49 protein-coding genes and 1 pseudogene (1 of these 50 running past the window's edge) are annotated in these 57,671 nt (G+C 64.5%); 16 read left to right on the top strand and 34 right to left on the bottom strand.

Annotation, left to right across the window (positions count from 1 at the left end; genetic code table 11):
• Positions 1–368, bottom strand: partial view of a hypothetical protein gene (locus DBO33_RS41710; protein WP_159080814.1) — the 5' portion only. Its footprint begins 220 nt before the window's first position; only the first 368 of its 588 coding nucleotides appear in the window; its start codon is at positions 366–368; its stop codon lies off the left edge, out of view.
• Positions 369–734: 366 nt separating this feature from the next.
• On the opposite strand from DBO33_RS41710, the gene DBO33_RS43395 reads away from it, so the two are divergent.
• A complete protein-coding gene (locus DBO33_RS43395; protein WP_159080813.1) occupies positions 735–1,403 on the top strand; it encodes a hypothetical protein in 669 nt (222 codons plus the stop codon).
• On the opposite strand, the gene DBO33_RS41700 is transcribed toward DBO33_RS43395, so the two are convergent.
• From DBO33_RS41700 to DBO33_RS41670, 7 genes are all read right to left on the bottom strand, one after another.
• The gene (locus tag DBO33_RS41700; protein ID WP_107661170.1) at positions 1,392–3,410 is read right to left on the bottom strand and encodes a hypothetical protein; all 2,019 of its coding nucleotides are present in this window, start codon (positions 3,408–3,410) and stop codon (positions 1,392–1,394) included. The two genes, DBO33_RS43395 and DBO33_RS41700, sit on opposite strands and share 12 nt — an antisense overlap.
• 7 nt (positions 3,411–3,417) lie before the next feature.
• Positions 3,418–3,966, bottom strand: a complete 549-nt coding sequence (locus DBO33_RS41695; RefSeq protein WP_107661169.1) for a hypothetical protein — start codon at positions 3,964–3,966, stop codon at positions 3,418–3,420.
• A gap of 188 nt (positions 3,967–4,154) precedes the next feature.
• Positions 4,155–4,778, bottom strand: a complete 624-nt coding sequence (locus DBO33_RS41690; RefSeq protein ID WP_107661168.1) for a hypothetical protein — start codon at positions 4,776–4,778, stop codon at positions 4,155–4,157.
• A 74-nt stretch (positions 4,779–4,852) separates the two neighbouring features.
• Complete coding sequence (locus DBO33_RS41685; protein ID WP_107661167.1) at positions 4,853–5,230, bottom strand: hypothetical protein; 378 nt, start codon at positions 5,228–5,230, stop codon at positions 4,853–4,855.
• Between the two features lie 208 nt (positions 5,231–5,438).
• The gene (locus DBO33_RS41680; RefSeq protein WP_107661166.1) at positions 5,439–5,825 is read right to left on the bottom strand and encodes a hypothetical protein; all 387 of its coding nucleotides are present in this window, start codon (positions 5,823–5,825) and stop codon (positions 5,439–5,441) included.
• Positions 5,822–6,292: a hypothetical protein gene (locus tag DBO33_RS41675; protein WP_159080812.1), complete on the bottom strand. Its 471-nt coding sequence runs from the start codon at positions 6,290–6,292 to the stop codon at positions 5,822–5,824. Before DBO33_RS41675 ends, DBO33_RS41680 begins: the two co-directional genes overlap by 4 nt.
• 164 nt (positions 6,293–6,456) lie before the next feature.
• Positions 6,457–6,858 (bottom strand): hypothetical protein, encoded by a 402-nt coding sequence (locus DBO33_RS41670; protein ID WP_159080811.1) that lies wholly within the window; start codon positions 6,856–6,858, stop codon positions 6,457–6,459.
• Between the two features lie 546 nt (positions 6,859–7,404).
• Between DBO33_RS41670 and DBO33_RS41665 the strand changes: the two genes are divergently transcribed.
• Together DBO33_RS41665 and dnaB are read left to right on the top strand one after the other, a co-directional pair.
• Positions 7,405–8,064 carry a hypothetical protein gene (locus DBO33_RS41665; RefSeq protein WP_107661163.1) on the top strand — a complete coding sequence of 220 codons (660 nt, stop codon included), beginning with the start codon at positions 7,405–7,407 and terminating at the stop codon, positions 8,062–8,064.
• Between the two features lie 104 nt (positions 8,065–8,168).
• Positions 8,169–10,073: a replicative DNA helicase gene (gene dnaB / locus DBO33_RS41660; protein WP_107661162.1), complete on the top strand. Its 1,905-nt coding sequence runs from the start codon at positions 8,169–8,171 to the stop codon at positions 10,071–10,073.
• A 166-nt stretch (positions 10,074–10,239) separates the two neighbouring features.
• On the opposite strand, the gene DBO33_RS41655 is transcribed toward dnaB, so the two are convergent.
• Positions 10,240–11,190, bottom strand: a complete 951-nt coding sequence (locus DBO33_RS41655) for a hypothetical protein (protein ID WP_234391485.1) — start codon at positions 11,188–11,190, stop codon at positions 10,240–10,242.
• 562 nt (positions 11,191–11,752) lie between these two features.
• A complete protein-coding gene (locus DBO33_RS41650) occupies positions 11,753–12,991 on the bottom strand; it encodes a hypothetical protein (RefSeq protein WP_159080810.1) in 1,239 nt (412 codons plus the stop codon).
• A gap of 848 nt (positions 12,992–13,839) precedes the next feature.
• On the opposite strand from DBO33_RS41650, the gene DBO33_RS41645 reads away from it, so the two are divergent.
• Complete coding sequence (locus DBO33_RS41645; RefSeq protein ID WP_107661159.1) at positions 13,840–14,019, top strand: hypothetical protein; 180 nt, start codon at positions 13,840–13,842, stop codon at positions 14,017–14,019.
• A gap of 3 nt (positions 14,020–14,022) precedes the next feature.
• A complete protein-coding gene (locus DBO33_RS41640) occupies positions 14,023–14,820 on the top strand; it encodes a Fic/DOC family protein (protein ID WP_107661158.1) in 798 nt (265 codons plus the stop codon).
• 10 nt (positions 14,821–14,830) lie between these two features.
• Here the strand turns inward: DBO33_RS41640 and DBO33_RS41635 are convergent, their stop codons facing one another.
• From DBO33_RS41635 to DBO33_RS41615, 5 genes are all read right to left on the bottom strand, one after another.
• Positions 14,831–16,087, bottom strand: coding sequence for a hypothetical protein (locus DBO33_RS41635; protein ID WP_159080809.1), 1,257 nt, complete (start codon positions 16,085–16,087; stop codon positions 14,831–14,833).
• 643 nt (positions 16,088–16,730) lie between these two features.
• Positions 16,731–17,114 carry a hypothetical protein gene (locus tag DBO33_RS41630; RefSeq protein WP_107661156.1) on the bottom strand — a complete coding sequence of 128 codons (384 nt, stop codon included), beginning with the start codon at positions 17,112–17,114 and terminating at the stop codon, positions 16,731–16,733.
• Positions 17,111–18,229, bottom strand: coding sequence for a hypothetical protein (locus DBO33_RS41625; protein WP_107661155.1), 1,119 nt, complete (start codon positions 18,227–18,229; stop codon positions 17,111–17,113). The genes DBO33_RS41630 and DBO33_RS41625 overlap by 4 nt, the downstream gene beginning before the upstream one ends.
• A 65-nt stretch (positions 18,230–18,294) precedes the next feature.
• Positions 18,295–18,696, bottom strand: coding sequence for a hypothetical protein (locus tag DBO33_RS41620; protein WP_107661154.1), 402 nt, complete (start codon positions 18,694–18,696; stop codon positions 18,295–18,297).
• A gap of 356 nt (positions 18,697–19,052) precedes the next feature.
• The gene (locus DBO33_RS41615) at positions 19,053–19,901 is read right to left on the bottom strand and encodes a PIN domain-containing protein (RefSeq protein WP_107661153.1); all 849 of its coding nucleotides are present in this window, start codon (positions 19,899–19,901) and stop codon (positions 19,053–19,055) included.
• 438 nt (positions 19,902–20,339) lie between these two features.
• Between DBO33_RS41615 and DBO33_RS41610 the strand changes: the two genes are divergently transcribed.
• Positions 20,340–21,284 (top strand): 3'-5' exonuclease family protein, encoded by a 945-nt coding sequence (locus tag DBO33_RS41610; protein WP_159080808.1) that lies wholly within the window; start codon positions 20,340–20,342, stop codon positions 21,282–21,284.
• 387 nt (positions 21,285–21,671) lie between these two features.
• On the opposite strand, the gene DBO33_RS41605 is transcribed toward DBO33_RS41610, so the two are convergent.
• The 3 genes from DBO33_RS41605 to DBO33_RS41595 form a co-directional block, all read right to left on the bottom strand.
• On the bottom strand, positions 21,672–22,601 hold the full coding sequence (locus tag DBO33_RS41605) for a hypothetical protein (RefSeq protein WP_107661151.1): 930 nt from the start codon (positions 22,599–22,601) through the stop codon (positions 21,672–21,674).
• A 351-nt stretch (positions 22,602–22,952) separates the two neighbouring features.
• The gene (locus DBO33_RS41600; RefSeq protein WP_107661150.1) at positions 22,953–24,350 is read right to left on the bottom strand and encodes a DUF4192 family protein; all 1,398 of its coding nucleotides are present in this window, start codon (positions 24,348–24,350) and stop codon (positions 22,953–22,955) included.
• 88 nt (positions 24,351–24,438) lie between these two features.
• A complete protein-coding gene (locus DBO33_RS41595) occupies positions 24,439–26,628 on the bottom strand; it encodes a hypothetical protein (protein ID WP_159080807.1) in 2,190 nt (729 codons plus the stop codon).
• Positions 26,629–26,829: 201 nt separating this feature from the next.
• Here DBO33_RS41595 and DBO33_RS41590 point away from each other — a divergent pair, with 201 nt between their 5' ends.
• Positions 26,830–27,069 (top strand): antitoxin VbhA family protein, encoded by a 240-nt coding sequence (locus DBO33_RS41590; RefSeq protein WP_107661148.1) that lies wholly within the window; start codon positions 26,830–26,832, stop codon positions 27,067–27,069.
• 74 nt (positions 27,070–27,143) lie between these two features.
• Positions 27,144–27,983: a Fic/DOC family protein gene (locus tag DBO33_RS41585; RefSeq protein WP_159080806.1), complete on the top strand. Its 840-nt coding sequence runs from the start codon at positions 27,144–27,146 to the stop codon at positions 27,981–27,983.
• A 7-nt stretch (positions 27,984–27,990) separates the two neighbouring features.
• Here DBO33_RS41585 and DBO33_RS41580 read toward each other — a convergent pair whose 3' ends face one another.
• The 6 genes from DBO33_RS41580 to DBO33_RS41555 all read right to left on the bottom strand — a co-directional run bounded on the left by DBO33_RS41580 (position 27,991) and on the right by DBO33_RS41555 (position 36,491).
• Entirely contained in the window at positions 27,991–29,298 is a 1,308-nt protein-coding gene (locus DBO33_RS41580) for an MFS transporter (RefSeq protein WP_159080805.1), read from the bottom strand.
• Positions 29,295–30,173, bottom strand: a complete 879-nt coding sequence (locus tag DBO33_RS41575) for an isocitrate lyase/PEP mutase family protein (protein WP_107661145.1) — start codon at positions 30,171–30,173, stop codon at positions 29,295–29,297. The genes DBO33_RS41580 and DBO33_RS41575 overlap by 4 nt, the downstream gene beginning before the upstream one ends.
• Before the next feature lie 14 nt (positions 30,174–30,187).
• Positions 30,188–33,514, bottom strand: coding sequence for a non-ribosomal peptide synthetase (locus DBO33_RS41570; protein ID WP_107661144.1), 3,327 nt, complete (start codon positions 33,512–33,514; stop codon positions 30,188–30,190).
• Complete coding sequence (locus DBO33_RS41565; protein ID WP_107661143.1) at positions 33,511–34,941, bottom strand: AMP-binding protein; 1,431 nt, start codon at positions 34,939–34,941, stop codon at positions 33,511–33,513. Before DBO33_RS41565 ends, DBO33_RS41570 begins: the two co-directional genes overlap by 4 nt.
• A 274-nt stretch (positions 34,942–35,215) precedes the next feature.
• Positions 35,216–36,007 (bottom strand): helix-turn-helix domain-containing protein, encoded by a 792-nt coding sequence (locus DBO33_RS41560; protein ID WP_159080804.1) that lies wholly within the window; start codon positions 36,005–36,007, stop codon positions 35,216–35,218.
• A gap of 265 nt (positions 36,008–36,272) precedes the next feature.
• A complete protein-coding gene (locus DBO33_RS41555) occupies positions 36,273–36,491 on the bottom strand; it encodes a hypothetical protein (RefSeq protein WP_159080803.1) in 219 nt (72 codons plus the stop codon).
• Positions 36,492–37,743: 1,252 nt separating this feature from the next.
• On the opposite strand from DBO33_RS41555, the gene DBO33_RS41550 reads away from it, so the two are divergent.
• Both DBO33_RS41550 and DBO33_RS41545 read left to right on the top strand, forming a co-directional pair.
• Complete coding sequence (locus DBO33_RS41550; protein ID WP_234391484.1) at positions 37,744–39,012, top strand: cytochrome P450; 1,269 nt, start codon at positions 37,744–37,746, stop codon at positions 39,010–39,012.
• A gap of 154 nt (positions 39,013–39,166) precedes the next feature.
• A complete protein-coding gene (locus DBO33_RS41545) occupies positions 39,167–40,933 on the top strand; it encodes an acyl-CoA dehydrogenase family protein (protein WP_107661140.1) in 1,767 nt (588 codons plus the stop codon).
• 208 nt (positions 40,934–41,141) lie between these two features.
• Here DBO33_RS41545 and DBO33_RS41540 read toward each other — a convergent pair whose 3' ends face one another.
• From DBO33_RS41540 to DBO33_RS43390, 3 genes are all read right to left on the bottom strand, one after another.
• Positions 41,142–41,963 (bottom strand): hypothetical protein, encoded by an 822-nt coding sequence (locus DBO33_RS41540; RefSeq protein ID WP_107661139.1) that lies wholly within the window; start codon positions 41,961–41,963, stop codon positions 41,142–41,144.
• Between the two features lie 433 nt (positions 41,964–42,396).
• Entirely contained in the window at positions 42,397–43,476 is a 1,080-nt protein-coding gene (locus DBO33_RS41535) for a zeta toxin family protein (RefSeq protein ID WP_234391483.1), read from the bottom strand.
• A 2-nt stretch (positions 43,477–43,478) separates the two neighbouring features.
• On the bottom strand, positions 43,479–43,709 hold the full coding sequence (locus DBO33_RS43390) for a hypothetical protein (protein WP_159080801.1): 231 nt from the start codon (positions 43,707–43,709) through the stop codon (positions 43,479–43,481).
• A 475-nt stretch (positions 43,710–44,184) separates the two neighbouring features.
• Between DBO33_RS43390 and DBO33_RS41530 the strand changes: the two genes are divergently transcribed.
• Positions 44,185–44,703, top strand: coding sequence for a hypothetical protein (locus tag DBO33_RS41530; protein ID WP_159080800.1), 519 nt, complete (start codon positions 44,185–44,187; stop codon positions 44,701–44,703).
• 40 nt (positions 44,704–44,743) lie between these two features.
• Here DBO33_RS41530 and DBO33_RS41525 read toward each other — a convergent pair whose 3' ends face one another.
• The 6 genes from DBO33_RS41525 to DBO33_RS41500 form a co-directional block, all read right to left on the bottom strand.
• Positions 44,744–45,712 carry an alpha/beta fold hydrolase gene (locus DBO33_RS41525; RefSeq protein ID WP_107661136.1) on the bottom strand — a complete coding sequence of 323 codons (969 nt, stop codon included), beginning with the start codon at positions 45,710–45,712 and terminating at the stop codon, positions 44,744–44,746.
• 77 nt (positions 45,713–45,789) lie between these two features.
• Complete coding sequence (locus tag DBO33_RS41520; protein WP_107661135.1) at positions 45,790–46,725, bottom strand: AraC family transcriptional regulator; 936 nt, start codon at positions 46,723–46,725, stop codon at positions 45,790–45,792.
• A 134-nt stretch (positions 46,726–46,859) separates the two neighbouring features.
• Positions 46,860–48,086, bottom strand: coding sequence for a cytochrome P450 family protein (locus DBO33_RS41515; RefSeq protein WP_107661134.1), 1,227 nt, complete (start codon positions 48,084–48,086; stop codon positions 46,860–46,862).
• 18 nt (positions 48,087–48,104) lie between these two features.
• Positions 48,105–49,238, bottom strand: coding sequence for a cytochrome P450 (locus DBO33_RS41510; RefSeq protein ID WP_325050816.1), 1,134 nt, complete (start codon positions 49,236–49,238; stop codon positions 48,105–48,107).
• Positions 49,239–49,676: 438 nt separating this feature from the next.
• On the bottom strand, positions 49,677–50,474 hold the full coding sequence (locus tag DBO33_RS41505) for a replication protein RepA (RefSeq protein WP_159080799.1): 798 nt from the start codon (positions 50,472–50,474) through the stop codon (positions 49,677–49,679).
• 966 nt (positions 50,475–51,440) lie between these two features.
• On the bottom strand, positions 51,441–52,298 hold the full coding sequence (locus DBO33_RS41500; protein WP_107661131.1) for a hypothetical protein: 858 nt from the start codon (positions 52,296–52,298) through the stop codon (positions 51,441–51,443).
• Between the two features lie 756 nt (positions 52,299–53,054).
• Between DBO33_RS41500 and DBO33_RS41495 the strand changes: the two genes are divergently transcribed.
• The 3 genes from DBO33_RS41495 to DBO33_RS41485 all read left to right on the top strand — a co-directional run bounded on the left by DBO33_RS41495 (position 53,055) and on the right by DBO33_RS41485 (position 53,983).
• On the top strand, positions 53,055–53,306 hold the full coding sequence (locus DBO33_RS41495; protein ID WP_107661130.1) for a hypothetical protein: 252 nt from the start codon (positions 53,055–53,057) through the stop codon (positions 53,304–53,306).
• Complete coding sequence (locus tag DBO33_RS41490) at positions 53,293–53,598, top strand: hypothetical protein (protein WP_107661129.1); 306 nt, start codon at positions 53,293–53,295, stop codon at positions 53,596–53,598. Before DBO33_RS41495 ends, DBO33_RS41490 begins: the two co-directional genes overlap by 14 nt.
• Positions 53,599–53,674: 76 nt before the next feature.
• A complete protein-coding gene (locus DBO33_RS41485) occupies positions 53,675–53,983 on the top strand; it encodes a PadR family transcriptional regulator (RefSeq protein WP_159080798.1) in 309 nt (102 codons plus the stop codon).
• 406 nt (positions 53,984–54,389) lie between these two features.
• Here DBO33_RS41485 and DBO33_RS41480 read toward each other — a convergent pair whose 3' ends face one another.
• The gene (locus DBO33_RS41480; protein ID WP_159080797.1) at positions 54,390–55,322 is read right to left on the bottom strand and encodes a hypothetical protein; all 933 of its coding nucleotides are present in this window, start codon (positions 55,320–55,322) and stop codon (positions 54,390–54,392) included.
• 700 nt (positions 55,323–56,022) lie between these two features.
• Between DBO33_RS41480 and DBO33_RS41475 the strand changes: the two genes are divergently transcribed.
• The gene (locus tag DBO33_RS41475) at positions 56,023–56,700 is read left to right on the top strand and encodes an HAD family hydrolase (RefSeq protein WP_107661126.1); all 678 of its coding nucleotides are present in this window, start codon (positions 56,023–56,025) and stop codon (positions 56,698–56,700) included.
• Between the two features lie 89 nt (positions 56,701–56,789).
• Positions 56,790–57,671 (top strand): annotated as a pseudogene (locus DBO33_RS41470) (hypothetical protein); the annotation flags it as partial.

Here is a 57,671-nt window from a genome sequence, read left to right as displayed (position 1 = left end):
GCGCCCAGCTTCTCGGTCAACCGATCGCGGCGTTCGGGGGAAAGCAACGCCCGCAGTGGCGGGGAAACGCTCACGCACGACACGGCATCCAACGCCGAATACCAATTGCGTCGGGAGTACGGCAGCGGATTCCGCAACGCCTTCACCTCGGCGTCGATCAGGTCCAGCGAAGCCGAATCCAGTGCGGCGGCGGTTGTTTCGATGTCCTGCACGGCGGCGGCCGCCCACTGGGCGTAGCGGGCAATCGGCTCGGTGATGTGATCGCTGGTGGACATCAACACCGAATGCAGTCGATCCAATGCTGCGTCGACCGCATGCCACTGGGGCCACATCGGGTTCGATGTCGTCGATGTCGTCTCGATGGGCATGTAGTTCTCCTGTTTTGTTCTGGGCATTGACTTGTCGTGGGTCGAAGCGTTGGGGCTGGGTCTGGACTGGTGTTCGGCGCCAGGGGTCAGCGATGGAGCACGGTGAGTTTCGTGTCGAGGCGGATACCCGATCCTGAGAGACTAGAATTCCATAATGCTAGCGTGCGTCGGCCGGAAGAGCTACAGGCTCGTCTATCCCGATGGCCTCACCGCGCGGCCACCCGCCTCAACCGACATCTGCGAGCCCAGTCGGGGTGTCGGTCTGTCTCCACAGGACCGGCGCAGAACTTCTCGACACCGTCGCTGCCCTGAGCTGTCCGCGCCGCATTACGCTGATCGGCACGACCAACAGATGGGGGAATTACAGTGGCCGGCAGCCCGCGCCGCGACGGCAACACCGGCCGGGGTGAGCGGCCCACCGGCGTTGTGACGGGCACGCACACGGCAACTGTCGCAGCGGTGGCACCCGAGATCGAGAGCGCTCGTCGACGCGTGGAGCACGCGTTTACGATTTTGGGTCCGATACTGAATCCGCCCCCGCCGCGCTGGTGGCGCCGCTCCGCGACGAGTCAGGCAACGGTTGTACGACTGCACCAGGCATTTCGGGAGGCGATGGATTCCACCGACGACCTCATGCGGCTGGGCCTTCACGCCGGGATGGCGTTACGGGCAGCGACAGCGGCGGCCAACGCCCTTGCTGCCAGTGTTGGCCGGCCTCAGATCGCTGACGTGGTGGTGACAACGTTGTCGTTGACCGAGCACTATCAGCGCCGCCCGGCTTCACCTGGCGCGGGGTTGAAAGCGGGCGAGCTGCGCTCGCTGCTGTTGCGGATCGCGCAGCTGGGTAAGTGGCTCAAGGCCGCTTCGGCGGACCTCGCCTACCGGTCGCAAGTGCCCGAAGATCTGCGCCGAGGGCTGGTCCGTGCCTCCGAACTCGCTGGGGGGTTCTCCGCGGTTTACGAAGACCTGGCCGAGGGGCTCGCCTCGACAGAACACCCGTCGCGTGCAGAGGGCTCTGGAAACTCAGGGAGCTAGATCCGGGGACGCTGGCGTGAGTTCGATGGCTGGCGTGACTTCGATGCTTGTATCCCTGTGGGCCATCTCGGCGGAGGCACCAGCTCGGCCCAAAGTCGCCGCGGTCAAACCGGCGACCAAGGCCGGTTCTCTGTGGTTGCTGCGATCGGCGGTAGGTGAAGTAGCGAGCTCGCGCGCCATCTGCCACACGGCAAGGACCGAGGGGTTGAGGCCGAGGTCGCTGGCGTAGGCGAGAGGAAGCATTTCCCCTGCGGCACTTGCCGCTATCGCGATCTCGAGACCTGTTCGCTCATGTTCGGCGAACTGATTGTCGTGACCCAGGGTGAACACCGCAGACTCGGCGAGGGAGCGGAACGTGCGATTGAACTCGGCGGGTTCAAGATAGTCGTGGGCGCGGTGCAGGACGGCGAGGGTGTCGACTGCGGCGATCACGGCGTGCCGAGACAGCAACGGGTAGGTGTGATCCTGTGCGAAGGGCCGGTATGGCGCCAGGCCCGGCGCGAGGCGGCGGAACTGCTCATCGAGACGCTGAGTGGTCTGGTCGCCACGGTCCACGTAACGCTGGAACAGCGTGCTGCGAATTGCGATCTCGGCAGGGGGCGTGCCGTCACCCAATGTCAGTTCTTTTCGCATGCCCAACATGGCCACGGACGCTTCGATCTGTGCTGTTTCCGTGGGGGTGAACAGGTCGGTGCGCGCTGTGCGCAGCACAATTCGTGCCAGGTGGTCGAATTCGGGTCCGTTGGGGGTGAAGAACGCCTTGCGCGCCATCCGGGTCAGATACCCTCCGAGCTGCCCGCGCGATCGCAGCGGACTGACCGCGTCGACGTCTCCGGGGTAGCGCCCATGGCTCATCAGGCTGTCGAACAGGCTACGTTGCAAGACCGCGCTGTCAGCCAGCCGGCGGTTGCGGGTCACGCGCCAATCCTCGAATTCGATGGGGTCACCGACTATGTCGGCAACCTCACCGGGATGCAGTCCAGGCCATTCCTGTTGGTAGAGCACGGCCAGCATCCGTTCGCCGTGGGCAACGGTGATCGCGCTGAGAAAGCGGTCATGTTGACGCATCGTCGCGGCGATGCTGCCGACCAGGTCAACGAACCGAACATCCCAATAACGTTGCGCCGCTGACAGCGCTCCATCAGCCTCCGCGGGAGCGATTACACGCAGGTGTTCAACCAAATCGATCAACGCGACGTCGAACTCGTCGCGGCTCTTCAGCGGGGGCCGGTGGTAGTCAGGGACTTTCGACAACCACGGCATATCGGGGAAGCGCTCTGGTCCGCCGGTCGCGGTCACCCAGTCGCTGCTGCGATAGTCGAGAGTGTGGCGCCGCCAGTGCGTAAACAGGTCCGGATCGGTGTCGTTGACCGAGATCCGCTCCCACAAAAACCGGGACTCCCCACCGTCGAGCATCATCGTGATGGCCACCCGGATTCGCTGGGCAGCTTCGTCGTGCAACACGACCTGCGGGTTGTCGAGGTTGGCCAGGATCTGGCGGCCCAGCGCGAGGATGGAGGGTTCTTCGGCGAGCTCGGCTTCAGGGGACGCGTGACGAAAACCCGTTACCTGGTCCGATAATTCGTAGACCGCGTCGATCAGGTCCATCGCGCTGTCGAAGGCGTAGTCGGATCCTGCAAGGGGTGGCCGCACGGACTGGCTGCGCAGCCAGTCAGCAGGGTCGAGGGCGGAGTCAGTGACGACCGTCCACGGATCGGTCGCGGTCGCTCCATGGCGCAGCACCTGCAGCACAGCCTTCGCTCGCCGGATCTGCCCGAGATCATCCAGGACCGCTCCGGCGGTGAGTACATCGTCGAGACGGGCGATCTGCTCACCCACCTCGAACCAGAACCGGCGTCGACGTTCGCGATCAAACGGATCGGGGGAAGCGAGAAGTTTCGCGTGCAGCGTGAGCAGCTCCGATCGGAATTGCTCGCGGGTGAGCTCAGGCTCAGCGGCTTCGAGCTCGACGTCGCCGAACCTGGAACCTTTGACGGGGTCGGTCATTGTCAGCTCACAATCCTTCGCAGCTGTCAGTTACTGGTACTGCTTCATCGACGTCAGGCCCACTGTCTCGCTGCGGCAGTGGTGGCGGCGAGGCGGCCGATGAACGAGCTCCGCTGGTGGAGCTGTGCCCGCGCGCGGCTGCGGCGAGCTGTCGGGACAAGCCGTCGGGCAACGTCGTGGACGCTGCGGGCCTGTCGACCTGGTCGCCTACTGCGGTGAGGTCTTTTCCGGACGGGACACTGTCGAGGAATCGTCTCAGTTCGGCGCGTGTGGTCTCGTTTATGTGGGCCCGAGTTAGGTCTCCCAGGCGCTGTGGGTCGAGCACGTCGTTGGGCTCCTCGGCGGTGACGAGCACATCAGCAGAGCGCAGCGCCTGCGCGTTAGCGAGCCGAGAGACCTCGCTCCACAGGTCAGGCAGCTTGCCACTGTCGGAACCGCTGAGGCTCTGGGTGATCTGCTCGATCACCCGTGCGGTGTTCGCGGCGAACTCCCGATGCAGCCGCTCATCGAGGCCCGGATGGTCAGCCGGGGGATCGGCAGAAGATTGTTCGACCACTGTGTCCTCCGTCGGTGCGTGGCTTCCACCAACACGAGCGTGGCAGCGGAAGCGGTTGACACCGATCGTCGCGGTCGACTACTCGAATCCAGCACCGAACACCCACCGGCAGTGTGCTGGTCGCCGCACGCGCTATGGCCTCAGCACCCACCGAACCGTCCCCGCACACTTCTCCTACCCCGTGCCGATCAGCGCGACGCCAGCACCGCTGTCGTCGAGGCGGGAAGCCGGAAATACGAATTGCCCAGCCGTGCCCGCTCCTCGGCTGGAACCATCAGCTCGGCGTACTCCTCGAGCACCAGCTGTCCGCGCAGCACCGACAAGTCCAGATCCCATGAGAAGGCATCCAGCGCGGCGCACCGCGCATCCGCACGTGCCAAGTCAGCGTGGGCTTGCTCGGCGGTCCAGCCGTTGAGGGTGCACAGCCGTCGCACGACCTCGTGCTCGCGCCGCTGCACGCGCGCATAGCCGGCGTGTTGAACCTCATGGCATCCTGTGCACAGCGCGACCAACCGCGCCAAGCGCTGCACCGGTCGCCCCTCGCGGAACTCGAACTCCCATTTCTCGTGGCAGGCGGGACGCCGCGCTCTGCCGCTCGACCTCGACTCCGCTCCGCAGATCTCGCACCGATCACCGGCGGCCGCGCAGACCGGAATTCTCAGCGCGTCCCCCACCGCCGCAGAGACCACGGCCCGCAAATTGGAACCGTGCGTGCTCGGCGGCAGTTGGTCGGCGCGGATGCCTATCCCGTCCGGCGCGGTCGAACCCGCAAGCGTGTCGACAGCCACCGCGCGTTGAGGGGCAAAGTCCATACGGCACAACTTAATTGACGGTACCGACATTCGGACGATGTCGGTTGCTGTGAACGTTCCTGCTGTGCTGCGGGTCAGTGCAGCACCTTCATCGTGGCATCGAACTGATCAGAGTCCGCAGATCGCCTGTGGCGGGTGACATCCTTGCCGCTTGCCAGTGCATAGTCGACGTAGTCACGGGTGGGTTGGTCGTAGACGCAGTGCTCGTCGGTAACGACAAGGACCCGGTCAGCGAGATCGATGAGATGTCGTTGTAGTCGATCGATTCGGTCGGTGAGCGGTCCCAGGTGGACGCCGACTATCGACGCGATCGGCGGAAGCACCTGGTGCCCGCTGCTCGCGAGTTCAGCGGCGACCCGCAGAATCTGCGGATAACAGCGCACCGGGCCGATCAGTGCGGTGGCTTCCAAGGAGCTTGCCTGGTCGTGGCTGGCGCGGTCGATGGTGGTCATGGGCAGCTCCCTTCTATGGAGCGGAATCCTGATTGTTCAGGACGCGGTTGGTGATCGCGAATCCGGCATTCGACGAAGTCCAACGACGTCGGAAGCACTGGGTGAAATCGTGGTGATGAATGCGCCACATCACCAGGGCTCGAGAAGCGGCTCCCGATCTCTGGGGTCGGCACGGTCGCGCGCGATCTGCCCGCCAAGATGGAAGGGCTCATCCCTCGCGCCCCTCTGGGTTGGTATCCGGTCGAGTCCTCCTGACGGGAGGAGCTGGGCACGGTGGCGAACTCGAGGCTGGCTGATCGGCGGGGCTGTCGTCGAGGGTGGCCAACGGGGTGATCAGCGCGTGGATGAGTTCGCGTAGCTCCGGTGCCAGCGCCGGGTCGTCGACGCACTGGCGAAGAGATTGGACCAGTTCGGTCATGGCGATGCCGCACTCGCTGGCTGCCTTGAGGCGCTGTTTGGGACTTCGGGCGTTGGACGACAGTGCGCGGTCGAAGAGCCCGCTGTCGCGGGATAGGCGGCTGACCGCGGTGCGCAACTCTCGGGGCGTGTGATCGCAGGAGGCCACCTCGGACTCCTGCGCGATCGCGGTGCTCATGTCGACCGCTCGCCGGCCGCCGTATCAGCTGCATCGGCTGGCAAGGCGTCGAGCTGATGGAATCCCCAGTCCCGCAGGGTTTTCGGGTCCTTCTTGCAGCGCTGGGACACGAACCGAAAGGCTTGGCTGGGGGCGTACCCGAGGCCGTCGCGAGCGAATCCGTACTCCTCGAATGCGACGGCTCGGCTGATTGCGTTGTCCCGCGTCTGATAGCGGCCCCTGATCGCTTCGGGGTCGACACCGTCGATGGTGTAAGGCTCACCGCCCGGGTCGCTCAGGTGCAGCCTCCAACGCCACCCTCGCTCGTAGGGCGTCACCGTTGCGGCGACGGTGGTTCCGGGAGGAAGTACCCCATGCGGGGTGGGAACGGCCTGCCGGAGTGTCACCTGTTTGGTCGGCAGAGTCCGTGTGGGCGTGACCGGCGCTGAACCGGCGAGCGGGGTGTGTGCAGCGTATGCGGTAGTCATGGGAGATCTCTCGTCGTGTGGATGAGCGGAACGGCCAGCCTGTCCTTCGGTGTGGGCGCTGAATCGCGGGGGTGACTTCAGGAGATAGCAGGCCGACGCGGAGCATGGGCGCCCGATCGACACCGGCGGTGTGGATCGCGGCGGAGCTTCCGATGCTCCTCGTGCTATGGGAGGGGCCAGTGGACGGTGAGCCATTCGCTGCGATCCGCGGAATCGGGTGCTCCGATGCGGGCGACGCCTCGTGCGCGGATGGTCATGGCGATGAGAGGCCCCAAGTCGACAATGCGGTTCGCGCGAGTCATCGGATCGCGGTATGAGGTGGTATTGCCGAAGCGGTTCTTCGCGTCGGTGGCCTCGATTGCGTAGTCGCGATAGTCGCCGGACGGCTGGACCATGAGGTTGCCTGATTCGTCCCAGACCCGCAGGCACACTTGTGATCCGGTCGCCCCCGTGCAGCGCTTCGGCCCACGCTGGGCCTCGACCGGCTCAGCGCAAGCGGGCCCGGCCAGCGCGAGCGCGAGTGAAGCGGCCGCAGAGACGACAGCGGTGAGTCTGATGGGCATCATGGCTCCCTCTCCTCTTGTCGTGCTGAAAGGTGTTGGAGTGGTTCGTGTTTGGTCTTGTCAGTGAGTGGTGATGGTGTAAATGGCCGCCTTCACCAGCGCGGATACGTGCGCGAGGACGGCGATGAGAACGAGCCCGAAAACGAGCACGGGTCCTCCTGTGTGGGATTTGGATCGTGTGCGCGGCAGCCTCGTGCGCGAATGCGCGTAGATCGTCGGATAGATGGGTGCCTGCGATCGGCTGAGCGCATGTCTGCCCGGCCTTGTGTGAGCCGGCTGCGGTGTGACCAGGGCGAGGGCGGTCGGATGGAGGGGCGCCGGTGCCCTTGGGCGGGCCACGTTGCCCGCCGCTCCCCGCTGCGCCGTTGCAGCGGTGACCAGGTGGTGCTTGGAGGGGATGGGAAGTAGGCCAACCCGTCACCCTCGCCCCGGAACACTTGAATGCTAGCATTCAAGAATGTCAGAATCTATGGTGAACCGTGTTCCCCCGACGCGGGCGGGCACCCCGGCTCGGGCAAGCGACGGCGTCCTTGCAGGAGGTATCCGGTGATGCGGCTGTCGACAGGACTGTCCTGCCGATGCACGGCAGGGGAACTGGTTCAGCAGCCCGCAGACGACACCCGCGACGCCTGCGTGCTGGTGTGTGAGTTCGACTGTGGAGAGCGGATTCCGTTGACAGGCGACGACTTTCACGAGTTCACCGCCGTCGCGGCGCATCTCAATACCGGTGTCGTCGTGGACTGTTCAGTGGAATTGGATGCCGAACTGACCAACGGTCAGTACTGCGCGCTGGCAGCTCGTCTGGCGCTGAGCCCGCAGTGGTTCACCAGCACCGGCCGCCCCGCAGTTCTAACGATGCGGCCCACCAGCTGCCGAAGTTTCGCCGGACTGATCCGGGCAATCGCGTTCCTGCGTGAGCAGGGCCTCGCGTACGTGGTCAACACGAAGGCTCGGCATCGACCGCCCCACACGTTCACTACGGGCCTACCAGCTTCACATCCCTCCTCGGTGCCCGAAGCGGTCACCCAATTCGATGACGTCATCGCAGCGCTGCGCGAATCCATCACCGCCGACCGCCGCGCAACGACCACCGTGGACACGGAGCTGGTGGCCCCCAGGCCGGAGTCGGACAGCGAGTGTGGATCGAGCCCGACGCGGCCCCAGCGCGTCGATAGCGTCGGCGGCGGGCCGGAGCAACGGGAGGAGTAACGCCCGTGACCAACACCGAGACGCGCGAACGGAACCTGCCGCACCAGCGACAACGGCGACCGCACCCCGTCGTGCGTTCCAACTGCGAAAGCCGGAGCTAGTTGATGACCGCCGTAATCCCGCCTACGACAACGCGCCGAGGGCGCAGTGACCGCACGGAATCGGTCCCGGATGCCGAATTTGGCTACGACGGAGCGGAATTCGTGCGTCAGCCACCCCACAACGTGGAAGCCGAACGAGCGGTGCTCGGCGCGTTGCTCATGAGCAAGGACGCGGTCGCCGACGTCGTCGAGATCCTTCCGCCCAACCAGTTCTACCGCCCAGCCCACGAGGCGATCTACGCCGCGGTCTGTGACCTTTACGCACAGGGGGAACCAGCCGATCCAATCACCGTCGCCGACGCGCTCGACCGCGCCGGGGAGCTCAAACGTGTCGGTGGCCCGGCATACCTGCTCACGCTGACCGAGACGGTCACGACAGCGGCCAACGCCACCTACTACGCCGAGATAGTCGCAGACAAGGCGGCGCTGCGACGACTGGCCGAAGCATGCACCCGCGGCGTGCAGATGGCCTACACCGGCGCCGACGGGTGCGACGCCGCTGAGATCGTCGACCGCGCACAATCCGAAGTCAACAAGGTGACCTCCAAGCGCAACAGCCAAGACGCCGTCTCGATCGAGGACCTGCTGCAGCCAACGATGGACGAGCTCGACGCGATCGCGAAGCGTGGCGGCATCTCGATGGGAGTGCCAACGGGCTTCACTGACCTCGACAAGCACATCCAGGGCCTGCACCCCGGCCAGCTGGTCATCGTTGCCGCTCGGCCCGGTGTGGGAAAAGCCCTGGCGCTGGACACAGTCCTGCCGACTCCAGGTGGAGGGCAGACCACGATGGCCGAAGTATGCGAGGGCGATCTGCTTCTCGATGCGCACGGTGAACCTACGCGAGTAGTCCGAACGACCGAAGTCATGCACGACAGGCTTTGCTACGAAGTGGAATTCGACGAGAAACTGCCTGACGGCAGCCCGGTCGTGATCGTCGCAGACGCCCAGCACCAGTGGCATACCATCTATGCCCCGTACAGCCACAGCCCCGGCGCACCCGGCGTTCGTACCACGAAGGCCATCGCCGCCACACTGCATCAACTCGACGTCGCCCATGCCCCCGCGCACAAGGTGGTCGATCAGCTGTCGTCGCGACGCGGGAAACCCGCGCGCCGGATCGTGGCCGTCCGCCGCGTGCCCAGCGTGGCAGTGCGCTGTGTAGAGGTATCCGGGCGTGACCACCTGTACCTGGCGGGACCGACCGGGATCCCCACGCACAACTCGACATTGGGTTCGGACTTCCTGCGCAGCGCGTCGATCAAACACGGCCAGGCGGGGGTGCTGTTCTCGCTGGAGATGAGCAAGACCGAGATCGTCATGAAGATGCTCTCGGCCGAAACCGGGATCAAGCTCGACACAATGCGCAATGGCGAGATGACCCAGGAACAATGGGGAGACCTCGCTGCACGCATGGAGGAGATTAGGCAAGCACCGCTGTTCATCGACGACTCGTCGGACATGACGATGATGGAGATCCGTGCCAAGGCCAGACGACTCCGACAGCGCCATGACCTCAAGCTGATCGTGGTCGACTACCTGCAGTTGCTGACTTCCGGCAAGCGAGTGGAATCACGCCAGGTTGAGGTGGCAGAGTTCTCCCGCAACTTCAAGCTGATGGCCAAGGAACTTGAAGTGCCTGTCGTGGCGCTCAGTCAGCTCAACCGCGGGCCCGAACAACGCTCGGACAGACGGCCGATGATGTCTGACCTGCGCGAAAGCGGAGCGCTCGAACAAGATGCGGACCTGATCATGCTCCTGGACCGCCCAGCAGCCATCGCTCCCGACCACCCACGCGCGGGGGAGATCGACGTTCACATCCCGAAATTTCGGCAAGGAAGACCCGGCGTCGTGACCTTGGCTGACCAGCTCCATTTGGGGCGCTTCTACGACCTGTATCGCGGCTGACCCGACGACGACGAGACGACGACGCGTAGGGTCTCAGCTCCTGAGCTGAGGCAGCTGATTCGCACTCGCGGCCACCGAGCACCCTGGATCCGCGATACGGACGAAATCAGCTGACGCACAGCCGGTCCGGGTTGCCGAAGCCAGTCCGAAACCGGGACCGGCCCACTTAGAAGGGGGTGGACGGCGCCATATACGTGAGGTTGGCGTCGTAGAGTTGCTTCAGCCGGAGAGCCAGCGTCCAGTCCTCTGGTAAGCAGTGATCTGCTATGAACAGGTCCCATACGCGACTCACGGCGATGTTGCCTGGTCGGCCATAAATCTTGTCGACGGCCGAGAACACAGCCGAGATGCGGTAGCGGGTAGAGGTGGGATCTGTGCTGGTCAAGGCATCGGCTAGATATTCGTGATACGCGTCTTCAAGGCCGGGGCCGACCCAGGGCGGCGGGAGCCGAAGAAACAGGAACCCGCTCTGCCCTTCGGGAATTTGCCCTGAGGCCGTCTTGACCGTCTTCGACACGGTCCTTGCATTGAACGGGGTCGAATCCTCCTTGGTTTTGACTTCAACGGCTTTCGGTGGGACGGTGATCCAGAAGCTCAGATCAAAATCGCGGCCGGCCGCCAGCGATGCGTCGCGGCGTTCGACATTCAGCGGATAATTCATCAGATAGAGAGCCACGTCGAGTTCGAAGGCGACACCGGACAGGTAGTCCTTCTTTACGGCGTCGTGGACCAGCCCGAACCAGTCGGCGAACTGAAGTTGATGGACCCGGCGCGCGAGCTCCTGCTTGCGATAGTTTGTCAGCTCGTCGAGATATTCATTCTGGCCCTCCGGATAGAAGAATCCTTGAGCATGTCGGTGAAGGTTCGTTGCCTCGTACATGCGCTCGAACCAGACGTCCCCGAAGTGCGCCCGCATGATTGAATCCGCGACCGCCTTGTTCGCAAGCCGCTTGATCCTCTCGGGTGGAAGTTCCGGCAGCTCATCCTGGAGGTCTCCGTGAATCTCGCCGACTCGATGTTCGATCAGCAGCTGGTAGTCGTACCACAGCACCTGGCGTGGTTGGTCAGCGCGCTCACCGGAGAGCCCCTCTACGAACGACTTGAATGTCGGGATCAAATGACCGATCAACCTCATTCGGATCGCGAAGCCGCAGGAGCTGCGGCCTCTGCCGGTTTGGCGGGGAACTACGGGGCGCACGACTGGAGAGCGAGCGAAGCGTCAAATGTCGGTTTGCGCTGGTATCCCTGCGGGAGCAGGGATACCAGGGGGCGGGGAGAGCAGTTCGCAGCGCAGTAACACAGGGAGGGTATCGCAGTGGTGGGCGATCCAGGAGCAGTCACGGGCACGATCAGGTTGCGCCAAGCGCGATTTGGGTCAGGCACCACCGGTGCCCGCCTGGGCGGACCAACGGGGACTGCAATCCCCCTGAAAGCAGTGCCGACACTGCCAGGGTCGGTCGCAAGGACGCCGGCGAACGGCACCAGCGAGCGAGGCGCCGGAAGAACCCCGACCGGCCATAATCTGTCTGCCTCATGCTTGTTGGTTTAAAGCGGCCACATCCGTACTGCGAGTGCAGGCAAAATGCCGCGACCCGCGCGTCCGGCCGGTCCGCGATCCGTGGTGGCAGTCGATCCCGCCAACATCCGCATCTCACCGCATCGCGAGCTGCCGGTTTGATTCACTCCGGGTGTGACACGCCGGGGTAGAGCATCTCGCTCGGCCCCACTATCGGTTGGTTCGGATACAGGCCGACTTGGACAGTCACGCTGGTGATTTCAACATCGGCACCCACTCCGCTGCCCAGGTCGAACTGGAACGACACGAGGCTGTTGCCCGTACCTATACGTCGGACCTGTTCGTCGACAGCTTCATTCCCGCTGTAGGCGATGAACTCCACGTAGGCGTTTCCGGTGTCGGTGGGCGTACGCCAGTTGAATTCGGCGATCTGCCCGGTGACATCTACCGCCTGTTCTTCAGGGTGAGTCCATGACCGCCACACCAGCTGCCCGGTAACGCTCGCTTCGGACGCCGAGTCGGTCACTTTCGTATGAAACGGAATTGGTGCTGGGGCAACGCGTGGGAGATCCGCGGGCTCGGGGGGCGCGGCATCGGGCTCGGTGGATCTCTCGTCGTCACCGTCGCCGGTGTCATCGGGTCCTGGTCCGGTCGGGCTTGGTTCCGGGTGCTCGGCATCCGGCGTTCTCTTGTGTCCGAAGACCTTGAGCCCGATCGCGCTGACGATCGCCAGCAGCGCTGTCAATCCGGCGAGCACCGCAGGTACGGAATCGAGGAACGAGGCTCCGGACTTCACCTGTTCGGCCACGAATTGCCTAGTGGACGGCGCGACCTCGATCGGGATGTACAGCGGTTCACTCTCGTCGACGACGTTCTCGGTGTCCTTGTCGTGAACGATGACCACTAGCGCTACCCGATACGAGCCCGCGACGTTCGTCCGCAACTCCCATGACCAGCTCGCACTTCCGTCGTCGGAGAACGGCTTGACCAGCGATCCTAATTCGCGGATCGAAAGTTCTTGCCGTGAGGTAAGTTTCACCTCCATCAAGCTGCCGACCGGCACACTGCTGAGTCGCATCGGCTGCTTCGACTTCGACGAGGCGAGCTCACACGAGTCGCGACCTACCTTGGCGGTGAATTCGAAAGGCTTGTCCAGGCCAGCGATTCCGCGCGGCGAAGCAATCGACAAGCAGCCCCGCCCTCCTGGCGGTGATCCAATCGGTGGTTCTGGGGGCGTGCGTAGACCTCGGTATATGAGAACCAGCGCGCACAATTCGATCGCTGACACAATCATGAGTGCCCAGAACTTTGGCCCCAAGTACCAGGGCCTGACTCTAGACGCGTGAACGTTGCCTTCGGCAGAGCGGGACGACCTCGTACCCGCAGGTTTCGGGACCTCCACGCGCACAGGCTATAGCAACGTCGCCGCCGGGTGCCCCGTTGCGGCAATGACCGTCGAGCGATCGACCCCTTTCTCGGTGGTCCCGTTTTGCACAGAACATCGAGAGGGGTGGCGGCCACGCGCCCTCAGAAATAGCTCTACGGCTCCGCCGGCCATCTGTGACGGTGGTTCGGTCTGGGTAGAAGCTGGCGGGAGGTGTGAACCCTCTATGCGCCGATGGGTGGGCGCGGCACACGAGCACGCCCATACCTGCAGAGCTGCGTCATGTTCTCGAGCGGACATCGCTTCTCACTGCGGCGTGGCGACCTCGGATGTCGCGCCATCGCCGCCGGATCGGCGTCGCCTAGGGCGTCACCGACTTCGATTATTGCCGTGCCCAGGAAAGACGAGATCGGTTGTGGCGCAGCCATTGATCCGCCATCGGCACCGTGACAGGGCGCCCACGTCTTCCTTGAAGCGGGCTGAAGGGTCAGCCTCAGCCCGCTCGGCAGGGAATCCCGGCATACGTCGAGACCATCCGACAGTAGATCATCGGGTGTTGTGAAGGCAGGCCGTCACACAGGAAGCGGCAAGCCGAGCAGGGTGCTTTGTACTCGACCTTCCGGATAAGGATCGGCGGCGAACAGCGCAGAGGCCCAGAAGATTGCGGGCAAATCCAATGCGCTTTCGCACCGCCGGTGTGAGTCGAAACGTCACGAACCTGTTTGTGGCACAGAGTATGTCGCGATCGGGGCACCGAGTCCGGAACAGCGGTGCCTGATCGCTCGTTCGATCTTCGGCATCGAGAATGCGCCACCACACCGGGTATCGCCGCGGGGACAGCCCGCAAACTGAGAGAGGGTGACTGGATGAACAACGATATCTGGGACAAACCAGAACTGGCTGGAGTGTTCGACGGCGTCGAACCGCACGCGGAGTCAGCCGTACGTCGCGTCGTCGCGTCGTGGCAGCTCGAAGGCTGGGAACCCGACCGCGGCGAAATCGAGGACTTGATCGCGCGCACCCGACCATCCGAGGGCAGGACATAGCTCGTGCCCGACGACGATGGCCTCTGGGTGGATCCCTATTTCCTGCCCGACACGCCACAGGTCCTGGCCAACCGATTCGGCGTGCGCAACGCGGACGAGCTGCTGGACCTGGAATACCAAGCCACAGCGCTGCGAGCAATCGAGATCGAGACCGGAGCCGTGCAGTTGCCCGAGACCGGCGACGCGTATGAATGGAAGGCCATCCACCGGCACCTGTTCCAGGATGTCTACGAGTGGGCTGGCGAGTTCCGAACAGTGTGGATAGGCGCCGAGGGTGACTGGTTCATCGACCCACCTGACCTCGAGTCCTACATAGCGGCGGTCACCGATTCGATCCGCGGCGCCGGCTGGGCGGAGATGAATCGACGGGAGTTCGTACAGAACGCCGCCTCGACCTACCAGCAGTTGAACTGGGGGCACCCATTCCGCGAGGGCAATGGTCGTAGCCTGCGCATTTTTCTCGATCGACTATCGAGTGGCGCCCAGTTCGTTTTGGACTACGGCCGTGTCAGTCCCGGCCTATGGAACAGCGCGTCCGCCGCATCACACCCACCCGGCTACGACGGGCCGTTCGATGTGACGCCGCTGATCCCCGTCTTCGCCGACATCACCGTCGAGCGCGTCGAACCGAGCACCACAATCGACATCGAGGGATTGGCCCCGGGTTTGACCGCAGCCGCCGCATCCATACTGCGACCGCCCACATTGAATTACAGCCCCACACCAGAGGAGCCAGAGCAGCTCGACTCGGCGGAACATGAACTCGGCCAGCCGAACCCCGGTAACGACGTTGTTCCCTGAAAATTACGGTTCACACGCTCACTTCCACACCCGCTTGGGCTGTTGGGCCCGCCGGGATAGCCATTGGCGGTTCCGCAGCCACCTCGATCGACTCTGTCGAGATGTGCCCGGCACATGCCGCGGTGAGATCAGTGCCAGGTATCGACCGCAGGCTGGCAGCGCCCGACCTGGAATCAACAGTTCTCACTCGCCCTTTCTGTAGTGCCAGATGCGCCAAATCGCCGATGAAGTCGCTGACGACCTCATCGAATAGCGCCTGGTCCCAGACGTTCACCGGAACGAGTGCTTGCCGGGTCTGCGTAGCGAAGGCCTCCAACCCAGCTTCGGCTGCCGAGACAAGGGACGTGGCAGGAGCTATGCCATGGCCAGCTGGGTGTGTGTTCGATTCGGGGGCCTGCGTCAGCGGGAAATGCTGTGGCTGGGCCCACGGCTCGACTGCGACGGCGTCCTCCTCAGGCAGCAGTTCGCCGGCCTCTTGGCGTTCGTCCAACTCGATCGCTAGTTCTTCTCGGAAATGGAGCGCGCCGCGGGTGACCAGCGCGGCCATATCCGAGCCCTGGTCGGCGGCCAGCGCGGCGATCCCGCGGGCAAAGTCGCCGGTAACCTGCATGAACACTGCCGTGTTGTGCAGATCTGGTGGGGAGTAGCCGACCCGGGAAGCGAATTCCTCGAGCGCAACACATGCCCAGTCCGCGCGAGTGAGGTTCATTTCTGCTTCGCTGCTGTCCTCATACGCGCGTCCGGCGGATATGCCTGCCTCGCGCCGGTCGGCGCTCATACCGGGATCTGGGTTCGAGGCAGCCGCAGCTCGGTCGATCAGCAGACCGACAGTGTCGGGCAGAGCCGGAAATGTCTTGGTGTCCAGGTCGATCGGCGTCGCGAGGACTATCGGCCCACGCCACCGCGGAAAGTCGTTGTCGAACTCGTAGGGTCGCCGATGCGCGCGCAGAATTGGGTGAAGTAGCACGTTGGCGGGCAGATCGATCGAGTCGAGACCGACGCACCACAGTTGGTGAGGTCCAGTAGTGGAGCGCGAGAGCAAGCCCAGTCGCAGCTGTTCTTCGGTGACTTCGCGGCCGAGAGCGTCGGCAATAACACGCGCGGCAAGGTCGAGCACGCGTTCGCCGGGCTCGCGCTTGCCGAAGGTCGCGGTGCGGTCAGGGTGCAAGATGACGAAATCAGCATCGTACTCAGGCATTCCGTGCTCGTCTCTCGATCGTTTCAGGGATCGGTCAAAGCTCGAAACTAGCGCTGCGATGAGCTGCACCGGACGGCCACGCACCCCAGCGGGGGGCACACCAACTGGGGGCGGGGCGCTGGCTGCCACGAAGGCGACACCGACAACGATCTCTGCGGCAGGCAAGGTCGGTGCGGGGCGCGCTGATGGCCGTTCATGGCCGCATGGCGTCCTGGGCTGATGGACAGCGTGGACAGGGTGTCTAACGATGTGTCCAACTGCGGCACCGTTGGACACATCGAGTGAGGCCGTTCACAACCCTCCACCGCAATGAGCGGGGGACTCCGTTGCCAGGGTGTCCAGTTGGACAGTTGGACGCTCGGAACCATCGAGAATGACGTCTACAGTCGTTGCCAGGCAACACAGTCGATCTCCTTTCAGACACGCAATGGCATGCAGTCGAGACCAGGGAGAACATCGGTGGATATGGGTCTGATTGGCGTCGGACCTCCACCACAGAGTCGCCTCGTAAGAGGACGACCCTCGAGGGCCTCGTGTCGTTCACGAGCTGAACGACACGAGGCCCTCGGCACTGCGACAGCGTGGCACCGCCCGCAGCCGCCGCATTGCGTGTGTGGCTGGCGTAGAGGCCGCCTCCGCAGCGGCGTAGTCGTTGCTGGCAGACGATTGCGCTCTGTGCGGCAACGATGTCGGCTCAGCACCATTGACCGGATCAGCTAGGTCGCGGGCAGTTTGGCCGCCCGCCGTTTGCACCGGACACGGCGGTGTCTAGGTACCACCGCTGGTAGTCGTCGTAGATCTTGTATCGGGAGCGGTGAGTCGTGCGCCGACCACACGGTGGCACGGTGGCGAGCCGCGTGGGGTCCAGGTGCGCGGCGGCGACAACACTGGAAAGGCGTTGTCGGGCTTCGCTGTTGGCGTGTTCGGCGGTGCGGAATCCGTCGGCTTCGGTGAGGGGGTGTTCGGTGCTGTCGCTGATGGCGCGGTAGCTGATGGTGAATCCGTGCCCGCCGACATTTCGGAGCAGGCTCAGGCGATAGGTCAGGCTCAGCTGGTAGGTGGCGTACCCGCTGATTCCGCGAAAGGTGTGCCTCACCGGTTGTGCTCCCCAGGTCTCGGGGATCGCGGGCGCGTCCGATCATGGCGGCGCGCACTGGGGCGGCTTGGTCGTGGCTGCCTGCGTCGTCGATGCTTCGGCGCGGTGGTGCCAGCCTGGTCGAGGAGTCCGAGATTATCGACGGGAGCAGGCTGATGGCTGCGGTACCAGCTCAGGAACGCCTCGCCGTGCGGGTGAGCGAGGGTGACCGACAGGGCGAAGTCGTCTCCGAGCAAGACAGTGATCCCGGCGGGCAGCTGTGCGGTGAGCTCATCGGCGGCGAGCCAAGTCGTCACCAATGTCAGGAGCGCTCCTGCTGCGCTGGCCGTGGCGGTCAGGGTGAGAATCACCGTCAGGTGGTCGTTGTCGATGGTGATGGCGACCTCAGCTCCTGGCAGACGGCCGCGTAGGTGCTGCGAGAGTTCAGCGAAGTCGGGGGTGGTCGTGCTGAACGCGTCCACGCTGGCTTGAGCGGCGGCGACACGGTCGCGGTAGTCGGCGACGAGTTCGCGTGCCCGGGCACGCAATACCGGGTCGCCGATCGCGGCGAACCGGCGGATCGTGACCTCTTGTTGTTCAGCGGATTGCTGACCGCGCGGGTGGAAGACGAAGTGGCGCTCGCCGCCGTCCGCATCGAGCAGCGTCAGGCTGTAGACGTTCATCACGGCCTTGATGCGAATGCTCCATCCCCGCGGAAGACGGTGATCCCGCTTGCCAGGCACCGCCGTCGGGGTGAAGGCGGCGACGATTGAGGTGTCGCCGAGGTCGAATCGCCGTCGTAGCTCGGCTATCGCGGTGGTCAGGAGATTGTCCAGGGTGCGCGGGTGAAAGCGTTGCGCGGCCCGGCGCTCGAGCAGGATCGGGTGCCGGAAGTAGACCATGCGACGGGTCGCCGGGGTAAGAGTGCGGGGCTTGATCCCAGCGCTGTAGCCGTCGCCGAGCAGGTAGCTGGAGTACAGCTCGATCTGCTCCTGCTGGCCGTCCCGGGCGAGGCCGCCGACATTCCAGATGGCGCTGATGTATCGCGAGTCTTCTTCGTAGCGTTGGATGGTCGGCGCGCAGTGCGGGGCGACGGCGGCTGTGGTGGTGGTGGCGTCGATGGTGGTAGGCGTCATGTCGCCCGCGACAGTGGTGGGGTCTGTTGCTGGGTCGATTGTGGTAGCGCAGGTGGCACTCGTGGTCATCGTGCGGTGCCGTCTTCGGTGAGCAGCTGGTTGGCGTAGGCGATTTCGAGCAGCAGCGATTCTATGATCATGTGCTCGGGGCGATCGACGTGCCCGCATGGATTGGTCCAAACCTGTACGGGGCCATCCCAGAACAGGTCCCCCCGTGGTGTGTGGCAACCAGGGTGCTGGCATTCCTGCTGAATCAGCACGGTGGCGACCGCACGAGGTTGGCGAAACAACCCCGCCCACCAGGGTTCTGCGCGGCGATCACGGACGGTGACTTCGCGAAAGGCCGTCCGTGCTTCCGGCGGAGGCCATGACTTTCCGGTGGCCTCGAAAATCTCGCGTGCCTCGACCAGCGGCAGTACCAGGATTTGAGGGTCGCGCAAGACAGCGTCACGGTTGTCGATGGGCATAGAAGATCCTTGTCTGTGTTGAGGATGCTCGCAGAAGGGCAGAGCGGCCTTCGACGAGGGCGGGAGCGGGAGCGGGGACGGGTCGGACAGCGGCCGTGGGTCGTCGAGTGAGGGGAGACAGTCGAAGAGGCGAATAGCGCTGCGTAAGAAGACGTTCCGCGTGCCTGTTCGCCCTGCACGCTCAGCCTAGCAGAAATCTCGGAATCAATCCCATAAACAAAACGTGATGTGAGGCGCTGCGGTAATCTTCGGATCTCCGCGTGGGGGAATATGTAATCGCGATCACCGACCGAGGCGCGGCCGGCATGACCAGGTCGGTCTCTCGGCGCCGCTCAGGCGATCGTGAACAAGATCCGTTATTGGACAGCAGCACCGGCGTCGTGGACCGTCTCCGCGACAGCGGCGGGGAGAGGTGCAGACAAGCCGCGCGTGCACGGACTGACGTCCGCGCGAACCTGATGTCCTACAAGAGCTTCGGTGAGCCCATCGACGGCCACAGGGTCCGTCATCGTAAGCCGGTCGCGAGTTTCCCGGACCGCGCGAAAGTCGCTTTCATCGAGACGGGTTACCCAAAAGGTGCCCAGCTCGCTGCGCAACTTCGGCCCCGGCGTCTCGGCCCACCATTGGAACCCCTCGATCAAGGCCCTTCGGCTGCGCTGCACGGACTCGATGGCCGGCTCGAGGTCGCGGTCGTGGCTGGCAACGAGGATCAGGTCAACCCTCGGGTCGTAGCTGGCTTCGGTCACAGCCAGCGCACACAGCACGTCGATACCCTTTTCGCGGGCACCGATCACCTGAGGCTGTGCCTCGGTTCCTACGCGTTTTGTGGATCGGTCACGGAGCAGGGTGTATCGGAGTTCTCGGCACTGGACCTCCACCCGCGGATCGTCACGCATCCACGCCTGCTGCTCGGCGAGACCACATCGAAAGCCGCGCTCATCGAATTCCTCGCTGGGCAACCCACGGAACACCTTTACCTGCTCTAAGCGAGCCAACGGGAAACCGGCGCTCCGTTGGCGTTCATTGCGACGATCGATGAGCCTTTGCGCGAACAGAATCGGTCGAATACGTGTCTCGCTACGCGAGAGCCCCAAGCGATCCGAGCGACTGAAGCGACTGAATACGTCGTATGCGGTCATGTGCACGTTTTGGTAGTCGATGACAACCGTGGTGCGTAGCGCACGAGGTCGTGGAACGGCTGCCATGGTATGTCCTTCCTCGTGCGCCGCTGCCGATAGTGCGACGGCGTTTCTTGCACGCTATGACCGCGTCGATGCCGCCGGGGTGGGCTCTCGCACAGTTGGTAGGTCACCAATGGTCGCCATGCCGCGGCCACACGATCGAGGTCTGGGAATGCGCCCTCGTCCAGCCCGATCCGCAGGCCGACCGTGGTCCGCAACACTCATGCCCGCCACAGCCTGGTCAGGAAACCAGCGACGGTTGGTGCTATCGAAGTCGTTCATCGCCTCTGCCTTTCAGGTATCGAAACAGTGCACGGCTTCAGCGACCCGGACTGGCGCGGCGTGATCCGGACTGGCAGTGAGACATCGATGCCACCGCGCGCCGGCAATGCGTTCTCCTGTTCAGTGACAACAAGATCGCACGACACTGCAACAGGGCCCAGCCGCAGAAAGTCAGTGGGTGTGAAGACGATCGGATTGGTGAGCGCCACTATGTATTTCGGCACCGAGCCTGTGGGTCGTGACCTGTGGATGCAGCGGCCGATCGCTGGTTTCGACCTGGAGACGACCGGGGTGCGGGTCGGCTCGGATCGAATGGTCTCGGCGTGCGTGGCCCGCGGCGGTACTGGCGACCTCATCCGGGAGTGGCTTGCGAATCCCGGCATTCCGATCCCGGCCGAAGCGTCATCGATACACGGAATTACCGATGAGATCGCAGCGTCTGGCCGGCCGCTGAAGGAGGTGGCCGCAGAGGTGGCTGACGAGTTGTACCAGTGCTGGGCCCAGGGCTATACAGTAGCGGTGTTCAACGGCCGCTTCGACTTTGGGATTCTCGCCTCGGCCCTTCCCGGGTTCGAGGTACGTGGTCCAGTCATTGACGGCTTCGCCGTCGAGCGCCGCATAGGCCGCGGTATCCGGAATCGGGAAACCCAGACCAAGCTCGAAGTCGGCAACATTGCAGGAAGGAAGGGGCTGGTGGTCCTCGGCGGTGGGGGCAAACGGTCGCTGTCCTTGATGAGCACTTGTCAAAGGTACGGAGTGGACCACCCCAACCCTCACCAAGCGGCCGGTGATGCTGTCGCCACTATCGGAGTGGTCCAGGCTCAAGCGCGGCGGTGGCCGTGGCTTGCGGCCATGACGACCACGGAACTGGTGCAGGCACAACAGCACTGGCATCACAGCCGGGCACGGCGGCGCAGAACTGCTGATGACGCTGGTGGGGACTGGCTGATTCCGTCGGCCGCGCGAACCCTCGATCTCGAAGGTCTCGGGGCTGCCGCTGCTGCCACACCCGCTCCGCGGCAAACGCAGTCGTCTGTGACCGTCGCCGAGCCGCCAGCCGAGACGGCTGCGGGAGCAGATGCCGCGAGGCAGCCAGAGCCCGATCCAGCGCCAGTCACCGTGTAGGCCCCTGCCCCTGACTACACCATCAGGCTCATGGCTTGGTCGCGGAATCCACACTCGCCCAGCTCAATCCGACTGTCACGCATCTCGGATCTGCGGCTATCCTCATCTCGTACGCCCCGGGTCCGCCTCTGCTCAGCACGCCGCCCGGGGCACGGCCATTTTCGAGGACGTCCGCCCGCGCGAATCGTGGCGTGCAGCGTTACGCGATTCACGCAACGCGCGCTCACCCGCCGATGCTGTCTCCAGCATCGGCACGATAGGGCATACGACAGCGTCCGAACCTCACGTGCTGTGTAGAGATCGACAGGCCGACGAACTGATACATCCATCGCTCCCAGCGGCCCCGACCGCCTACCACTGTGGGACAGAGGCGATCTGGCGTTGTGGTTAAAGTCCTGCGCCGGTATCGACAGTTGGCGCAGTAGCAATGGTCTCACCGACTGCGACTTCGGAGTCGGCAGCGTCGGTCGGCATTGTGGGTCCGGGGTGTGGAACGACCGCGGTGAGCGCCTCGAGGGTGTCCTGGGGGGTCGCGGCTGCCGGGGCACCGATCGATACAACCTCGTGCGGCGGATTGAAAACGGCAGGGTGGAGGCGTTGGGCCGCCCAGCTGGGTAGCCGGGTGGTGTCGCTGGTGAGGTACTCGATCTCGCCGCTGCGCGCTTCGTGGCACGAGATCATCGTGTACCCGCTGGTGCGCACTTCATCGACGATTTCGGCGGCCAACCGGTCGCGTCCACCTTCGCGTCGTTGCAGCCGATCGGGTTTGTGGTGCTCATCGAGCCAGCGTGCGATCACGTCAGCGTCAGGGGTATCGATGACGGTGATGTAGTTGGCACGAGCCAGTGCCGGGTCGAACGATGTTATGAGGTGTGCGGCGGCGGCAGGGGTGTGGGGAAGGGCGCCAAGGGTTTCGGCGTCGGCCATGACCTTTTCGCTGGCGCAGCCGAGACGGAAGGCGTGCCGACGTTCGCCGCTGCTGGGTCGGTCTCCGACTAGTACCCAGGGGGATAGGCGTTCTACGCCGATATGGACAGCGATCCAGCCCTCTGGGGTGCGACGGACCTCGCCGCCGGCGAATCCGCGCCCTGGCCGGGCGGGGATCGCCACGAGACCGGTCGGCGCCGTCGCGGGCGGGACTTCGAGGTCAGCACTGCCAATCGACAGGGCGGTGGCGGCGGCAGTGCCAGGAATGGTGGCCGTGAGAACGGCAGGATCCATGAACCAGTCCACCGCGGTCCCGTGCCATCGACCAGGTCCCGCTGGGATGGTGCCGATGAACTGCCAGCGGCGGTTGTAATCGTCGCTGACCCGCACCGCGGTCCAGCCTTCCGGGGTTCGGCGAACTTCCCCGGTGATGCTGCTGCGCGCGGGGCCTAAGCCTGTGATGCGTTCGCAGGCAGGGCATTTGAGTGTTTCGGTGGCGTTCAGATCAGTCTGAGTCTTGAGGGCTCGTCCTCCGGCGCCGGAGGAGGGATGGGATACCACTGTGACGTAACGGTCTGTGACCTCACGGACTCGATGGCGGGCTCCCCATCCCGTCGCTATCCAATCGCCGGGCTGCACGTTGTCCCATGAGGTTGGTGCGCTGGTGGGATCGTGATCAGGGCTGGTCATCCTCGGATTCCGTTCTGGTGCGGTGCCTGCTGCTGCGCCGAATTCGTTGGGTTACGGCGTTGTCGCCACGTCGGCGGCTTCGTTGACCGTCGCCGCCGGTGCGGGATCGGACGGTAGGGAGGTGATCGACTCGGTCCGGTGCATGCTGGCGGCGCAGGGTTGGCATGTCGCTGCGGCGCTGATGGCGTCGAGGTCCATCGGTTCGTCAGTTCGTTGTCCGGCGAGCTCAGCGTTGGCGAGCGCACGCCACACGAGTTTCTGCGGGTCAGTCGTGTGTGTCAGTGCGTTGAGTACCTCGCGGGGGACATGATCGACGCTCGTCTTCGCGGACTCGAATTGGTAGCTGATCCATATCCGTGACTGCTGGCTGTTGAAGTCGCGCTCGCGCCGATACCGGACCAAGCAGGCACTGACCTCACCGCCGGGGTCTCGAACCGCCACGTATTGCCTGTGCTGCGGCTGGACGCCCTCGATGGGGACCGCGCGCCGACGTAGAACGATGCGGTGCCCGGCGTCGAGGCTATTGGCGAGATAGCCGGAGGCGAATGAGTGCATATTGGTGCCCGCGGGTACCGCCACGCCGAGCTCGCAGCCGAGCTGAGCGGCTGTCTGTCGGCCGTACCGGATAAAGTCGGCGACAATCGCACTGCGTTCTCGCCGGGGGCTGGCCAGCAGCATCGAGGCCAGCTCGTGGTCGGCGTTCGCGATGGCCACGCGAAATGCTTGCTCGGCGTGGCCGTGGTGTCCTGCCTCGGAGGCGTAGAGCCCGATGTAGAACAACGCCTGCGCGCGAGCCTCACCGGTAAGCACCGGCGCGGTCCGATGCCAGAACTCAGCGGTTGACAGCTCGTCGGCATTTGCCTCCAGCGCGACGCGAATCTGGTTGTCTTTCAACGCACTACACAACTCTGCGGCGTCTTGGTGATAGGAGTAGTAGCGGGCGTGATTCGCGGCGGCGATCTGGATGAACATCTTGTTCACGAACTCGCGGGCCGGGCCCTGCGGGTCAGCCCCAGCCGCGGCACGCATGCGTTGTTCGTCGAAGGCTCGCGCGGCACTTGACTGGCGCCAGTCGATTTCGAGTTGACGATGCCAGTCCATGGGGAATGTGCTGGTGTAGGCACCCTCGGGAGCGCGAGCGCGGGCACGAACGAGTGCGTTCAAATCGCAAGCGGGACCGGAATAGGGAGGTTGAGAGGGAAATTCGTAGAGCAGCGTGATGAGCGCGGGATCGGTGGCCATGTGCTCGTTGATCGCGGCGATCACATCAGCGGCGTGGGGGGAGGCTTCGTAGCCGCGGCCGGTATCGATGAGTCGCCGCTCCCTGCCCGATTCGTCCGGGCAATGGGTGAGCAGGGCATAGAAGGTGCGATTGTCATAGTCATAGCCAGCTACCGCGCGCATGCCTGGGGTCGAGTCGAGCGGTCTGATGAGGATTTCGCGGGTCATGTGCAGTCCTGGTGAACATCGGTCGGGTCGGAGGCCGGGTCTGCGCAACCGCGTCGTGGGCGGACCGCACAGCTCTGGGAAGGGGTGGTCAAAGATCGGGTCCTGCGGTGGCGTCGACGGTTTCGGTTGTGGGCGGAAAGATTTCGGGCTCTGTTGTCGGATGCGCAGTGGTGGGTCCGATCGCGGGCCGGGTTCGCGCGATCGCTGCGAGGGCGGCGCTGTCGGCTGCGACGGTGTCCTCGGGATCGCCGCGGTCGTAGATGTCGTCGAGGTGGGCGGCGCAGCTGATGAGCGTGTCGACCAAGTCGGTGAGCCGGCCGTCGTTGTCGGCGGGATGGATGTGACCGGGATCGTCGCGATAGTGCAGGCCGTGAAATACCGTCCCGTCGGCGTCGGCTATGACGCACCAACTGACCTCGATGGATTGGTCCGCGGCTGTGGTGTTTTCGCCGTCGGGGGTGGTGTGGGTATCGAGGCGGATCCCGAGTGCGCCGGCGGGGTTGTCGGAGGTTTCTTGCGCGGCGAGCTGCTCGGCGAGATCGGGCAGATGAATGTGCAGCTCGTTCGGGTCGGTAGTGGTGAGGGCTAATTCGGTGGTGTGCCCGACCTCGAGGTCGCCTCCGGCGCCGTAGCGCAGGGTAAACACGATCGGCGGCCGGTCCCAGTCGTGGGGGGCGCGGGGATGGCCGGGTGCTCCGAGCAGGATGGTTTCGGCGCTGGGCGCCAGGTGCGCGGTGTCGGGGTCGCCGGTGTGCCAGGTGATGGCGTCGGTGCTGGAATCCCAGAGGGCATATGCCAGTCGATGGCTAACAACCTCCCAGGTGTCTGTATCCCAGTCCGCGCGCGTGATGTGGGCGAGTTCGACACGGAAGTCCCAGCCGGAACCGTGACGGCTGACATCTTCGCCCAGCAGTGTCTCGGCCCACTCTTTGGCCGCGTCGATCGTGGTGAAAGCTTCGGCTTCGCCGGCTTCCCGGAGGCTCGCGGGCGGGACGTAGCTGAGCATTGCCACGATCAGCTGTTCATTCGGATCGGTGGGGGTACTGAGATCGACTGCGGTTGAGGCTGTTTCGGCAATGGCTGCGGTGTCGGCGACGATCTGAGCGGTGGCGTCAGTGGTGGTGAGGAGGTCGTTACGGCGACCAACGAGCGTCGCGGCCTGCTCGTGGTGCCGGATCATGATCGGATCGGAGGCACCGGCGTAGGCGGTCAGCCCCGCGTGCAATTGCGCCATCATTTCCGGTCGCTGTTGCCAGCCCATCGTGATCTGACGCAACGCCCGCCACTGCGCGGCCCACTGCTCGCCGTGCTCGGTCAGCCACTGCTGTTCGATCTCCCAGGCGCGGCTCAGGCGTCGGGAATCCTCGCTGCGCCGATGTTCGTGATATTCCAGGTAGTCCACGCGCATGCGTGTTTCGAGCATGGACAGGCCGGCACCGGGCAGGGCGGCTGCGGGGGTGAGTGGACGGCTGGCGGTGGCGAGGATGTCGGCCACGATGTGGTCGCGGTCGCGGCCTTCGGAGGCGGCGAGTTCGTCGATGACGTGTGCGTGTACCTCGTCGACCTGGGGCCCTGGCTCGGCGAAGGCGAGGGCAACGATCTGCTCGGGAACGGTGCCAGCGCGCCAGAATGCGGTCTGACCATCACCGATGTGAGCCATGGTGGTGTGGTGCCACCCGTTTGCCGCGAGGTAGGTGGCCAGCGCGATCGGATCCTGTGCCTCCGACAGGTCGCTCGCGTCGACCGTCACGGTGGTTGAGGCGGTGGCCCGTGCTGCGCGGGAGGCGTTGCCTGGTGTGTCGAGCAGGTGCTGTTGCTCCTCGGGCGAGGCGGTGCTCCAGTTGAGGTCACCGGCAGCGAGCTGGGCATCGATGAGGGAGTCGACATGAGCCAGCGCCTCTGGGCTGATGTTGGCGGCTTGGATGTGGTCTTGCCATGCGGTGAGCAGTTCGTGCACCGCACGGGGGAGTTTCGAGGAGGGGTGTTCCAGGTTTGGGATGGTGATCAAGGTGATCGGGCCACGCCAGTCCTGATCGAGCGTGTAGGGCTCGGGGTCGAGGTGGCGCAGGATCGCTGTGGCCAGAGGGTTCGCCGGTAGCTCGGGGCGGTGCACGTTGATGACCCACAGGTTTGGTATCGGGGTGGTGAGCATGTAGTCGCGGACCTGGTCGAGCGGCAGTCTCTCGACACCCACAGCGGAGGCGAGGCGGTGCTGCACTTCGAGCAGCAGCGGCAATCGGTTCCGGTACCCGTACTCGATGCGCCCATCCGGGTGCACGACAGCATAGTCAGGCGCGCGACCGCTCATAGTGCTTGCCTCCCAGAGGATTTCGTGGCTACCCGATACGCCCGGCTGGTGGGCGTGCTGTGAGGCTATGGCCGGCGAGGGCGCGGTTGTGGGGCTGTTCACCCTGGCTGGGGGGCACACCGTGGGTGGGGGTGTTTCGAAGGGTTAGGCTCGAGTGGGGAGGAGATCTTGATGACGAGCGCACCGATGTCAACGTGGGAAAGCCAGTTCCCAGATCTGTTCGAAGCGCTGGATGCGCAGGCGCGCAAGGCGATTGTCTCGGTGCTGGTCGGCCACAGCCTCGAGGGGCTGGCCCCGGATCGCACGTTCGCCGCGAACCTCATCGACTGGCAGACCGGGCGAATCACCGAGGCGGACTACGATGCACGTGCGGAGGCATGGGCCCGGCAGCGCAGCCGTCCGGACGAGTGATCGCGATGGAAGACCTCGAGGGACCACCGGAATGGTTGGCCTATCTGTGGCCGACGGTCGAAGGCTCCGGTGGGGTGCTGCGCAACAAGTTCGGCATCCGCGATCCCGACGAGCTGCGGGAGCGGGAGTTCGCGGAAACGGCCAAACGAGCACTTGAACTGGAAACGGGCCGGCTACAGATCCCTCGCACGGGCGACGGTGCGGAATTGCGCGCCATCCACGGCCACCTCTTCGACGCGATCTATGAATGGGCGGGGCAGTACCGCACAGTGGAGTTGGACAAAGGCCCATCCGGAGCAAGGTTCGCGCCAGTCAGAGTCTTGGTCAGCCTGGTGGAATCGATCTGCGAGACCTTCCGCGACCTACCGTGGCACCGCTTCGAGCGCGGCCGGTTCGCCGTCGAAGCGGGGCGCTGCTTCACCCATCTGAACGCGGCACACCCGTTTCGTGAAGGCAACGGACGCGCGAGCAGACTGTTCTTGGCCAGCATCACCCGCGGTGCGTCGTTCGAGATCGACTACAGTGCAACCGATTCCGTCACCTGGAATCAAGCTTGCGCGCTGTCGATGACTGAAGGAAAGAGATTCGACGCCGCTCCCTTGATCGAACTGTTCCACGACCTCGCCGTTGATCGCACCGATCGTGACGGCCGGGCTACCGCTACCTCCGAGCTGGCAGCCGTGCACCCCGCTGCAGGACACCACAGCCATACCCGCACCACGGGCACCCCCACCGCCGAACCGAGATCCGGGCCCGAGCTCGCCGGCGTTATCGAGGCTGTGAATGCTGCGGCATCCGGGTACATCACGACAGGGCGCCGCGACAGTCCCCATCGTGCAGAGCCTCCCGCCTCGGGCGATTCGCTCACCGACCTCGGCCCGTCAGCAGAATCCGAAACCGGCTCCGCCCCATAACGATCGGTCACATCGGCGCTTTAGCGAGGCCGGTCGCGACACAACCTTTCGTCGCGTCGTGGCCGGATCCGCGAGGCCGCGGCGAGGGCGGCGGCCAACCGCGGGCCTCCCGCGCGGAAAGCGGCAGGGCCACCAACCAGCCGAAGCCGGTGAGTGCCGCCAGGGCGACGAGCCCGAACTGCCAGTTGGTGGCACTGATGACTGCGCCGATCCCGATTGGTGCGATGGCTCCCGAGCCGTACATCACGGAGTTGAGCAGTCCTGTCGCCGAGCCGGCATGGACGATCCCCGCGATTTCACACCCGGCGGTGATGTAGAGGCCGTAGGTGCTGGCGGCGGTAACGACCGTGATGAGACCGAGCGGATAGACAATGATCGCGGGCCCGCGCAGGAACGTGGCCAGTGCGACGAGTCCGACCACGGTGAACAGGGTCAGCGTGCGGATCGCAAGAGTGCGCGATCCCAGGTGGTCTGTCCACCTTCCCGCCGCGATGCGAGCACCGGCACCGAGCAGCTGGCACACCGTCAGGGCGATCGCGGCCTGCCGCAGGTCGACGTGGCGGACCTGGACGAGGTATTGCACGAGGTACACCACGAGAGTGGTTTGCGCGGTGACTCCGCACGCGGCAGCCGCGCACAGCCACCACAGGTGCCGATTTGCGAGCACCAGCAGGCCGCTGGTGCTCGAGGTGCGTTCGGTGCTCTTTCCCGGTAACCCGGCTGCGCCGAGTACTGCACCGGTGAGCATGCCCGCGGCGAGCACGAGCAGCGCGGTCTTGATGCCGTAGATCATCGCGAGCGGTGGCAGCGCGGCGGCGCCGGCCGCCGCGCCCAGTGTCGGGGCTGTTTGCCGAATGCCGAGGGCGAGGCCACGTTGTCCGACCGCGAACGCTCTCATCACCGCGCGCCCGGTCGCAGCGCTAACACATCCGCCGCAGCTACCGGCCACGATCAACCATCCCATCATCGGGAGGTAGCTCGGCGCGAACGCTGCGGCACTGGTTGCTGCGGCAGCGCCGGTCAGGCCGATGGCCAGGACGAGGCGTTCGCCGACACGATCGGCCACAACTCCCCAACCGAACATCGCCGCCGACGCACCCAAGGACACTGCGGTCAACACGGCCCCGGTCTGCAGCAGCGTGAGCTGCCAGTGCTGCTGCAGCAAGGGGCCAACCGAGGGCAGCCCCTGCGCGAGTGAGGTGAACGACGCCTGTGCGCCGACGCCGATGCCGAGGATGACCCATCGACTTCGACCGAGCGCTCGAGGAGCCACCGATGGCGCAGAACCGGCGGCGATGGCGGCAGTGGAGGTCACGACACTTGGGGTGTCTCGTATTTCTGTTCCCACTGCTGTAGTTCAGCCATCCCGACGCGGTCGATGAACCCGTCGAAGCTGTCCTGCCCGAGGAAATCGCGAAGGTCAGATCCCGCAAACAGATGCTTGAGTATCGCGGTGACCTGGTGAGTGGCGGCGAAGAGCGTGGCGACCGAGTACAGGACCACCTTGAATCCGAGGCGTTCGATCTCGGGCAGCGGCGGCAGACACATTCGTCCGGAATCAATCCAGTTGAACACCAGCGGAGTGCCGCGATAGCGGGCGCTGATTTCAGCCAGTTCGGTCTCGGACCGGGGGGCTTCGATCAGGATCATGTCGGCACCGGCCTCGCGGAAGGCATCCGCCCGGCGCAGGGCTTCGTCGAAACCCAGCACACTGTTGGCGTCGGTGCGGGCGATGATGACGAAGTCGTCGTTGTCGCGGGCGTCGACCGCCGCTCGCACCTTGTTCACCGCCTCCGCGCGGTCGATGACCTTCTTGCCCGCGAGGTGGCCGCATCGTTTGGGCCACACCTGGTCCTCGAGATGGATGCCCGCGACACCCGCACGTTGATACTCACGCACCGTCCGGCGCACATTGGTCGGACCTCCGTAGCCGGTGTCTGCGTCAGCGATGATGGGGGTGGCGGGAATGGCCTCGACCATCGCGGCGGCATGACGCACCATCTCATCCATGGTCATCAAGCCGACATCAGGCATCCCCAATGCGCTTGCCGCCGCGCCGAATCCGGTCGCGTAGACGGCCGGGAAACCGGCTTGGGCAACGAGGCGAGCGCTGATGCCATCGTAGGCGCCAGGTGCCTGGATCATCCCGGAGGCAGCGATGAGTTGCCGCAACCGTGCGGGTGCGTCCATTTTGATCCTTCTTTCTAGGAGACGTTGGCGGGGTTGATGATTCGCGGTGTAGCCGACTCGATGTATCGCGCGAGTTCCTCGATGGTGGGGTTGGCGAGAAGGGCCTGAACGGACAGGTGCACGCCGAGTACGGTGCGCACGGCGACCGCGGCACTGATGGCCATTAGAGAGTGCCCGCCTAGCCCGAAAAAGCTTTCCCGCGTACCGATCTCGGATTCGTCGCGTTCGAGCAGTTCAGACCAGATGCCACGAAGAGCCCGCTCCAACGCGGTGCCCGGTGCGCCGACAGGGGAGTGTTCGGACCGCGGATCCGGCAGGCGGGTTCGATCGAACTTGCCGTTCGCGGTGAGCGGCAATGCGTCCATGGCTACGACAGCATCCGGTACCGCATACGCCGGCAGCCGGGTGCGGGCGTGCCCGACCACCTCGGTGAGGTCGGAGAGGTCGGTGACGACGTAGCCGACCAGGCGTTGCGCGCGGACCGCGGCGACGGCCTGGCGGACGGCGGGGTGGGTGCGTAGCACCGCCTCGATCTCCTGCAGTTCGATGCGGTGGCCCCGGATCTTGACCTGGTCATCACCCCGGCCCAGGAACTCCAGGTGTCCGTCACGTAGGTGACGAGCGAGATCGCCGGTGCGATACATGCGCCCACCAGTGAACGGGTCGGGCACGAAGTGCTCGGCGGTGAGCGCGGGCCTTCCGAGGTAGCCGAGCGCGACGCCGTCGCCAGCGAGGTAGAGATCACCGATGGTGCCGATCGGAACCTGACGCAGCCGGTGATCGAGGATGTAGGCCGCGGTGTTGTCGACGGGTACGCCGATCGGCGGCGGGCGGTGATCGCGGCGCTGGTGTACGGTCGCGCTGGTCGACCAGATCGTGGTTTCGGTCGGGCCGTACACGTTGACGACCTGGTAGGGCACCGCATCAGGCCGACACCATTGCAAGCGGTCCCCGCCGATCAACATCGCCCGCAACGGGAGTTCGCGAGCTTCGGGCACCTCGAGCAGCGCCTCGGCCAGCCCGGTCGGGAGCCCGGCGAGGCTGATGTGCCGATCTCGCAGCCACGCGCACAGCATTCCTGCGTCACGGCGCACCTCGACAGAGGCCACGTGTAGCGCCGCACCAGCGCTGAGTGCGCCCCAGGTGTCGAGCAACGACGGATCGAAACTCGGAGCGAACACCTGCGAGAGCCGGTCACTGGCGACGACATCAAAGCGCCGCCGATACCACCCGGTGATGTTAGCCAGCGAATGATGCGACACGGCAACACCTTTCGGAGTGCCGGTGGTTCCGGAGGTGTAGATCACGTACGCGGTGTCGAGCCCGACGAGCGGCGCAGGACGAGCAATCGTCGCCTCCGGAAGGGCGTTGATGTCGATGTGCGGTCCGTGCCAGTCGGCCGGGAGCGTGGCCGTGCCGATTCCGATCGCCGCGGCGGCATTGCAGTCTGCCAGCACCATCGACAGTCGCTGCTGAGGCCAGCCCGGGTCCATCGGCACGAACGCTGCGCCGAGTCGCCACACTCCTGCCGCGGCGAGCGAAAACCACGCCGAGGGTGGGAGTACGACCGCAACCCGATCGCCGTGCCGGACCCCGGCCTGCTGCAACGCGCTGGCGAGTTGCCCGCTGATGCGATCCAGATCGCCGTAGCTGAACCAGACGCGGTCGTCAGCGACGGCGAGCTGTGCAGGCGTCGCCCGGCACCACTGTGCGACCAGATGTGGAACCAGCGGCGCCGCAGGCATACTCGGCCCCCGGCCGAGGCCGAGCAAACGCCGCCGCTCCGCCTCGCCAACAAGATCGAAATCTGCGACGGCGGTCTCCGGGGCCTGCACCACGGCGGCCAGCAGCCGTAGGTAGACGCCGAGGAGGCCGGTCGCATCCGCGTCGCTGTGCCGGCCACGGCGCCACGACACATTGATCGTGAGGGTGTCAGTGTGCCGCGTGACCTCGACGCCGAGATCGAAACGGCCGACACCGCTGTGCACTTCGAGCGCCTCGACGTCGACACCATCGAGAGCCAATGTCGGCTCACCGTCCTCGACGGTGAACTTCAGCGCCGCAAGGGATCGGCTCGCATCATCGGCGCGGCCAGAGGTATCGATCGCTGCCACCAGTTCCTCGACGGGCAGTTGGTGATGGGCAACCACGCCCAGCACGGTGTCGCGCACTCGCATCAGCTGGTCGGTGAACTTCTGGCCGGGATCGATGGCGAAGGGGACTGGCAGGGGGTTGAGGACCGGGCCCATGAGGTGTTGCTCTCCGGGCTGGGTGCGTCCGGACACCGGAACGGTGACGGTGCCCCGCTGTTGCCCCGACACGCGTGTCAGAACGCATTGCCAGACCGCGAACAAGGTCATGAACAGCGTGGCACCGTAGCGAGTGCCAAGTGCTGTCAGCTCTGCGGTCATCGCAGCCGAGACCTCGGCGCGAGCACGGCACGTCTCCCCGGCCGGCCCGGATGTTGACCCGAGGTCGATCGGCGCGATTCCGTCACCTAGGGCATCGAGCCACCAGGCGAGGTCCGCGTCGGTGTGCGCCGGGTTGGTCGTCGTGGTTGCCGCGTAGTCGAGGTAGTCAGGACGCGTGGCGCTTTCGAGATCGACGCCGTTTCGTAGGTCGCGGTAGTGGCGGCTGAGCTCCTCCAGGAGCAACACGTTGGTCTGGTGATCGGTCACGAGGTGGTGCAGGGTCAGCACCAGGATGTATCTGCCATCCAGCGTCATCAACAGGCGGACTCGATACAGCGGGCCGCGGCTCAGATCGAACGGTGCACGGATCTCCTGTCGTACCGTTGCCGCGATCTCGGAGTCCGAGATCGGTTCAGGCACAAGATGAACCGGAGTTGCGGGCTGTACGCGCTGCACGGGTTCACCGTGCTCGTCGTCGATGATTGTGCGCAGGATTCGGTGGCGTGTGAGCAACCGATCGAATGCTGCGCTGAGCAGCGCCACGTCGAGCGGACCGCTGATGCGGAAGGCGGCGCCGATGTTGTAGTCCGGCTCGTGCGGCCCGAGTTGGTGGACGAACCACAGTCGTCGTTGCGCATACGACAGGGGCGCGACATTCCCGACCAGCGTGACTGCGGCAGCCTCGCCGGCGTGAGGGGAATGCACGCGCTCGACGAGTTCGTCGACCAGCCCGGTGAAGTCCTGCTCGAAGACAGTTGATGTCGCCACGGTGACACCCCACCGGGCCTGGATGTGACCAGCGATCTGCAGAGCATGCAGCGATGTGCCGCCGAGATCGAACAGCGTGGCGGTGTCCGGGACTTCACCGCCGAAGGTCTCACCCCATATCTCGCGCAGCGCTTCAGCGATCGGTCGGACATGGTCGGTCATCGGTTGGCCTCGAACAGCTCCGCCGCGAGCCGTCGCGAAGGTTTGGCATTGGGGAGTTGCGGAAGACTTTTGACCAGCATCATGCGGCTGGGAACCTTGTAGTCGGCCAGATGGGCTCGGCAGTAGCCGATGAGGTCTTTCGTGCCCGCGGTGGCGCCCTCGCGTAGCCGTACCGCCGCGGCGACCTGTTGCCCGAGCGTGGGGTGCGGTATTCCGGTCACCAGCGCTCCGGCAACGTCGGGATGCTGTACGAGCACCGCCTCGACTTCTGGCGGTGAGACCTTGTGGCCGCCCTGATTGATGATTTCGCTGAGCCGGCCGACGATGCGAATTCGCCCGCCTTCGCCGATGGTGGCGACATCGCGGGTACGGAACCATCCGTCCTCGGTCATCGCAGCCGTCGTCGCCTCGGGGTCGCCCAAGTAGGCGCGGAACAGCGCTCGTCCGCGGACTTCCAGCTCGCCTCCGCCGAGGATGTTCTCACCTGCCAGCCGGACTGCCATACCGGTCGGCGTCCCGACCGAGCCGATGACCCGATCCCATCCCACGGGGTTGGCGGCCATCTGGTGGCTGGTCTCGGTCAGTCCAAGGCACTCAATGAGGGGAGATCCGAACACTCGTTCAGCGCGCTCGGCCAGTGCGTGTGGAAGCGAGGCGGACGCGGTCCGCACGAACCGCATGTTCTCGGCCCGGGTGCCTGCGGCCTCGAACGCTTCGGTCATCATCGCCACCTGCGGCGGCACCAACGTCATCCAGGTCGGACGCGCCTGAGCCAGCAGTTGACGCGGCCGTGCCGTCTCGCGCGGTTTCGCCAGCACGATCGTGCCGCCGGTGCGCAAGGTGGACAGCATCACCGCGAAAAGGCCGTGACCATGTGACCAGGGCAGCAGTCCTACGGTGCGATCCTCCTCGGACAGCTTGAAATGAGTCGTCACTGCCGCGATCCCCGCTTCGACATTGTCTGCGGTGAGGGCAACGGCTTTCGGGCGGCCGGTACTTCCGGAGGTGAACAGAATCAGCCGATCCTGCTCGGCGACGAGGCAGTCGCCGGGTACCGGCTGCAGCTCGGTTCTATCGATGTCGGGCGGCGCCGTGAAGGGGTCCGGCCAGGCCACCACGCCCGCTGTGGCCCAATCAGCCGAAGTGATGATCACCTTGGGCCGGACCGCGTCGCAGATGACCTTCTTCTCTCTGGGTGTGAGGAGAGGATTCATCGGCGCGGCGGTCGCACCGACCGCCCACGAGGCGTGCAGGGTAACGATGGCGGCGGGGGAGTTGGGCAGATCGGTGACCACGACATCGCCGCACCCGATACCGGCCGAACGAAAACCCTTGGCGAGCTTGTCGGTCCACGCGTCGAGTTGATCGCGGGTGAGTTTCCACGCCGAATCCGGCGACCGCAGAATCACCTTGTCGCGCACCGTCATTCCTGCCGACCTCCCACTACCTGTGTGTATGAGCGGAACGTATCAACGTGGCGCTATGCCACAGAGCCGATGGCACACAACCGGTGTGCCATCGCTAACGCGAGACATCCATGCGTCAGGAACCGGCTCGCGCATTAGTGCCGTGCCCGGACACGCCTCTTCATGCTGTGGAGTTGATTCGTAAATAGGGCTGACCGAGTGCCGAACCGGCGTCGACAAAGTGCCTAAATGCAGTGCAATGGAGCCGGGTCGGACGGCTCGCGGGTAAGTCGGATCACAGAACCTTGACTCCGACGGGTGGTGTGCTAACAAGCTCATATTCACCGGAGGGATAGTTTGGGCACCAACTGCGCATCGTGTAATGGTCCACGGTTGTCGGGTCGTCTAATCGTCTGACGTTGATTCGGTTGGTACGAAATACCGACGGAGGTGGATCGTTGTTCCACATGTAGTCGAATTCGTGCGCTTTGTCGGACGCGGCCACGATCTGGCTGTGCCGCTCTGTCATTAGCCCATGCGACAACAGTTTCAACATGTAGACGGAGTGATGAGCGACCGCATACCAATCGACAAAGGTAGCCCGTGCTCTTCCGTCGGTGAGGAGGCTCACCACCGTGTTCGCGGGCTGTGGAGAGCTCAGCGGCGCCGGAGCGAACATCGGAAAGACGTCGAGACAAGCCTTGTTAGCGTAGATAATGTCATGCTCGGGCAACTTGCGATACAGAGCAGGAAAAGGGAACTCTTCGATCACCTCAATATCTTCATCGGTGATCTTCGGAGGCCAGAGCCCGGTTTCTGCATGGAATACCCGGTCCTGGGCAAGTGACATCATCTTTCGGTAGAGCCAATCTTCGGCACCCAAGGCCTTGCAGAACTTGTCGAGGTTTTCCTTCAAGGGTCGCCGCTGGCCTTCCTCCCATTTCGAGAACGCCGACACGGAGACGTGAGCAATGCACGCAGCTTGCGCCTGCGTCAACCGTCGAGACTTTCGCAAATCCCGGATCATCGATCCGAGGGCGGCGTTCAGAGGCTCGGTCGAGGGCTCGATAATTATCCTGTTGTTCACGATTCCTCCACCCAATAAGGCCAACCACGGTGCTGGCATTCCGGCATCACGAGATCCAGCACAGAGATCAATCCCTCGTGGTCCCTGGCGGCCATAGCTTGAATCGCCCGCTCTTCCACGTCGACGACTGCGCCGGCGAGCGCGCGATCTCGGACAGCGCGCACCGCCCGGTTGGTACACCTGACGTCTTGTCGGCTCCGTCGTGCATCCCCAACAAGCCAGCGACCGGGGCGTAGGCCCCCATCGGGTGCATCGTTCTCATCGGCTACACCTCATCTCTCTGCCATCTGCCCATGGACCAGAAAAGTCGTTGGTAGGGAAGCTCTTTCAGCGCGGGTGTAACCCGATCATCGATCTCGATGCGGCTGGCGAGACCCTGCCGCCGCACGCCGTCGGCGAACGCCTCCGCCGCCGACTCCTCGGCGCGATAGTGCTGAATCGGCAGCCCCTCAATCCCGAACTCGACAGAGATGTGACGCTCCATCCTGATCACCTACGAATCTCGTCAGGTTTGGACTCGGTCCGGGTGGGATTGAGCCAGAGGTCCCCGAGCACCCATCGGGTGCCGCCACACGTGCGGTGGCTGCATGCGGGCAACGCTCGCCACAGGCCAAGCCGACGCAGTGCAGGCAAGCGCAGGTCGAGCCGCCTCGGCGCGGCCACGCCCGCCATCTCGACCGCGGCGATCAGTTCGCCGACGTCTTATGTGGCCGAGTGCATCGGCGCAAGGACGATTCATCATGGCTGGCAGACCTCCAATCGTGCTGCTGCCGTACGACAGCGCGCGCGGTAGTGACCCGGTGCCGCGATTGGGTTCGGGAGATCGCTCCCTCGTCGGCCGGATCGAACGGTCTTTCGGTTTCTCGCACACTAAGTCGCGTCGCCGCTGGCGCTCTACACGATTCTTGTCAATTCCCGGTCGATTTCTGTCAGCACGAATATCGCAACGACGGTCTACCGCCGAAGCCGCGCGGTCCGGACCCTAGAGCCCAAGCAAGCGCGGAAAGGTATAGCGGTAGGCGCGAGACGCCAGGATCGGCATCGACGTCCAGCTCAATTCGATTGCGCTGGGGCGGTTACGGGCGAACCTCAGCAAACCAGTAGCCATCTGGGTTGAGATCGATACCCTGGCGGCCACCGGCCGCCGACGAAGCGTCAGGCACGGGATCGCCCACAAGCATCGGGCCGGACCACGTTCTCGTCGAACGAACGCCTCAACGCGAGCACTCAGCCGCCCGCGCTCACCTCGCCTGGATGTCCAAACCCCGTCGCACCTGCGGCGAGTTCGCTGAGACCCAGGACTGTCCCGCGCCTCATCGAAGCACCGGTGCTCGCCGCAGGACACGCAAACCGAGTCAGATCGAGCATTCACTTGCGGTCCGCTGGACCGAGGGCTGCACTGCAGAAACGCTGCCATCGAAATATGCTGAGGATTAGTATGTTTGACGTACCGGTCTGTCCTGTCACCCCACTGACGGGCATGAGCAGGGAGTTCGACGTGACAAGGTTGCACGGGGCAGACATTTCGCCGGGACTCAGCGCTTCCCCAGCGGACCTGAGATTACTGCCGACGGCGCGCCGTCTCCTACGCTTCCCTTACGCGCAGTAGCCGGCATCGGCCACCGGGCCAATGTCCAACTCAACTCTCTCCCTTCTGCTTTGCCTGTCGAGTGCTGTCGCCGTGAAGGCGAGGTACTTCATCAACCTTGGCTTCTTGCCTCGAGGAGGAACCCTCTGTGACGTTCCCTCAGGACACACAACCCCGCCCCAGCGCCAACAGGTCCTTGGGCGACACCCAGGACTCCCGCGTCAAGCTCTACAGCGCGGAATTCGCCGCTGATCCGCACGCCGCATATCGCGAGATGCGCCAGCGTTACGGCTCGCTGGTCCCGGTCGAGATCTATCCAGGAGTCCCCGCGACTTTGGTCATCGGCTACCACACGGCAATTGAAATTCTGCAGGACAATAACAACCGCTTCTCGGCCGATCCTCGGCGCTGGCAAACCTCGGTTCGCAGTGACTGCCCGATCTTGCCAATGGTGGAGTGGCGTCCCAACGCGTTGCGGAGCGACGGTGTCGAGCACCATCGCTACCGGAAAGCCACCAACGATGCGCTCGAAGGCGTGGACCAGCACGATCTGCACGATATGGTCGAGCGCGCAGCAGCGTCGCTTGTTGCCGCGTTCCCGACAACCGGATCCGAACCCGAGCGGACCGCTGATCTGATCACCACCTACATCCAGCCGCTTGTTTTCATGGTGCTCAACGAAATACTCGGGTGCCCACCAGAAATCGGCGCGGCCATCGCCGCGGCGAGCGCGGCGCTGTTCGATTCGACCGACACCGAGACCGTGAACGCCATGTTCGACGACGCGTTCCTCAGGCTCGTAAAGCTCAAACGCGCCGAGCCCGGCGACGATGTCGCCACCCGGCTGGTCCAGCATGCGGCGGGCTTGTCCGACCACGAGCTGATCCACCAGTTCGTGACATGTTTCTCGGCGGGGATGGAACCGGGGCAGAACCTCATCACCAACACGCTGGTACTTATTCTGACCGACAGCCGTTTCGACGGCAGCGGTTCTGGGTTCATCCCGACCAGTACGGCGGTGGACGAGATCTTGGCCATGGACCCACCGCTGGCCAACTACTGCATCACCTATCCGCTGCAGCCGATCCAGGTCGCCGGCGTGTGGCTGCCCGCCGATCAGCCCGTGATCACGAGCATGGCCGCGTGCAGCAACGATCCGCAGATCAACACCGGCGACTACTCCCGCAACGGCTGGAACCTGGGTTGGGGCGCCGGCCCGCATCAATGCCCCCAGCATGCCCGCTCAGCCGCCTATCGCATCGCGGTGGATGCCATCGACCAGCTTCTCGACGCCGTGCCGGAACTGCGGTTGGCGGTGCCCGCACAAGATCTGCAGTGGCGCCCCGGCGGCTTTCACCGGTCGCTGGTCGCGCTGCCAGTCGTCTTCCCTGCGGCGGCGCCGCCGATTTCAACGTAAGAGAAAAGAGAAAGCGAGGTGGGCCGGGGGGACTGTGAGCCTGTGAAACCCGGGGGTCCGCGAATGTCGGCAGTCCCGGGTCGAGATTCTCTGGATCAGTTTCGAAGGGTGCCTCAGGCCCATCGCAGTTTTTCCCGCCCACCCTCCCGCCGAATTGCGTTCGGCAGCACCCGAATCCGCCACTGTCGAAGCGCTGCAGGAGGTCGTCTTCGGCCCGCACTCGGCGCTGTATGCCCACGTTCGCGACGTTGTGGTCGGCCTCGGCGATCGCCCGGCCTCCGGGCGAACCTACGGTGAACAAACCGAGGTGGCCCCCGGCCTGCTTCGAGCGGTGATCGCCGGGCTCGGCCGCACAGCGCGTGAGATCGCCACCGACACGTGGCTGCGCGGCGCGCTGTGTGACTGGGCCCAGGTCGCGGCCCCACGACTACTGCTCGTGCTGACCGGTCATTTCGATCTTGCCATCGGCGCGATCCTCGCGCTCGGTGACGGATCCGATTACCAGCAGCAATGTTTGGCCGAGCTGGACACCGGCGCCGCGCTGGGGGTGCTGGCCTTGACCGAGCTCGGCGGCACCAACGGCGCCGACCAGCAGACTCGCGCCACCTGGGACGGCGCCACGCGTTCTTTCGTGCTGACAACGCCGACGGCGCAGAGCACGAAGATGATGCCCAATGTCGCCGGCCGGACTCCCCGCATCGTCGTCGTCACCGCCCGGCTCATCGTGGACGGCCGCGACGAAGGTGTGCTCCCCTTCCTGATGCGGCTTCGCGCAGCGGACGGCGCGGTGGCCGACGGTGTCGAGATCGTACGACTACCCGACAAGCCCGGCGCGCCAATGGATCACGCGATGATCCGATTCGACGGCATCCGACTACCGCGCGAGGCTCTGCTCGGTGGCGATTGGGCCCGGATGAACGATGACGGCCAATTGCACTGCGCTCTCGAGCCTCGACGGCGTTTTCATGCCGCGATCAGCGTCCTGGGGAACGGACGCCTCGACCTGGCAACCGCGGCGACTGCCAGCGCCCGAGCCGCCATCGCGGGACTGGCCAACTACGCCCAGCAACGCCGCCCCGGCGGCAAACGGATGATCGAGCGTGACGCGGTCCAACTCGACCTCGTGAGCACCTTGCCCGCGACCTATGCCGCCACCGTGCTCGGCCGCCGTGTTCGCCAGATGCGTGCGGAGTCGACCGGATCCGCCGCGGAGCAATCGTTGTGGTCGATGTTGCTGAAGCCCTTGCTATCCGAAGCCGCCGAACAGGTGTTGACCGTCATGCGTCGACGCGCGGCAGCGCAGGCCGCCTTCCGGGTGAATTACATCGCCGACTGGATCGACAACCTCGAGGCGATCATCACCGCCGAGGGCGAGAACCAAATCATGCAGGTCACTGCTGGAAAGTCGCAGCTGGATCTGACCGCCTTACAACTGCCCGACACGCCAGCGTTGCTGCCGTGGTACCTCAAACTGCTGATCAAGCGCGAAGAAGCGATCGCCGTGGCGCTGCGCGGCCGCCGATACGACGCCGCCGGCGTTGTGCTGGGCCGAGACGGCGCGGCCATCAAACTGGCGACGGCAACCGCTGAACGCCTCGCGGCAACCGCCCTGCTGACGGAGGCCGCCGCGGCGACGAATCCCGCGGCCCGGCGGCTGCTCGAGTCGATGGCGGCGGCTTATGCGCTCGACCGGATCGAGGCCCGTGGTACCTGGTACAACACGCATCAGCTCGTATCATCCCAGCTGGCAGGCGCATTGACGTCTGAGCTGATCGGTCACTACAGAGCCCTGTTCGACGGCGCGCCGCTGTTGATCGAGGCTTTCAACACACCACACCTCACCGGCGCGCCGATGTTCGCCGCTGACTACATCGCAGCGTGGAAGGCCTACGCCGGCTGGGACGAGACGACCTTCCGGTAGCCCCGCGCCACTACACACCGCTCAGTGACAGATTCCTGACCGATGCTGCATCCGGGATAGCCCCGGCCCACCCCGGTGCCGCCACCACGCACCAGCACAGCAGGCAACAGCGCGGTACCACGCCCGAACCAGGCGTTGGCAACCCCAGCCGCCCCGATGAGTCTGACTGTCCGGACTCACGGGGCGGTTCTCTGTGGAACCTGCTGCCTCACTTACGTTTCCGCTTACCTCGTCTACGTGTGGCACCGCTGATCGCGTTGGATGCCTCGACCGGCGCTGTCAGAGGTCCACCCAGGCCCGCGCTGGTCAGCCGGGCATGCTCAGCGTGCACGCGGGCGCGTAGATGCTTGAGCTGTTTGAAGTTCGGTCGACCATCGTGGTCGGTCAGCCATTGCCGCGCCAGAGAGAACGCGATGAACTGGGGGGCATTGGTCGGCTGCGCTGGCACGCCTTTGCCCAGCACCAGGCGCAACAGGTTGCACGCCTCGTCGTCACTGACCGCAACCAGCTCTTCACCGGCATCGAGGGCTTGCATCGATCTGGTGTTGGTCAGCAACAATTCGCGCAGCAATACCGGCTGCTGCGCGACGGCGGGTTGACGGGTCAGCCACATGGTCAACCCCACACTCGCCCAGAAGTCGGGCTCGCTCACGTCGTCATAACGCAAGGGATTGGCGGCGAGCTCGCGCTGTCCCAAGTCCAGCGGTTCGTAGCGAGGCGGGCGGTCGCCCGCGGCGAACGTCGCGTAGCGTTCGGCTGAGGCGAGCACCTGCTCCGTCAGCTCCGGCGGCGCCACCTGTTCAGCGGTCGCGCGGTGCCCGAGGATCAGCTCAACATCGGTCCATGGTTGCGCCGTCTCGGTATCTTTCACCGCTTTGTCCATCAACTGGTGATGCAGCTCTATCTGCGCGTCGACGGCAATGCCCCACCGGCTCGTTCCTATCTGGCAAGCCCGGATGGCATCGACGAACCGCCGGGCGTCCTCAGCCCGCTCGTCCAGATAGCACAAGATGACCTCGAAGGAGGCCATCTGCACCTGCCTCGCGTCATCATCGCGAGACTTCCCAGCCAAACGCGCAGCGGCCGCCGGATTCGGTGTGGTGCGAACGGGTTCCGGAACGCGGGGTATCACTGTTGCTCCTGTTCGGCCCGAGTCGACTGGTGCAGTGGCACTTTCGGGTCGTAGTCGGTGCGTGATGGTCATTCAACCGTATCTCCTCACCGTGGTCGATCGCGGGCACCGGACTCTGGCCGAGGCGATATCGCCCGAGTTCGGGCTGGCTCAAATCGGATCACTGCGCGCCAATCCCGCACGCGCGCTCCGAGGATGAGTAGCTGATTGGGAGGTGGTGGATTTGGACAACTTTCGGCGAGACGCTTCGGGCTCAGCCCGGCGTCGGAGTGCGAAGTTGAGTTTCCCGACCGGCTTCCCAACGTCCATAGACGACGGCGAAGCTGTAAGGTCACATGCTTGCCCCATCGGGCCCGGATACGTCTGGGGCGCTGAGTCCCTGGTCGCTGAGGCCGTCGGCTTCGGCGATATGCGATTCCGCATCGTGACTTCCCCGCGGTCGGTGCGCTGGAGGAGGCTGTGCTTGGAAGGCGACTTCCCACACTTCGGCCACGTGCTGGTCGAGCGGCGCATCGACAAGTGCGGCGGGGTCCAGCAGTGGCTGCGCGTCCTGCCAGGCGAGTTCCAGCGACGGTAACCACTGTGCGTCCGCCGCGGCGACCAGGCGTGCATGCAGACTAAGCCATTGCTGGCTGCGAGCCAGATCCCATGGTCGGGCTCGTTCGGTGGCCATGATCTGCCGGGTAGCAACATCAGGTGACCACGTACCTGTGGTGTCTCGAACTTTGCGGCTGATGGGCTGGCGCACACCACGGCGGTAGACGGCGACAGCCTCGAAGCGGGGATCGGTGTCAAGCCAGTCGGCAGCCTCGAGCACGCTGTGGTAGCGCTGATCGTGGAGTTTGTCGCCGGGGTGGCGCCCATGCCCGGTGTGTGTGTAGGCGAGTTGGTAGCGCTCGAGCATTCCCAATCGCGAATCGGCCGCCGCAGTCGCCAGGAACGCGGCTTCGACGCGATACCGCGCCGCACCGCTCTCCGGCGGATCGGCGAACCTCTTCACCACGTTGTCCACCTGCTGTGGGTTCGCCATAGTGTGCTCGACGAGTACGTCCGAGTGGTGGGCGCGGACGTAGTCGAAAGCCATGGTCAGCCATCTGTAGACGTCGTCGGTGACCAGCCGGTCCCCGTCTGGTCCCATCCTGCGCTTGATGGCCTGATAACCGGGATAGAACGGGCGCAAAGCATCGAAATCGAGCAGGACCGGCCGTCGGCCTGGGCCGAGACTCTCTCCGATGATGCTGGCCAGAGACGTTTTTCCCGCGCCGGGTTGGGCTCCGAGCAGGATGAGACGCGGATCGCGCTGAGGCCGGATTTGAGGACTTAGGATCGGCACGATCTGTTTGTCGAAAATCTGCCGTGCACGCCGTGCCGGTAGTAGCGATTTCGAGCTGTTCGGCTTTGCGGGGGCCATCGCTAGCCAGCGCTGATCGCGGCCAGTTCGGCTCCGTCGTGCTGCAGGATGGCTTGTACTGCTGCTGTATCCGTCACCTGGAGCGCGGTCAGGCGTAGTGTCCATTCCTGCCGGCGCGCTGCCCATTGTTGGCTGTCGGTGCGACTGCCCGTGTAGGCGATGAGCTCGGTGAGGATGCCGCGGGCAATTTCGAACGCGGCTTCCTCGGTCAGTGGCGTCGGCGTGGGATGCATGTTCGTCCTCCAAGTCCTTGACCGCGTGGCAGGGTCTTGCCACGTGACCTACTTGCTGTCCACCCTAGCCACTCCGGCAAACACGTTGTCCCTAAACGCATTTGGCGTGTGACCGCCCCCATTTTCTGTAGGCAAAGACGTAGGCCGGGCACCGTTGTCTGCTCGTCCTCAACGCCCGAAGTGCCTCCACCGGCGGCTGCGGATAGATCACGTTGAAACTGCTGCTGGCCGCCGCTCATGCCCTCGCCGGGTTGGTCCAGGGTTTCCATGAGTGGGATGCATTGTGGTGTAGCGGTTTGATCGCTGTAGTTGTCGCGACGCGTACGGCGAACAGGTGGTGCAGTTCGGTTTCCGGACGGGGCACGGTGGACGCCTCACCCCCGCGGGCGTCGACGGCGGCGTTGTACCAGCGCGTGGCCATCCGGATGCTCCCGGCGCGTGTGGCAGGGCGGTGGTCGCGGCTAGGCTGACCAGCATGAGTGACGGTGACGCCGAGCTCGCGCAGCAATGGATTCGCGAAGCTCAGCAGGCGATCGGTGATTCGGCCTGGTCATTTTGGCCCCGTCGGGCAAGGTCGCCGTTGGTCCGTGCGGCACGCCTGCACGACGCGTTTCTCACCACCACGCACGTCTCGCTGATGATCGCCGCCAGTGAAGCAGTCCACGAAGTTCACGCCACCGCAATCGGGTTCGCCGCATCGAGTGCGGCAACTCAACTAGAGACGATCCTCGGAAGGAAGGCGATAGCGGAAAAAGGGTTCTTCTCCGCCGACGTGCACCGCCGCTGGACTCCGACTGCGTCCCACCAGGTGCGCGCCATCGCTGAAAACCTCAGCCAGCTGGGAGCGCGGATGCGTACCGTGGCGCGGACGCTGCAAGGCGATCCTGGGGCAAGCGCCACCCTTCGTCACGTCCTTGCCCGCGACATTGCCAACCATGCTGGTGTCGTCGATCTCGGCTCACGCGACATCGCAAGACTAATCACTGCGGGCTAGGTGATTTCGCGACAAGCGCGCGGACCGGTCCTGTACGTGCTCAGAACCCATGGATCGGATCAGCACTGGCGAACTGGTGCTCGAGGTGGCTCACGACAGCGTCGGGCTGTTCCAGCGCCACGCTGTGTCCGGCGCGAGCGATAGTGACATATTGCCCGCCAGTGGTGGTTGCGATCGCGGCCCCGCTGATGGGGGGAGGGTAGACGATATCCTCGGCGCCGGCGATGGAGAGCACTGGCACGCTGCACCCGTGCAGGTCCTGGATGACACTCTCGCGCGCGGCGAAGGCGCGCATGGAGGGCGCTATCCGGGCCAGTCGCGCAAATCGTTGCTCCCATGCAGTAACCAGCTCCGGCTGGTTGTTCTGGGTCCATGCCCCGAAGCTGGCGTGGGAGAGCAGCTTGACCACGGGTGTGGTTCCCGATCCGAGGTCGAGTTCGCCTGTCATTCCGTGCTTTTCGATGTGGTCGGCCAACGACGTGATGGCTTCGCGGTGGGGCTCGGTCTCGGCCGACGAGGCAATCGTTGTCAATGAGGCAATGAGATCGGGGCGCCATGCCGCCAAACGCAGTCCCACCATGCCGCCTAGGCCCTGCCCGACAAAGTGCGGTTTGTGCAGGTTCAGGCCCTTGACTACATCGGCTGCCTGGGCAGTCAGCAGGGTCAGGCTCACCTCTGGATGGCGTTCTCTTTTCGGGGGCGTGTTCGAGCCATGACCTCGATGATTCCAGGTGATCGCCCGGTAGCCCCGCGCTGCTAGCCGCTCCATCAGTGGCTCGAACATTTGCGGCCCCATCAGCAGTGGGTGGCTGAGAAGCACAGGCTGTCCATCCGGCGGCCCGATCTCGCTGGTGACGAGTACGGCCTCCGCTGGGTAGACGGCATTGGTCCGCAACTTCATGCTGGTGTCCTGATGTTCGAAGTGGACGTCGATCTCTGTAAGCGAAATCTGATGATCGCGGTTGCGACGTGAGGATGCAGCCACCTCCGGGAACGGCAGCGCTGACACGCGGCCGCCAGTCGGTTCGCGGCGTTCCAGCTGAGGTGTTGTGTGTCCAACGACCTCGTAGGTTATCTGCCAGCGCGTCAGCTGAATAGCTGTTCGCGCGCCTGAGATGGACTTTGCCCGTAGCGCGCTCGATAGGCTTTTCGGAAGCTACCCGGGCAGCTGAATCCAGCCTCGTAGGCGATTCTGTCCAGATCGACTGGCAACGCGACGGATAGTCGCCGGTGTGCGCGTTCGACGCGGACCGTGCGCATGATCTCACCGGGTGACGGGTAGCCAGCTCTTTTAAATGCTCGGTACAGCGTGCGGACGCTAATACCCAGCATCTCGGCGATAACGTCCGGTGTCACGCTGGTATCGTGCGCGTGCTGTTCGATCAAACGTCGTGCGCGTTCAGCTTCTAACGCGCGCGTACTGGACTTGACCTCTGGGTACGGGTTGAGTACCCCGTTGAGTTGCATGAGCGCGCTGGAGAATTGGACACTGTAATCTGCGGCCGTCCATCCCGTGGTCTCGACAAGTAATCGAACTTGTGTGTTCAGCGCTCGCACCAAGGGACGTCTCTCATCCAGTGCGAGCGGTGCGTCGGCGGCCTGTTTGTCGTCGACCGAGTTTTCGGGAACAGTAAGGATCAGGCAACTGATCTCTTCCTCGTGCGTCATAAACAGGGGATCGTTCCATCGGAAGAATCCGACTTTGCCCGGGTAAAAGATTTCCCTGGAATCACCTTGCTCGAACCTGAAGAGCCCACGCAGCGGGACGAGGAGCCGAAAGCTGTGATCATCGCCGTCTGCGCGTATATTGCGTGCGGTGCGGCGGTAGTCGAGGGGGCTGGTGGTGAATTCGACAATTTGCAATTTTCCGACACTCTGTGCATACGCCGTTGAGCGGAAGTCGTCGGCGTGGATAGCCAAACCTACCGATCCCTGTCTGTCTTTCAGGTATGTATCCCAGGCACCTGCCGAATCTTTGGCAGGGGACTTCCACTTCTCTTTCTCATACTCCACACCGGTCATATGGACGCCCCGTTCAACTACTGTTGCAAGCTACAACTAGGCACAAGACTATAAGAGAATCGCCGCGGGGGTCGCGGTGTCCTCCTGTAGTGCGCGCGCAAGCAGACAACGCATTCATCCGAACACGTGGCCGTTCACGCGCGGTTCAGCAGCACTGGAAGCCGGTGATGCCCGTTCGAAATGAACCCTGGTGTCGTCCCGAGCTCCTCGGAACCGAGCTCCATAGCCGGGAACCGCGCGAAGATCGCCGGAAGGGCTACCCGCGCCTCCAGCCGCGCGAGGGGCGCGCCCACGCAGTGGTGGGCGCCATGCCCGAACGCCATATGGTCTCGGACGCTGGCGCGTGTGGGATCGAATCTGTCGGTGGTCTCACCGTGGACCGCGGGGTCTCGGCTGGCTCCGGCGTAGCAGACGAGGATCGGATCACCGGCGGCAATACTTGCACCGCCCAGAGTGATGTCTTTGACCGCGTAGCGAAGCGGCACGTGTGCTGCGGGGGACTCGAACCGCAGGACTTCCTCGATCACCTGGTCCCAGTCCAGCCTGCCTTCGGACGCGGCGGCGAGGTGCTGCTGGTGGGTCAACAGCAGGTATATCGCTTGGTCGAGCAGGCTGACAGTCGTTTCGTGTCCGGCGTTGACGGTCAGGTAGAGCGTCCCGATGAGTTCGGCTTCGCTGAAGTTGGTTCCGGGGTCGTCAGCGGCTTGGACCAGGGCGGTGGTCATGTCCTGGTCAGGGTTCGCGCGTCGGTACGCGACCAACTCCTGAAGCAACGCGATCATCTGTTCTTGCGTTGCCATTGCTGTCTCTTTGCTGACGCCGGTGTCGAAGACGCTGTCCACGCATTTCCGAAGAGGCTGGCTCAGGCGCTCGGGTGCGCCCAGCAATTCGCTGATCACCCGGATCGGAAGCGGGTAAGCGAACTCTTCGCGCAGATCAACCACCTGGCCAGGGGGCGTGGCCTCCAAATTTGCCAGCAACTCCTCGACTATCTCCTTGATGCGAGGTTCCAGGGCCGCGGTGCGCCCGCGGGTGAATGCCTGCGCGACGGCTTTTCGCAGCCTGCGGTGATCGTCGCCATACGCGGTGAACATGCTGGGGACCTGCACCCAGTTGCCCAGTTCCCAATCTGCGGGTATCTCCCCGTTCTGGAACGCCGGCCAGTGACGCCGCGGATCCTTGGAGACCTCATCGCTGGACAGGATCTTCTTGAGGAGCGCCGCGTCGACGACAGACCATGCCCGCACCCCGCCCGGGAGCTCAACCAGGGTGACCGGGCCCTGCTTTCGGATGTGGGCTATTTCGCCCTGGATGTCTGAACCCTCGGGATCGAGGACGATTGGGTCGGAGTGGATGTCCATCGAGATCTCCTGTCTGCGCTATGGATTGTGGGCCAGATCGATCGGTGGGCTCTTGGGGAACGTGACCGGTAGCGAGGACAACGCCCGATGGAATGGTCCTGGCCGCCAACGCAACTCGGATTGAGGCACCGCCAATGTCATTTCCGGCAGTGCGTCCAACAGTTGATCGAGCGCGTCCTGCACGATCAGACGGCCCAGCTCTCGCGCAGGGCAGGCGTGCGGGCCGGCGCTGAACGCCAGATGTGACCGGTTGCCGGTGATGTCGTCGGTCCGGATTGCCGGGTCGTTGTTGCAGGCGGCCATGCTGATCAACACTGGCTGGTGTGCCGGCAGCCAGAAGTCACCGATGAGGATCGGCTGCCGCGGATAGGTGATGCAGTAGTTGGCCATCGGTGGGTCGCTGAATAAGACCTCGTCGATTGTGTCGCGAGTGGAAAGACTCCCACCGTGGACGTTGCCTGCGAACCTGTCGTCGGTCATCATCAGCAACAGCGTGTTCAAGATCAGGTTCTGTGGAGGCCCGATTCCGGCGGCATACAGCAACACCAGCTGGTGCAGCATTTCCTCATCGTCTAGCCCGGCAGGATGCTGAGCAAGCCAGCTAGTGACGTCGGCGCCCGGTGTGCGGCGTTTGGCCGCGATGAGTTCCAGCAGCGCCTCAGCCAGAATCCTGTTGCCGTCGGTGGCATCAGCAGTGGTGTCGAACATCGCCGCCATCCCGGTCGCCGCGCGTTGGCTGATCTCAGGGGTGCAACCGAGAATGACATTGAGAGTGCCGAAGGCGACGGGTAACGCATACTGTTGGACCACATCACAGTGCCCATCCAGGCAAAACGAGTTGATCCGCGCGACGGCGATGTTCTCGACGACGGTGTGCAAGCCGTGCAGATCGACCTGGTCGAGTGCTGCGGCCGCGGCCGACCGGTAGCGCTCGTGGTCATGGCCGGCGCTGCGAATGGGGTTCGGACGCCATTCCATCATGGGCCGGATCGGACAGTCGGACGGAATTTCGCGTTCCCACGTGCGCGGATCTGCAGGAAAATGATCCGGATCGTTGAGGATTCGCAGGGCGACGTGATAGTCGATGACCAGAGTGGCCGGGACGCCTGGCGCCAGCTCCACAGGCGCCAGCGCGCCGAAACGGCGCCGCATCTCTCGATAGGCGCGGTGCGGGTTTACCGCGAAGTCCTCCGACCACAGACACACGCGCCGACCACGGAAACCGCTGGGCGCCGCTTCGGAAAAGGCTTCTCTCTCAACAGTCAACGTCTGCCGGTCCTAGGGGAGTAGTCGCAAGTTGAAGCGACCGCCGCCGCGGCCTCGTGTCCGACGCGAACACAAGGCCGCCGGCGGCGTGCGCCCCCACCCAACCTTTGACAGGTCCATCTCGCACAGTAGGTTGCAGCATCAGCACGGCTCTACCAGTTTCTTGTCAATTCGCGGTCAGTTTCTGTCACCTGACCGCCAGGAACCTAGTGGGCGAACTGTGGAGGAGCCGGTGTTGCATACCGCGATCCCGGGGGCCCGATGCGGCGACGCCGCTGGTCCAGTGCGTCGACGGCAACGCGTGCGCTGCGGACTGTGGATGGGTCAGATGGCGTTCGGGTGCAGCGCGACTCGGCCGTCGCCTGCGCGGCGGAGGACGTCGACCGCGATCAGGTGATCCAACGCCCGCTGCATCGCAGTGCTATGGCTGCGCCTGGATTGCGGTGTGGCGATGGACCGGTTGTCGAAGCGCTCCACCAGCTGCTTGGTAGAAGTGGTGTCGACGGTCCGTGCACGGGCGGCTAGCCAGAAGTAGATGTCGAGGTGCAGTGGTGCTCGACGCAGCCGGTCGATGGTCTGCCAGTTGACCGGCGTCGGGGCGGTGGTGATCTGTTCGAAGAATTCGGGCGAGAGCCGGATCGTGCTCTGTGCCGGTTGCGCATCGCTGGAGACCTCACCCCGGTCCAGGGGCCATAAGGTAAATGAGTCGGTCACATCGAAAGTGGCTGCGCGGTCGGTGTTCTCGGCGGTGAAGGTGATCGAGGACGACAGCAGCCGGATGAGTTGGTGGCGCACCCGCGTCACCCCACCTGTAGACCCACCCGTCGCGCGTAGACCGAGGCGTTGCACGAATTCCGAGCACGATTCGGGCAAGACCAGCTCTCGGCTGCCGGTGCGGATGGCGTCGGTACCCAACCGCACCAGCAAGAGCCGGGGAAAGACACCGAAGGGATATCCGACGGGGACGGCTCGACCGTACTCGCCAACCGTCATCCCCGATTTCAGTATCAACGGCGTCGTGCCGATCGAGCTTTGCCAGGTGTCGGTGGTCACCCCGTCACGGAAGGGCAAACTGGCCTGGGTGAGCATCCGCGGCACATAGGAGCGATCGTCCTCGGACATCCCTGCAGACGGTCCGCCAGCCGGAGCAAGCCCTGCGCGGAGGCGGTGCAAGGCGGCGGTGTAACTGATGTTCTGCGCGGCCGACAGCGCTCGGGCACGGGCACGGCTGCGTGGTCCTGAACCCGAATTCTTGGGCATGGTCATCCATTCCGGCACAGCTCCCACGCCGCCACGCCGCTTGATGTGGATCATGCGGTGAATGCGCGGGCACCGAAGGGGACCTTGGTCGGCGATGTCACCTACTGCGGCGTGGGCGAAGGTGACGGCGACGGGGAGCGTGCGCGCGCCTGCTCAACCGCCACCATATCTCACCGAAAGTCGAGCCGAAGCGGTGACGCGCTCGGTATTGGCGCCCGACGTGCCACCTAGCGTCGACGGTGTCAAGACCGCGCAGCCGATCTCGGATTCTCGCAGCCGTGGTCATCGCTTCCGTGCTGTCCTCGTCCAACGGCAGCGAAAGTCTCTGGCCGGGTCAGCGAGTCCGAGGATGTCGCTCATCTGCTCGTTCCTGTCTTGGAAGTGTCGTGGAGAGTTGTGTGCGGGCAGCCAGTGGCATGCGCAGAAAGGCGTGACCCCGCCGGTCGTAGATGCTCAGCCACGGGACTTGTGGATCGGTGGTGTCGATATGGTGACTGCCCCCGCGCGGCAGCGGCACCAGCAGCGGTATGCCGTCGGGGCGGGTCACCTCGATGAACTGTCGAGGCAAACTCATCGCTGCCTTGCATCGGCGCACCGCAGCCCTGAGGCGGTGGAGAGCTCGCGCCCAAGCCCGGGCGCAGTTGTCTTGGTGTCGGCGCGGATCGGTGCTCATAGCGGTACTCCCTGCGGGGGCGAGATGGTGCGCGGACCCGAGGATCGGACGCTCCTCTAGGATCGTCAGAAGCATTGAAACTAGAATCCTAGCATTCAAGTTTGCAACAATGTTGGCGCTGTCCGTGCCATGATCTAGTTGTTGGGTAGCCGCTCCTACATCGCCACACCGGCGCCGGATTCGGTCGCGGAACCGAGCGCCTCGGTGGCCGCTGACTCGGGATTGGTGCTACCGGGCAGGTGGTTGACCGGGTGGGCTGCGGGACGGGCCAGTACGGCGGCTGAGTTCATGGCGATGAAGGCCGCGGCGGGCGGGTCGTGATGTGGTGGGTTGCCGGTTATGACGCGGGCCTGGTCGTGGTCGCGCAGGTTTGCCGCATCGACACTGTCGGGGTAGGCGGCCAGCACCGCATGCAGACGCGCCATGCTCTCAGAGTCGGAATGCCATGCCTCCACGGTGGTGTGCAGCCTGATCCACGCGGTGTTCAGCCCTTCCAGGTTGTGTAGCCAGCGGCTCTCGATCGCTAGCGCGCGTTGGAGTGAGGCAGTGGTCGGCTTGAAGACGCGGGTGCCGTTCCGGTCGTATAGTTCGGAGCGAAACACTGTGTAGTCGGCGCGCATTCGCCGTTCGGCCGCGGGAGCCGGTTGGTAGTCGTCGCCGGAGACCAAGGTGTTCGGTGGTGTCGGCGTGCGAATGATGTCGGCGAGTACTTGGTCGGTGTCGCGGTGCTCGAAGGTCGCGATGCGTTCGAGGGCGTGGATGAGCAGCAGAGTGGTGGCCCCACGCGCGAGTAGACGGTCCAGGCACAAACTCACCGTGACAGGCCCGGCATGGCTGTGGTGGCTCCAGGCGGCGATGTCGTCGCTGCCGGGCATGAGTCCCGAGTAGCGCCACCCGCGTCGCGCGAGGTAGGTCACCAGCTGATGCGGGTCCAGCTCATGCGCGGCGGCGGGAACGGCCGAAGTGCTCAGCTGCTCGGGCATCGCGTGGCGCAGCCAGTCCTGCACTCCCATTGAACCGGTAAGCGTTTCAGATGATCCGCCTACGGAATTTGCTGCGGGAAAAGGGGATACGACGGTGTTGTGGTCGGTCATAGCGGGAGGCCTTCCACTGTGGTTGGGAGGGTGTGCATCAGTCGGCGGGTGCTTCCTCCCGAGGTTATGGCGCGTCAGCTGCGGTGATAGGTCCGCTCGCCCCAGTCGTGGGCACACCAGCGGTGGGTGAAAGTGGCGTCTGGTGGTGTCAGGGCGACCGCGGCAGCAGGGGTGGGCAGGATTGCCGACGGCGTCGCGGTGGGTGCCCGCCTCCGATCGAGCTGTGATTGTGGCGGTTTTCCCTTTGGGTAGGCAGATCGCGGGGGAGTAAGACAGGGGGATGAGTGAAGATGGGTTCGGGCCAGGGGTCGTGATCGATCTGTCCAGTCGCAGGAAAAGTGCTGCCGTAGTGGATGATTCGGTGTCTTGTCCGGCTTGTGAGGGGCGATGGTTCGTGCTGGATGGCCGAGCGGCAAATCTTGACAGTGATGTCGGAGTTGTGGCGTTTCGCGTCGACGGACGGATCAAGGCTTACGCAGGTGCTCCTCGGTGTTTCGAGTGCGGCGCGACTCCCCGGAATTGGCCTCCGCAGTGACAACCTGCCATTGCCGAGCGCTGACAGCGGGAGGCCTTTGGGACGGCACCGCGGTGAGGCCGGGGCGTCCGACCGAGGATTGTCGACGGAAATTGGACGGGATGCGCGCGAATGATGCGCATGATTGATACGCTCTCTTTATGCCCTCGAACCCGAAACGGAAGAGTTGGACGCCGGACCCGGTTGCCACCGGCTTGATCGAGGCTGCGGCCCGAATCTCCGGGCTCTCCGAGTCTGCCGTGGTCTCTCAGCTCGCCCGCCGCCATATTGCGACCGACTATCCACCCTTGGTTGTCGCTGCCGATGACACCGCCGACGCCTTGGCTGACCTCGATCTCGACGACGCCGCCGCCCGCATCGACGAGCAGCGCGGATACCGTGCGGCGGGGTGAGGTCTGGCGTTACGAGGTCCAAACCCACAACTGGCTGACGGGGCTGGTGTCTGCCCAGTCCGTGCTCGACCAGGAAGCCCGCCGAGTGCTGTACGGGGTGCGGGTCAGCACGGACAACCCCATCGACGTACTCGCCGTCGAGGTCACCATCGACGGTCGCACGTGCTGGCTGAACATGGGCGACGGACTTGAGAAACTGCGACGAGGCTGCCTGACCGAACGCATCGATGCCCTCGACGCCGCGACCATGGAGACCGTGGGCATGCGGTTCCGCGCAGCGATGGATCTCTAGATCCTTACCGAGAGAGCGCAATCTCCGCTGAGGCCGCGAGGGTGTCTGTGGTTTATGACCTATGTAAGCTATGGGTGTGCGGTTGACGCAGAGCTTTGTCCGGGTCGCCGCCGAGTTCGTGCGGGCGCCTGATATTGACCACTGGGGCTATCGCTTGGTTCGGAACGCCAATCAAACCTCGGCGGTGGTGTATCCGATGCTGGCAAAGATGGTTGCGTTGCACTGGGTTTCGGAGTTTCGCGAGGATCCGGCAACGATCACCGAGTCGCGTCCGCCGCGCCGCTACTACCGGTTGACGGAGCTGGGTCGGGATGAGTTGGTGGGAAAGCTGCGTGCCGCGCAGGCCGATCCTCGGTTCGCCTCGGTTGGCCTCGAATGGCTTTGACGGTCGGCAGTGCTAGCGGTCGGCTGGCCAGCGGAGGCGACTGAGGGTCCGGATGCGGGTGGGCGTTGTTCAGCTTGGGCGAGAGGCGCGCCGATGCGGGGCGGGCGCTGAATCGGCGTCGATTTCCAGGAGGGCATTCCCGGCCCGGTGGGCGGTGGCGGCGATTGCGGCCAGCAGTGGTCGGTTTCCGTAGCGGGACTGGAAATAGTGGTCCCAGTCGCGTCCGCCTTTGGAGTTGAGTGGCCACCCTCGGTTCTGCTGCATGGGTCAACGCTACTGGTAGGCGACGACATGTCGATCGGCATTAAACACTTGCTGTCGAGGATTCGCCGGCACAGCCCGGCTGTTAGGTATCGGCTGCGGCCCCGGAGTGACCGCGTGGTGACCGGCCGTCATGGCGGTGCCGCTACAGAGTGGCGGCGGTGTCGAGTTCGGTTGTGGCGCTGGGGTTCTCGAGGAGTGACTCGGGTTGTTCGCACTCGGCCGCGGTGCGAGCGGGGTGGTTGGGGTGTCCGCGGGTCGCGGTTGCGGCGAGATCGGCGGCGGTGAGGGCGGGGTCGTCGAGTTCGGCAGGGCGTGGGTGTCCAGTGAGGGCGCGTGCTTGGTCGTGGTCGCGCAGCGTCGTCGCGGAGGTGCTGGCGGGGTGTTTGAGCAGCACTTTGTGTAGGCGGTCCATGGTCGCGGGGTTGTTCCGCCATGCCTCGACGGTGGTGTGTAGTTGGTGCCAGTGCGAGCTGATCGGCAGCCATCGGTCCTCGAGTTGGCAGGCCCGGCGCACGGCTTGTGCGGGTGGATCGGGGTCCAACGCGCCGGTGACGGGGTGGTAGAGCAAGGTGCGAAAAGCGAGGTAGTCGCTACGCAGCTGCTGTTCGCCGGCGGGAACTGGAGTGGTGCGGGGATGGCGGGCGACACCGGGCCAGCCGTTCGGGCCCGTTCCGCGGGCGCTGGATCGGGTGAGGTCGGCGATCACGGCCGCCGGGATTCGCTGTTCGGCCTCGGCCATGACGGCCAGCGCCTGAGTGTTGAGCAGGTCGGCGGCGGGGTCGTGGAGGTCCAGGTGCACGGTCACCGCGACGGGCCGGTCGCGGTGGTGCCACGAGATGATGGCGGAACTGCCCGGTTTGAGCCCGCCATAGTGCCAGCCGTGGTGGGCCAGATAGGTGGACAATTGCAGCGGGTCCACCAGATGAGCGCTGAAGCCGATCGCCCCAACTGTGAGGGGTGATGGCATCGCCTGCAACAACCAGCTGGTGAGGGTCTGCGTCGAGCGCAGGGTCTGAGGTAGCTCTCGTGGCGACCGCCACGCAGGATCGCCGGAGATACTATCGATGCCGGACAAGATCGCACCCCTTTCGGTTGCGCCGCAACGGAATCACACCATCCAATCGATGGGCGTGCTGCCGAGGCTAGGGCGGCAGAAGGGGCGGCGAAGTCGAGATGCACCCACGCCGGGGGGCACACCGGTGGTGGGAACGGCGACTGTGTGGTATATCGCAAGGCGCATGCCGTGCTGTCTCCGTCAGTACCTGGCGCTGCGGGTCCTGCGGCACGACCCCCGTTTCCGACCTGAGTCGACGGACGCACGGTGAATACTGTTGAGCTGCAATAGTTCGACGCCGCAATAGCTATCGGCGCGATTGCGGGCGAGTACAGACCTACGGGTGCTGGGAAGGTGCGCGGGCATCGCGATTTCGCGACCTGGCGGCCGGCGCAAGGTCGCCGTGATGCGTTGGCAGGCCAGGTGATACAACGCGTTGTTCGGCGTTTCCCAGCATCGAGATGCCAACGAACGGCTGTTGGGGGCGTGCGCTATGGGTGTTGTTGTCGGTGCCCTCGTTCACAATGACGTGCCAACTGTCTGCAGACCCTCGACATCGCCTCCGAGTCCCGCCCGAACCGGGACACTATCCTGCGCGGACTCCCCGCTTACCCGTTCGTGGCAACCAGCTACTGGCTCGGCGGGGTAGGCGGACTCGCCCGCCACTGCGCGACATGACCACCAGAACACCACCGATCCAGCAACGGACCCCGGAGGCGACATGACACAGTCTCGGTCGGACCAGTTCGTCCTTCCGTACTTCGATGTGTTCGTCTTCCTCGACTGGTTCAACACCCTCAGCACGGCCCAGTTCTGGGAAAGCATCGTCGGCAACACCAAACATCCCCTGTCCTCTCAGATGCGCGACGCACTCGAAGAGTTGTTCCGCGGCCGAAAAGACTACGTTCAGGGATGGATGCGCGGGCTGGTCTCCGACGCCGAGGTCATTGCCACCCTCAACGTGCGGTTGCCCGCCCGCTATCGCGACGACTATCTACTGCGAGAGCTGTTGCGGGACTGCCGAAAAGCCCAGATCGATCCGGCAATGTCGAGCATCGTGCGCGAACTGCGTCCACGCGCGTTCCTCGGGGTCGCCAGCGACAATATGGACTGCTTCCTCCACGCCGCCCCCAAGGTCCTCACCGGCGAGTTACGCATCGACGAACTGATTGTCTCCTCCGAGGTCGGATCGCTCAAAAAAGAGTCTCCCGACCGCTTCTTCGGACCGACCCTGACCCGCTACGGGCTCCAACCACACAACGCCGTGCTCATCGACGACTGCGCTGACACCTGCGAGGTCTTCCGCGCATGGGGCGGGAGCGCGTTCCACTTCACCGGCGACCCGGCCCTGCTGCGCGCACAGATCTCCGCGCACTGGCCCAGCAGCAACGCCCACTAGCGATACCAGCATCCCAACCCCGCACGTCCCGACACCGGGATGTCGCTGACGCACGTCCAGACACCGCGCATGAAAACGAGGTTCCAATCATGGAATTATCCCAAACACTAGATCGCACAACAGAGTTCGGTTTCACCGTCGTTGTCGTCGGCGTCGGCTACGTGGGGCTGCGCTTATGCCATGAAGCCGCCCTGGCGGGCCATCACGTGATCGGCCTCGACATCGACACCGCCCGCATCGAAGCAATCAACCGCGGAGTCCCACCTACCGACACGATCACCCCCGCCGACCTCACAAACCTGCACGAGCGAGGCTTCCGCGCCACCGACGACCCCGCAGAACTGGACAAAGCACAGGTGATAGTCCTCTGCGTCCCCACACCACTGCGCAAAGGTCTGCCCGACCTCACCGCACTCGAGGCCGCCGCACGCACGGTCCGCGACCACCTCCACCCCGGCACACTGGTGATACTGGAATCAACAACCTATCCAGGCACCACCGAACAGCTCCTCAGCCCAATCCTCGCCGAATCCGGCCTGGCGATCGGAACCGATGTCGCCGTGGCCTATTCACCCGAACGAATCGATCCCGGCAACCCGAAATACAGCCTCAGAAACACCCCCAAAGTCATCGCCGGCGTCACCCGCACCTGCAGGTCAGCGTGTTCTGGGCATCCGGGTGCTACAACATCTCTGCTCCAGCATCAGCGGCAGCGCCCGGCTCAGCTATGGGTGAAGCAGAAGGAAACTCGGCAGGCGAGTCGGGTTCGAGATGGTGGGGCGGGTCTGGGCCCGTCTCTTTTACACATCTTACGCCGCCGGCGCAGGGGTAGGGGGGGGTCTCGGGGGGCGCGCGTGCTGTTAAAAAAATCGACTGCGATGCGGTCACTCATGGCGGGTGCCCGCGGCATGTTCTTTGGACCGGCACCCACGCGCTGTACACTTCGCCGCTGGTGCTTCCGTTCGCGTCCG

The organism is Nocardia suismassiliense (assembly GCF_900269665.1).
Taxonomy (GTDB): Bacteria; Actinomycetota; Actinomycetes; order Mycobacteriales; family Mycobacteriaceae; genus Nocardia; species Nocardia suismassiliense.
The sequence above is the reverse complement of the archived record's forward strand: the minus strand, read 5'-3'. Positions and strand labels throughout refer to the sequence as shown.

Bases quoted from the DNA above. Each gene is read 5' to 3' on its own strand.
- DBO33_RS41515 (WP_107661134.1), bottom strand. From the start codon at position 48,086: ATGGACATCCACTCCGACCCAATCGTCCTCGATCCCGAGGGTTCAGAC.
- DBO33_RS41645 (WP_107661159.1), top strand. From the start codon at position 13,840: ATGAACAACGATATCTGGGACAAACCAGAACTGGCTGGAGTGTTCGAC.
- dnaB (WP_107661162.1), top strand. From the start codon at position 8,169: ATGACCGCCGTAATCCCGCCTACGACAACGCGCCGAGGGCGCAGTGAC.
- DBO33_RS41600 (WP_107661150.1), bottom strand. From the start codon at position 24,350: ATGACCCGCGAAATCCTCATCAGACCGCTCGACTCGACCCCAGGCATG.
- DBO33_RS41495 (WP_107661130.1), top strand. From the start codon at position 53,055: ATGCCCTCGAACCCGAAACGGAAGAGTTGGACGCCGGACCCGGTTGCC.
- DBO33_RS41590 (WP_107661148.1), top strand. From the start codon at position 26,830: ATGACGAGCGCACCGATGTCAACGTGGGAAAGCCAGTTCCCAGATCTG.
- DBO33_RS41510 (WP_325050816.1), bottom strand. From the start codon at position 49,238: ATGCGGCGCCGTTTCGGCGCGCTGGCGCCTGTGGAGCTGGCGCCAGGC.
- DBO33_RS41500 (WP_107661131.1), bottom strand. From the start codon at position 52,298: ATGGGAGTGCAGGACTGGCTGCGCCACGCGATGCCCGAGCAGCTGAGC.
- DBO33_RS41575 (WP_107661145.1), bottom strand. From the start codon at position 30,173: ATGGACGCACCCGCACGGTTGCGGCAACTCATCGCTGCCTCCGGGATG.
- DBO33_RS41685 (WP_107661167.1), bottom strand. From the start codon at position 5,230: ATGACCACCATCGACCGCGCCAGCCACGACCAGGCAAGCTCCTTGGAA.
- DBO33_RS41565 (WP_107661143.1), bottom strand. From the start codon at position 34,941: ATGACGGTGCGCGACAAGGTGATTCTGCGGTCGCCGGATTCGGCGTGG.
- DBO33_RS41700 (WP_107661170.1), bottom strand. From the start codon at position 3,410: ATGACCGACCCCGTCAAAGGTTCCAGGTTCGGCGACGTCGAGCTCGAA.
- DBO33_RS41505 (WP_159080799.1), bottom strand. From the start codon at position 50,474: ATGTCCGAGGACGATCGCTCCTATGTGCCGCGGATGCTCACCCAGGCC.
- DBO33_RS41665 (WP_107661163.1), top strand. From the start codon at position 7,405: ATGCGGCTGTCGACAGGACTGTCCTGCCGATGCACGGCAGGGGAACTG.
- DBO33_RS41680 (WP_107661166.1), bottom strand. From the start codon at position 5,825: ATGAGCACCGCGATCGCGCAGGAGTCCGAGGTGGCCTCCTGCGATCAC.
- DBO33_RS41615 (WP_107661153.1), bottom strand. From the start codon at position 19,901: ATGGCAGCCGTTCCACGACCTCGTGCGCTACGCACCACGGTTGTCATC.
- DBO33_RS41540 (WP_107661139.1), bottom strand. From the start codon at position 41,963: ATGGCCTCCTTCGAGGTCATCTTGTGCTATCTGGACGAGCGGGCTGAG.
- DBO33_RS41690 (WP_107661168.1), bottom strand. From the start codon at position 4,778: ATGGACTTTGCCCCTCAACGCGCGGTGGCTGTCGACACGCTTGCGGGT.
- DBO33_RS41520 (WP_107661135.1), bottom strand. From the start codon at position 46,725: ATGACCGGTGTGGAGTATGAGAAAGAGAAGTGGAAGTCCCCTGCCAAA.
- DBO33_RS41530 (WP_159080800.1), top strand. From the start codon at position 44,185: ATGAGTGACGGTGACGCCGAGCTCGCGCAGCAATGGATTCGCGAAGCT.
- DBO33_RS41620 (WP_107661154.1), bottom strand. From the start codon at position 18,696: ATGCCCATCGACAACCGTGACGCTGTCTTGCGCGACCCTCAAATCCTG.
- DBO33_RS41670 (WP_159080811.1), bottom strand. From the start codon at position 6,858: ATGATGCCCATCAGACTCACCGCTGTCGTCTCTGCGGCCGCTTCACTC.
- DBO33_RS41675 (WP_159080812.1), bottom strand. From the start codon at position 6,292: ATGACTACCGCATACGCTGCACACACCCCGCTCGCCGGTTCAGCGCCG.
- DBO33_RS41535 (WP_234391483.1), bottom strand. From the start codon at position 43,476: ATGGCCCCCGCAAAGCCGAACAGCTCGAAATCGCTACTACCGGCACGG.
- DBO33_RS41475 (WP_107661126.1), top strand. From the start codon at position 56,023: ATGACACAGTCTCGGTCGGACCAGTTCGTCCTTCCGTACTTCGATGTG.
- DBO33_RS41625 (WP_107661155.1), bottom strand. From the start codon at position 18,229: ATGACGCCTACCACCATCGACGCCACCACCACCACAGCCGCCGTCGCC.
- DBO33_RS43390 (WP_159080801.1), bottom strand. From the start codon at position 43,709: ATGCATCCCACGCCGACGCCACTGACCGAGGAAGCCGCGTTCGAAATT.
- DBO33_RS41555 (WP_159080803.1), bottom strand. From the start codon at position 36,491: ATGGAGCGTCACATCTCTGTCGAGTTCGGGATTGAGGGGCTGCCGATT.
- DBO33_RS41570 (WP_107661144.1), bottom strand. From the start codon at position 33,514: ATGACCGACCATGTCCGACCGATCGCTGAAGCGCTGCGCGAGATATGG.